This is a genomic window from Streptomyces sp. NPDC050743 (assembly GCF_044456925.1).
GTDB lineage: Bacteria > Actinomycetota > Actinomycetes > Streptomycetales > Streptomycetaceae > Streptomyces.
The window spans coordinates 113,434-168,803 of the sequence record NZ_JBITGJ010000011.1; the positions used below are offsets into that span (position 1 = coordinate 113,434).

A 55,370-nucleotide genomic window follows, 5' to 3' on the forward strand; every position below is an offset into this window, starting at 1 on the left:
CCGAGGTGACGCGTCGTCAGGTGACCCGGATGGCGCCGAACTTCGCGCCCCGCCCGGGCTCGCTCGCCTGGGCCGACCAGCCCGACCACAACCGGCTGCGCAAGCCGGTCGCCGGCGCCTTCACGGTGAGTGCCATGAAGCGGCTGCGGCCCCGCGCGCAGGCCATCCTGGACGAGCTGATGGACGGTGTCGTGCGGGACGGGCCGCCGGCCGATCTGGTCGAGCGGGTGCTGGAGCCGTTCCCGCTCACGGTCGTCAGCGAGGTGATGGGCGTGCCCGCCGCCGACCGGGCGCGCGTGCACGCCTGGACGCGGGAGATCATCTCCACCAACGGGGCCGAGGCGGCCGGCCGGGCCAAGGAGGGCCTGTACGGGTGGATCACCGCAACCGTCCGGGCCCGCGCCGAGAGCCCCGGCGAGGACGTCTACTCGATGCTGGGCGGGGCCGTGGCGCGCGGGGAGATCAGCGAGGAGGAGGCCGTCGGGCTGGCCGGACCGCTGCAGATCGGCGGCGAGGCCGTCACGCACAACTGCGGGCAGATGCTGTACCTGATGCTGTCCCGGCCCGAGTTGATGGACCGGATGCGGGCGCGGCCCGAGGCGCGCGGTCCGGTGCTGGACGAGCTGCTGAGGTGGATCCCGCACCGCAGCTCGGTCGGGCTCGCCCGGATCGCGCTGGAGGACGTGGAGATCGCCGGGCACCGGATCGCCGCGGGAGAGCCGGTCTACGTCTCCTACCTCGCCGCCAACCGGGACCCGGCCGTCTTCCCGGACCCGGACCGCATCGACCCGGACCGCGATCCGAACCCCCACGTGGCGTTCGGCAACGGCCCGCACTTCTGCACCGGCACGCTGCTGGCCCGGCTGCAGACCGAGCTGCTGGTGGACACCCTGCTGGACCGGCTGCCCAGGCTGCGGCTCGCGGTGCCGGCCGAGGAGGTGCGGTGGCGGCACAGGACGATGATCCGCGGGCCGCGGACGCTCCCCGTGACCTGGGCCGCCTGACCCGGTTCAGGCCCGCAGCCACTCCGTGACGATCACCTCCGCGCCGGTCCGCAGCCTGAGGGCGAACGGGCCGGCCGGTGGTGTGTCGCTGGTGAAGCGGCCGAGGGTGTCGACCGCGACCGGGCGGGCGGTCTGCGGGCCGCCGAGCACCTCGATGCGCACGGACCGCGGCGGCAGCACCTGGCCGATCAGCCCGTCCTCGGTGACCTCGACGTCGACGGTGACCTCGCCCGCGCTGAACGTCAGCATCCGCGGGGCGTCCGGCACACCCCTGACCGGCAGCGCGTCCACGAGCGAGTCGAAGGTCAGCTCGGCGATCCTCGCGTCCAGGTCGTGCAACGCATAGGCGTCCAGGGCCAGTTGGCGCAGGACGTCCGGGACCGGGTCGAGGACGGCGGCCGCCTGGCGCAGCTCCTCCTCCAGCAGGGCCTCCGCGAACTCGTCGTCCGCCGAGCCCGCTTCCGGGAACTCGTTGTCCTCGTTCACGCCGCACCCCGTGCGTCCATCCGGGCCCGCAGCCGGCGCAGACAGCGCTGGCGCAGCGGTCCGATGCTGCCGACCGCGATACCGAGCGCGGCCGAGATCTCACCGTAGCTGGGCGGCGGGGAGGCCACCAGCACGCGCAGCAGCTGCCGGCAGCGCTCCCCCAGTCCCTCCAGCTCCTGCCAGAGGCGGCGGACCCGCTCGGCCCGGTCCGCCTCGTCCTCCGAGTCGATCAGCGACTCCTCCGGGGTCCGGTCGTCACTGGCCCGGTCCAGCACCCGCGGATCGTCCGTCAGGGTCAGCCGGGTCAGGCTCTTGAGCACCTTCAGGCACTCGTGTCGGGCCGTGCTGGCCAGCCAGGACCCCGCCTTGTCGGGTTCGCGGATCCGGCCCAGGTGCTGGGCGAAGCGGAACCACACGGTCTGGTAGACCTCGTGCCCGTCGGCGTCGCAGAGCCGGTGTGCGCGCACGACCGACCACACCAGCGGGCTCATCCCTTCCACCAGCGCCTTCCAGGCCGCGGCGTCCCCGTCGACGGCGGACCGGACGAGCGCGCCGACCTCTGTTCGGTCCACGGCTCCACCCCTCATGTACGGCACGTCATCGTACGCCGTGGAGCGGAGCGTTCCGGACCTCATGCGGACACGGCCGGTGCCACGACCGGCACCGGGCGCCAGGTGGCCGGCCGGAGCGCCGGGACGTGCGCCCCGCGCACCTCGGCGGTGTCCGTGGTCGCCGCGAGCAGCCGGGCGAGCGCGGCGCGCGGGTCGCGCTCCCCCCGCGCCGTCATCAGCGCGGCGACGAGACCGGCGGCGACCGGGGTGGCGAAGGAGGTGCCGCTCCACTGCGCGAGGCCGTCGAACATCACCTGGTCCGGCTTGGCCCCGGTGCTCTCCCGGCCCTCGCTCAACACACCGGTGTGGCGCAGGACCTGACAGGTGCACGGGTAGCCGAAGCCGAACCGGCAGGCGTCGTAGGTGGAGTGCTGGTAGATGTACGGCACGGGTGTGTCGAAGCCGGTGAGGGCGCTGGTGAGGCGCTCGCCGGGGGCGTAGACGCGCACCCAGGGGCCGTGGTTGCTGAAGCAGGCCTCGCCGTCGCCGTCCGCGCGCAGCGCGCCGACCGACAGCACGCTGTCCGCGTACTCGGGCAGGGCGGCGTAGGCGGCGGGCCAGAACGGCGTGTCACTGGCGTTGTTGCCGGCGGCGGCCACCAGCAGGGTGCGCTGCTCGCGCAGTTCGCGCATGAACGCGTCGAGGCCGAGCAGGCCCTCGCCGCTCTCCGTCGGGGTGCCGGCGGACAGGCTGATGATGTCCGGCCAGCCGCCCTGGTCGACCGCGTCGAAGAGCCGGGCGCCGAACTCGGACTCCAGGATCGCCCCGGCGTCGTTCAGGGTGCCGCGGACGGTCACCTCGGTGTTGGGCGCGACGGCCGTGAGGATCCCGGCGATGAAGGTGCCGTGGCCGACGTACTGGCGGAGCACGCCGTCGGCGTCGGTCTCGGCCGTCTGGGCGTCGCCCGTGGTGTGGGCGAGCAGCGGGTAGGAGCCGTGGTCGTGGACCAGGCCGGTGTCGATCACGAGGACGCCGACGGCGCTGTCCGCGTCGTAACCGCCGTCGGCGGCGGCAGGGTTGGCCGGCTGGGTGCGCGCGACCGGCACCGGCTCGTCGCCGGGGCAGGCGTTGACCGCGATGTGGACCACGTGGTTGCGGCTCACCAGCCGGCGGCCCCGGCGGTCCTCGGCCTGCCCCAGGGCGCGCAGCGCGTGCGGGACGGTGTCGTCGCCGTGGCCCGGGTCGCCGACCCGGATGCGGGTGACGCCGGTGCGGTTGGTCTCCGGGCCGTCGCGCCGGACGTGGTCGGGGGCCAGACCCTCGGTCGCGGTGAAGTGGGCGCGCACGGTGTCCTCGACGACCCGGGCCTCCTCGCCGTCCCGGGCCAGCACGACGCCCTTCTCGTAGAGGAAGTGGGCGTCCTCGTCCGGCCCCATGGCCAGGGATACGTCCGGCATGGAGCGCTGGATGTGCTCGAACTGCTCGTGGAACCGCTGTGGTGCCATGTCCTGTCCTCCCCCTGTCGACGGTGTTCGACAGTGAGAGCCGCGGGGCCACCGTCTGATACAGGTGGCCACTACCATGCGAGACGTGACGGCGGGAAGCGAGTCGGTGCTCGAACTGCTGCCCCTGGTGTTCGCCGACCCGGGCGAGGCCCGGGCACGCGCGGAACAGGTGCTGGGGGCCGGTCCGCCGCCGCTGCACGCCAGCGTCGCCCACCAGGTGCTCGGCATCTGGCAGCGGGACTTCGGGGATCTGCGGATCGCGCTCCGGCATCTGCGCCGGGCCCGTGACCTGGCCGCGCGCGCCGAGTCGGCCGACCGCGAGGCGGATGTGCTCGCCACGCTCGGGGTCGCACTGGTGCACGCGGGGCGCACGCGGCAGGGGCTCACCTCCTTCGAGCGCGGGGTCGCCCGGGGCAGCGGGCACACCCGGGCCCGGGTGCTGTACCGGCGGGCGTACGTGTGGTGGGTGCTGGGGCATCACCGGGAGGCGCTGGAGGACATACGGCGGGCGCTGCCGGTGCTGCGGCAGCTCGGCGACGACATCTGGACCGCGCGGGCGCTGACCCTGCGGGCCACCGTGCACCTGGCGCTCGGCGCGGTGGACCGGGCGGTCGCGGACTTCACTGCGGCGGAGCGGCTGTGGGACACCACCGGCCAGGAGCACGACAAGGCCGACGCGGTGGAGAGCCGGGGGCTCGCCGCGTTCCGGTCCGGGGACATCCCGGCGGCCCTGCGGCTGCTGGACGAGGCCGAGGAGCGGTACGCGAAACTCGGCACGCCCACGTACATGCTGTCCCTGCGGCGCTGCGAGGTGCTGATGGCGGCCGGTCTGGCCCCGGAGGCGCTCGCCGAGGCGGACGCGACGATCGCGCTGCTGGACCGGATCGGCGGGCAGTCCACCCGCAAGGCCGAGTTGCTGCTGGCCGCCGCGCGGGCCGCCCGCTCGGCCGGGGACGCGCACACCGCGGTGGCCCGCGCCGCCGTCGCCGTACGGCTGTTCGCGGCGCAGCGCCGGATGTGGTGGGAGACCCATGCGCGGCTGGTGCTGATCGAGGCGCGGGTGGCGGCCGGACGCCGCTCGGGGCGGCTGGTGGCGGACGCGGCGGCGGTCGCCGAGAAGCTGGCCTCCTTCGGCTCCCCCGCCGCGCCGGAGGCCTCGCTGCTCGCGGGCCGGATCGCGCTCGCGCTGGGCTGGACCGCCGACGCCGAACGGCACTTGGCCGTGGCCGCGCGCAGCCGTCACGGCGGTCCGCCGCCGGCCCGGGTGACGGGCTGGGCGGCACAGGCGCTCCGGGCGCGCGCGGCCGGGTCCCGACGGGGCGTGCTGGAGGCCTGCCGGCGCGGCCTGGACGTGCTGGACGACCACCGGATGACGCTCGGCGCCTCGGAGCTGCGGGCCCACGCCACCGCGCAGGGCGCCGAACTGGCCGCGCTGGCCCAGGAGGTCAGCCTCGCCCACGGCTCACCGCGCCGCCTGCTGCGGTGGAGCGAGCGCTGGCGGGCCACCGTGCTGTCCGCACCGCCCACCCGGCCGCCCGCCGACCCGGCGCTGCTGAGCGGTCTGACCGCGTACCGGGAGATCGCGGCCCGTGCCGAGGAGGCCCGGATGGAGGGCCGCCCGGTGCCCGCGCTGGAACGCGAACAGCGGCGCCTGGAACGGGAGATCCGCTCCCGCACCCACCACATACGCGGCTCCGCCCCGCACGAGGGCGACCGCTTCGAGGTGGCCCGGCTGCTGGACCGGCTCGGCGAGGCGCGCCTGGTCGAACTCGCCGTGGTCGACGGCCGGGTGCACGTCCTGCTGTGCGGGCAGGGCCAGGTACGGCGGTTCACCGGCGGCCCGCTGGCCGAGGCGGTGACCGAGGCCGAGTACGTGCAGGCCGGGCTGCGGCGCCTCGCCCACCCCGGCGCCGAGGCCCGGCTGCCGCTGGTGGAGGCCGCGGGCCTGCGCCTGCAGGAGCTGCTGCTGGGCGCGGCGGCGGCCCAGCTCGGCTCGGGACCCGTGGCGGTCGTGCCGCCGGGGGCGCTGCACCGGGTGCCGTGGGCACTGCTGCCCGCGCTGCGCGAGAGGGTGCTCAGCGTGTCCCCGTCGGCGGGCAGCTGGCTGCGCGCCCGCGAGACCGAGCCCCCGCCGGGCGGCCGGCACGTGCTGGTGCGCGGACCGGGCCTCGCCACCGGCGGCGCGGAAGTACCGGAACTGGCCGCCCGCTACGGCACGGCGACCGTCCTGGAGGGCGACGGCGCCCAGGTCCCGCGGGTCCTGGAACACCTCGACGGGGCGGCCCTCGCACATCTCGCGGCCCACGGCACGTTCCGCGCCGACAGCCCGCTGTTCTCCGCCCTCCGCATGGCCGACGGCCCGCTCATCGTGCACGACTTCGAACGGCTCGCCCGCAGCCCGTACCGGATCATCCTCTCCAGCTGCGACACCGCCCGCCTCGCCTCCGTCGGCGCCGACGAACTCCTCGGCCTGGTCACCGCGTTGCTGCCGCTCGGCACGGCCGGGGTGGTGGCGAGCAGCGCACCGGTCAACGACGCGGCCGTGGTCCCCCTGATGCTGGCCCTGCACAAGGGCCTGGACGCGGGGCTGTCGTTGGCGGAGGCACTCCGGGATGCCCGCACCACCCTGCCCGGGGACCCGGTCCACCAGGCGACGGGCTGGGCGTTCGCCGCGTTCGGGGCGGCGTGAGAGCGCGGCCTACGCGGATGCGCACAGGACCGGCAGCGCTCCCCGATCACCGGTGCCGAGACGGCTGTACGCGCTGTACAGATGATTGCCCACGGTCCGCACGGACAGGGTCAACCGCTCGGCGATCTCCCGATTGCTCAGGCCCGCCGCCGCGAGCGTCACGATCTGCCGCTGCCGAGCGGTGAGTTCACCGAGGACCAGCCCGGCCAACGCGGGCGTCCGCGCACCCTGGCACCGGCGCGCGAGCGCGACGGCACGGGTGCGGGAGACGCGCGCGGCCCGCGGATCCCGGTGCACCCGCACGGCCTGCGCACGCGCCTCGGCTGCGAACAGCAGGAAGCCGCGCTCTTCGAGGGCCTCGGCGGCCCGGTCCAGGCCTTCCCCGTCCTTGCGCGCCAGCGCATCGGCGTGCCGCGCGAACACGCTGCCGGCAGGCAACCGCCGGGCGACCCCCTCGGCGTCACCGAGGCGTACGGCATCGTACCGGGCGTAGACGTCGTCGTCCCCGCCCTGACCCGACTCCCCCTCGGCCGACCGCAGTTCCGCACGGCACCCCTGGTCCCCAGGCGCTCCCCGCAGTCCCTCCCGCGCCCAGGCGGCGGCGTCGCGGACCTGACCCCGCAGCCGCGCGAACCGGGCGCGGACGGCGGCGTACCCGGCCGGGAGCACCGCGCCCTCCGTCACCAGCCACTCCCCCACCGGGGTGGGCACCGACCGCACGTCGAACCGCTCGATCGCCCGCAGCAGGACCCGCCGTTCGGCTTCGAGGGCCGGTCCGTGGTCGCGTGGTGCGCCGGACAGCCGGCGGGCGCGCAGCCGGCCGGCCGTGGCGCGCAGGGCCGCCCCGTGCAGGGGGTGGGCGAGAGTGACGGCGCCGCCTCGGTCGTCGACCTGTATCAGACCGTCCCTCTCCAGACGCTCCAGGACGGCCAGATCGACGTCGTCCAGTGGCAGGGGCAACGGCAGCGGCTCGGCGAACGCGAGGCGTTCGAGGATGTCCCGTTCACCGGGGTGGGAGCGCCCGAGCACGGGCGCGAGTCGTTCCTTCACGGCCGCGGTGACCGGCAGCGCCCCCCGCCAGACCCGCTCCTGCGTACCGGGAACGGGAATCAGCCGCCCGGTCGTGCCGAGCGCGGCGACCACGTCGCGCAGCAAGCGCAGATCGCCCCGGCAGACCCGGTGCAGGCGGCGGACGGTGAGCGGTTCCAGCCCGGCGGCGGCGAGCAGGCGGGCCACGTCCTCGCAGGGCAGCGGTTCGAGGGCCAGCCGGGGCAGCAGTTCCCCGGTCCACAGCCGGGACACCGCGCCGGGCGCGGGCACGCCGTCCACGGCGGCCACGACGAGCCGGGTGCGGCCGTGCACGGCGAGCTGGTGCACGAGGGCGGCGGAGGCCTCGTCCAGCAGATGCGCGTCGTCCACGACCAGGAGCCGTACGCCGGACAGGATGCGCACCGCGCGGTGCAGCGAGACGGGCTCGGGCAGCAGGTGGGCGAAGGCCGCGAAGGGCAGGCCCTGGGCCTCGGGGGTGCCGGTGACCAGGGTGTGCTCCGTGCCCCGGACCGCCTCCATGATCAGCCGGGTCTTGCCGTGGCCGGCCGGTCCGGTCACCACGATGCCGTGCCGGCCGGCGGCCGACGAGGTGCGCACCAGCTCCATTTCCTCGTCCCGGCCGGTGAACGGCCAGGGCAGCTCCAGCGACTTGGCGTCCTCTTCGTAAGTCCTCACCTCATGCAGAGCGCGCGTACTCACGGTTGATACAGGGCGACTTGAGTAGCCCCCGACTCAGGCGCCCGGCCGCTCGGACGGGCACGCTGGCCGCATGACCCGACGCCTCTGCTCGCTCCCGCGGCAGCCGGCCCCGTGCTTCGCACAGGGGCTGACCGCCGAGCGGCTTGGTGCGCTGCTCGCCGGGCGGCGGATGTGGGTCAACGGCACGGTCCTGCACTACTACCTCTACGACGGCACCGACGGCTCCGACAGCTCGGTGATCCCGGTCCCCGGGACCGGTGAGCTGCGCCGGGTGCCGTGGGCCGGCGGGGAGGAGCAGCGGGAGGCGGTCCGCGATGCCTTCCGCGAGTGGCAGGGGCTCGGCATCGGCGTCACGTTCGCCGAGGTCGGCGACCGGCGCGAGGCGGAGCTGCGGATCGGGTTCCAGGCCGGCGGCGGTTCCTGGTCGGCGGTGGGCCGGGAGGCGCTGTCGGTCGGCCGGAGCGAGCGCACCATGAACCTGGGCTGGGACGTGACCGGGGCCGGGGAGCGCGGGACGGTGCTGCACGAGATCGGGCACGCGCTCGGCATGGTGCACGAGCACCAGAGCCCGTACGCCGGGCTCCACTGGGACGAGGCCGTGTACGCCGAACTGGCGGGCCCGCCGAACTTCTGGAGCCGGGAGACGACATACACGAACGTCCTGCGCGAGCTGGCCGCCGGTGAGGCGAGCGGCTCGGTGTGGGATCCGCAGTCGGTGATGACGTTCCCGTTCGGGCCGGGGCTGGTGCTGGAGCCGGAGCAGTACCGCGGGGGGCTGACTCCGTCCGACGGCCCGTCCCCGGCCGACAAGGAGTTCGTGCTGCGCTGGTATCCGCCGACCGGCCCGGCCGGACCGGCGGCGCTGGTGCCGTTCCGGTCGGCGCCGCTCGGTCTCGGACCGGGCGAGCAGGCCGATTTCACCGTCGAGCCGCCGGAGACCCGCGACTACACCGTGGGCACCTTCGGCGACGCCGACACCGTGCTCGTGGTCTTCGAGGAGCGCGACGGGGTGCCGCGCTTCCTCGGGGGCCACGACGACGGCGGCACACCGGACAACGCCGCCGTCCGCGTCCGGCTCGTCAAGGGCCGCCGCTATGTCGTCCGCGTGCGTCTGTACTCGACATGGGGGTCGGGAGAGACGGCGGTCATGTGCTGGTGAGCACACGCTGACGACACATCCCAAGGTCCGGCACCGGGGGAGTGGCCGTGGACGTCACCTACGGGGGAGGAGACGTCCACGGCCACGCCGGTGTGCGCGGACGCCGGTTCAGGACGCGGCCCGCTCGGGCGCGGCGGTGGTGCCGGCGTCGGGGTGGGCGAGGCCGAGGTGGTCGCGCAGGGTCGTGCCCGTGTAGTCGGCGCGGAAGACGCCCTGTTCCTGGAGCAGGGGTACGACCTTGTCGGCGAAGGGGTCGAGGCCGCCGGGGGTGATGTGCGGGACAAGGATGAAGCCGTCGGAGGCGTCCGCCTGCACGAAGTCGTTGATGGTCCGGGCGACCGTGGCCGGGGAGCCGACGAAGGTCTGCCGGTTGCCGGTGTTGATGACCAGGTCGCGGATGGACCACTTGTTGGCCTCGGCGAGCTGCCGCCACTCGCGGGCGATGGCGATCGGGTCCCGGTACATCCGCACCTGGGCGCGGCCCCGGGAGATGTGCTCCTCGCTCACCACCGGGTCCACGTCGGGCAGCGGGCCCTCCGGGTCGTACCCCGACAGGTCCCGGTTCCAGACGAACTCCAGGTGCTTGAGGGCGGTGGCGCCGCTGACCTGCTGCCGGCGCACCTCGCGGGCGAGTTCGGCGGCGTCCTGGTCGGTGTCGCCGAGGACGAAGGTGGCGGCGGGCAGGATGAGGAGCTGGTCGGGGCGGCGGCCGTACTTGGCGAGGCGTGACTTGACGTCCGTGTAGAAGGCCTGGCCCTCCTTCAGCGTGGAGTAGCGGCTGAAGATCGCGTCCGCGTCGGACGCGGCGAACTCACGGCCCTCGTCGGAGTCCCCGGCCTGGAAGATCACCGGGCGGCCCTGCGGGGACCGCGGGACGTTGAAGCGGCCGTGGATGTCGAAGTGCTGCCCCTGGTGCACGAAGGCGCCGGCCTCGGCGTCCCGGAGGAAGGTGCCGGTGGCCTGGTCGGCGAGGATCTCGTCGCCGCGCCAGGAGTCGAAGAGTTCGTGCGCGGTGGCGAGGAACTCCTTGGCGCGGGAGTAGCGCTCCTCCTGCGGCAGGAAGCCGCCGCGGCGGAAGTTTTCGCCGGTGAAGGCGTCCCAGGAGGTGACCACGTTCCAGGCGGAGCGGCCGCCGGAGAGGTGGTCGAGGCTGGCGAACTGCCGTGCCACCTCGTACGGCTCGTTGAAGGTGGAGTTGATGGTGCCGGTCAGGCCGAGCCGGTCGGTGACGGCGGCCAGTGCGGCCAGCACGGTGAAGGTGTCGGGGCGGCCGACGACGTCCAGGTCGTAGATCTCGCCGCCCTGTTCGCGCAGCCTCAGTCCCTCGGCGAGGAACAGGAAGTCGAACTTGGCGCGTTCGGCGGTCCGCGCGAAGTGCGCGAAGGAGCTGAACTCGATGTGGCTGCCGGCGGCCGGGTCGCTCCACACGGTGGTGTTGTTGACGCCGGGGAAGTGGGCGGCCAGATGGATCTGCTTCAGCGGCTTGCTCATGGGTGCGGTCGTCCTCTCCGGCTGCTCAGGCGGTGGCTGCGGCGTAGCGGTTGGCGGGGCGGGCGAGGCCGAGCAGGCCGCGCAGGGTGTCGGCCTCGTAGGCCTGCCGGAAGCGGCCCCGGCGCTGGAGTTCGGGCACCAGGTCACGGCTGATGCGGGGCAGATCGTGCCCGGCGACGGCGGGCCGCAGCCGGAACCCGGTCAGCCCGCCCGCCGCCAACTCCTCCAGCAGATCGGCGAGTTCGTCGGCCGTGCCGGTGAAGATCCGGGCGTCGCCGGTGTACGGCTCACCCGCGAGCGTGTCCAGCCGCTCCCGCCTGGCCTCGGCCTCGGCCCGGCTGTCGTCGAGGAAGACGACGAGGTCGCCGAAGACGTGCAAGGTCTCCCCGGCGCGGCCCGCCGCCCGCTGTTCGGCGCGGATCTCGGCGACGATCGCCCGGGCCTGGTCCACGTCGTGCGGGGTGACATAGCCGACGTCGGCCTGGCGGGCGACGAGCCGGTACGGGACGCTCTGGTGGGCGAGGGCCGTGACCGGCGGCTGCCCCTGAGGCGGGCGGGGCGTGATCGAGGGCCCCTTGACGCTGAAGTGGCGGCCCTCGAAGTCGATGTAGTGCAGCTTGTCCCGGTCGATGAAGCGGCCCGTCGCCGCGTCCCGGATCTCGGCGTCGTCCTCCCAGCTGTCCCAGAGCCGGCGCACCACTTCCACGTGGTCGGCGGCCTCGTCGAACAGTTCGGTGACGATGTCCCGTGCGGCCGGGCTGTCGTAGGCCTCGATCCGGCCGATGGTACGGCGGCCGAAGTGGGCGGCCTCGTTCGGCCGGGCGCTGATCTGCACCCGCAGGCCCGCGCGGCCGGTGCTGACGTAGTCGAGGGTGGCGATCGCCTTGGAGACGTGGAATGGCTCGGTGTGCGTGGCCACCACGGTCGGCACCAGGCCTATGTGCCGGGTGAGCGGGGCGACGCGGGAGGCGACGAGGACCGCGTCGAGCCGGCCGCGCACCTGGTCGGTGCGCTCGTCGGGGTCGAGGAAGTGCGCGGACTGCGGGCCGAGGCCGTCCTCGATGGTGACGAAGTCGACCAGGCCGCGTTCGGCCTCGGCGACCAGGTCGGCCCAGTAGCCGGCGGTGAACAGGTCCCGGGGGCGGGCGACCGGCTCGCGCCAGGACGCGGGGTGCCAGCCGGTGCCGTCCAGCGCGACGGCAAGGTGCAGAAGAGAAGCGGGAGTTGAGGACACTTCGGTGCCTTCCTTGATGTCCGTACGAGAACACCGGCTCGCGAGGGCAGGCGTCGGCGAGGGCGAGCGCGGCAGGGGCGGACCCGGGCCGTGCGGCTGGGCAGGCCGGGGAGAAAAGGTCAGTGGCGACAGAGCGCGGCGGACACGCGCTGGAGATCTATGTGCGGCCGGGATATCAAGCGGACGGAGCGGTACGGACGCGGGGCGCACAGCGGGAGTACGCGTGTCACGGCCGTCACCTCCGTCCGTCGGGCGCGGGCGGGCCGGTGGGCGACCGCCTCGCGGATCTCGTCATGAGTCACAACGCGCGGCCGCCTTCGGTTGTTCCCGCAGGGCCGGCCGCGATTGTTCCCGCGCTGCGAGCCCGCCGGCGCATGTCCGAGCCGCGAACCCGCTCGCGCGTGTCCACGCTGCGCACCTGCACGATGCGCGAGCGGCGGCGCAGGGTGAAGCCGATCGACTCGTAGAGCCGGATCGCCGGTGTGTTGCCGGCGGCGGCGTGCAGGAACGGGGTGTCCCCGCGCTCCCGGATCCCGAAGGCGACCGCACGCACCAGGCGGGTGGCCAGCCCCCGGCCGCGGTGACCGGGATCGGTGCAGACGGCGCTGATCTCGGTCCAGCCCGGCGGCCGTAGCCTCTCCCCCGCCATCGCGATGAGCCGCCCCTCGTGCCGGATGCCGAGGTACCCGCCCATCTCGACGGTCCGCTGGTGGAACGGGCCGGGCCGGGTCCGGGCGACGAGGTCGAGGATCTCGGGGACGTCGTCGGTCCCGAGCCGTACCGCTTCCGGCGCGGGTTCGGCACGCAGTGCGGTGTCCACCAACTGCACGCCTTCCCCCTCGGCTTCGACGCGCCAGCCGTCGGGTACCCGTTCGATGGGCTTGACCCGTACGGCGGTTGCGGGGACGAGGAGGGTGCGCAGGTCGGCCCAGGCGGCCGGGTCGGCGGGGGCGTCGAGGGCGGCGAAGGCGTAGATGCCGTCCTGGTACCGGGCGGCGCGGCCGACCCGTTCGGCGAGATGGGCGTGCGGGCCGGTCAGGGCTGCCCAGACGGCGTTGTCGAGGGCCGGGTCGTCGGTCGGGGGCAGGGCTCCGCCTGCGCGGAGGCCGGCTTCACGGGACGGCACGACAGGCGGTGCCTCTCTCGGCTCGGTTCGGGTGCACGGTGGGTCAGGAGTTGTCCAGCGGCAGGCCGGGCGGATTGACCTCGGACTTGGCGACGGCCTCGTTGGAGAGGTGGTAGGCGGCCAGCCACTTGGCGTACTGCCCGTTTTCGATCAGGTGGTTGACGGCCGCGGCGATGGGCTTCGCCAGACCGCTGTCCTTCTTGGCGGTGGCGGCGATCAGCCCCTGGAGCGAGGCGCCCGCGCCGGAGAAGGTGCCCGCGCTGCGGGTCGCCTTCGGGGTGCCCGCGGTCTTCGCGATGTTGTAGGCGATGCCCGGGTTGGGCCCGAAGAAGGCGTCGATCTTGCCGCTGTCCAGGGCCAGGTAGGTGCCATTGCGGTCGGGGTAGTACTTGACGGTGAGGTCCTTGCCCTCGCTCTGGAGCTTCTTCTTCCACTCCAGGAGGATCTTCTCCTGGTTGGTCCCGGAGCCGACGGAGACGGTCAGCCCGGCGAGCTTCTCGTAGTCGCCGTCGAAGTTCCACGTGCTGGACTTGCGCACCTCGAAGCCGAGGTTGTCCTGCCGGTAGGAGGCGAACTCGTACTTCTTCTTGCGCTCCTCGGTGTCGGTGACGTTCGAGAAGGCGACGTCGACCTTGCCGCTGTCGATGCCGACGAAGAGGTTCTCCCAGGTGAAGTTGCGGATCTCGGGCTTCAGTCCGAGCACGGCGGCGACCAGCCGGCCGAAGTCGGGTTCGGCGCCGGTGAGGGTCTTCTGGTCGCTGCCGACGTACGCCAGTGGCGCGAAGCCGGCCGGCAGGGCGCCCACGCCGATGGTGAGCTTGCCACTCCTGCGCACGGAGGCGGGCAGTTGCGCGCTGATGGACTTGATCTCGGAAACCTTCAGCGTGGTCTGCTTGGCGGCACCGTTGGAGAGCCGGCCGACGGTCACGCTGCCGGCGGCGTCGGTGGTGGTCGCGGCGTCGCTGTCACCCCCGCAGGCGGCGAGCCCGGTGGCGAGGGTGGCGACGGCGGTCGCCGCGGTGATGCCGCGTATCAGGCCGCGTCGGGAAAGGTGGCTGCGCATGGCTGTCCTTGTCGTTCGGAAGTGTCGTTCGGGAACTGCGGTGGGTACGGGGTCAGAGGACCTTGCCGAGGAAGTCCCGGGTCCGCTCGTGCCGGGGCCTGTCCAGGACCTCCTGGGGCGGTCCCTGTTCGACGATCCGGCCGCCGTCGATGAAGACGATCCGGTCGGCGACCTCGCGGGCGAAGCCGATCTCGTGGGTGACGATGACCAGGGTGGTGCCGCTGGTGGTGAGGTCCTTGATGACGGAGAGCACCTCGCCGACCGTCTCGGGATCGAGCGCGGAGGTCGGCTCGTCGAACAGGATGATGCCGGGCCGCAGCGCGAGGGCGCGGGCGATGGCGACGCGCTGCTGCTGTCCGCCGGAGAGTTGGCGCGGGTAGGCGCCGGTGCGGTCGCCGAGGCCGACCCGGGTGAGCAGGTCGCGGGCCAGGTCCAGCGCTTCGGGCTTGGTCAGCTTGCCGGTGGCGACGGGCGCGGCGGCGACGTTGTCGAGTGCGGTCAGGTGCGGGAAGAGATGGAAGTTCTGGAAGACGAAGCCGATGCGGCTGCGCTGGGCCAGGATGGCGCGCTCGCTGAGCTCCTTGAGCCGGCCGCCGCTGCCGCGTTGGACGCCGATCGGCTCGCCTCCGACGCTGACGTGGCCGACCTCGGGTTTCTCCAGGTGGTTGATGACCCGCAGCAGGGTGGACTTGCCGGAGCCGGAAGGGCCGATGACGACGGTGACCTCGCCGGGGCGCACGGTCAGGTCGATGCCGTCGAGCACGCGATGGGTGCCGTACCACTTGTGGACGCCGTGGACCTCCAGTGCGGCCGGGGTGGTCTCGAGGCTGTCGGTGGCGGTCATACGGCGGCCTCCCTGCGCAGCCGGGCCCGGAACTCGGCGAGGCCCGCGCGCGCCTTCTGCAGCGGGGTCGGCGGCAGGGTGCGGGTGGCGCCCCGCGCGAAGTACCGCTCGACGTAGAACTGGACGACGGACACGGCGCTGGTGAGGATCAGGTACCAGACGGTGGCGACCAGCAGCAGGGGCACGATGTCGCCGGGGTAGGTGCTGCCCATGGTCTGCACGGAGCCGAAGAGGTCGAGCAGCGAGACGTAGAACACCAGCGAGGTGCTCTTGATGAGGCCGATGAGCTGGTTGACGTAGTTCGGTGTGATGGACCTGAGGGCCTGCGGGAAGACGATCCGGGTGAACTGGTAGCCCTTGGGCAGGCCGAGTGCGGCGGCCGCCTCGTGCTGGCCCTGGTCGACGGAGAGGATGCCGCCGCGTACGACCTCGGCCGCGTATGCCGCCTCGTTGAGGCTGAGCCCCACCACGGCGACCGTCATGTCGGTGGCGAGCCTGGACTCGTCGAAGCTGACGAAGGCGGGGCCGAAGGGGATACCGAGGCTCAGCGTCTTGTAAAGGGCGCTGAAGTTGTAGAGGAAGATCAGGACGACGATCAGCGGCACCGAGCGGAACAGCCAGGTGTAGGTCCAGCTCGCGGCGCGCAGTACCGGGCTGCCGGACTGCCGGCCGAGGGCCAGCAGGACGCCGCCCAGGAGTCCGAAGACGGCGCTGAGCGCGGCGACTTCCAGGGTCACGAGGAGTCCGTCGAGGACGGTGGGGCGCAGGAACCAGTAGCGGAAGCGGTCCCACTGGTAGAACGGGTTCGTGGCCAGCCCGTGCAGGAACTGCGCGACGAGCACGAGGACGACGGCGGTGGCGATCCACCGTCCGGGCCGGCGCAACGGCTGAACTCGCTGTGCCTTCGGGGGCGTTGTCGGGGTGTCGGCTGGCGGCGCCTCGGCGAGGGAGACGGCGGCGCCTGGGGGTTCACTCATGGCGGGCTCCGGCGGAGTCGGACACCCCGGCTCGCGGCGCGCGGCTGCGGGACCGCTACGGCACTACGGCACGAGGCGGGGCACGGCGGCGCACGGGAACCGGGGGCTGGGCGGGCGCGACGGCACACCACGGCGGCGGTGTGCGTCAGGAACGCGAGGGCTGGAGAAGGGAGGGCTGGAAAGGGTCGTCAGCCCTGGCAGCGGGCAGAGCCCGGTGCGGTACACAGTGCGCTGTTGACGCGGAGCAGATCGACGGCGCGGTCGGCGACGAGGAGCCCGCCGCACGACCGTACGCAGCCCTGGGGGCGGCTCGCGGCCGTCCTGGGAGCTGCGTACATGGCGTCACCTGTCACTGTTCCGGCCCCGCGGGGCCCTCGCGCTTACCGAAAACGTCATTCCGGTCCGGTCGTCACCTGGGGCACCCCACCGCGGTGCGAGGGTTGCCGGTCAGCGAGCCAGGGCTTGGCGCTGACGCTCATGACCGTTCTGAGCCGTAAGTAAGGCAGTTGGCCGTTCGAATGTCAACGGCCGTCCGCGTGGTGGACGCCGCCCGACCGTTGCTCACCTGCGGGAAGCGTCCTGGGCAGCCGCGGCGTGGCGCGCCCAGTCCAGGATCTGGACGGCCGCTCCGGCGGCTTCCAGGCCCTGGCAACGGCCGTGGTGGCGGCGGGAGATGCCGTCGAGGTCGAGAGGGCGGCCGAAGGCGGGATGGGCGGCCAGGCGGCCGGCGTAGGCCCACAGGGCGCGGTGGCCGGCGATGCGGTGGACGGCGGAGGCGTCGAGGTGACAGCGGTGGACGGTGTCCAACTGCACCAGCGTGACCCACAGTTCGACGTCGGCCGCAGTGAGCCGGCCGTCGACCAGGTACTCCTCCGCGGCCAGCCGGTTGTCCAGCCGGCCCAGGGTGTCCAGGAGCACGTCCAGGGCGGCGGCCCGCCCGGCGGGGTCGATGCCGGCCTGCCCGGCGCGCTGCGCGGCCTCCTCGATGCCCTCGGCACACATCCGTTCGACGGCCTCGATCACCGACTCCAGGCCGCACGGGTACAGAGCGGCGCGGCCCTCGTGCGGGAAGCGGTCGAGGTCGCGCAGGATGTCGCGGGCGTGGGTGCTGACGATGCGTCCGGACCAGTCGTCGCTGAGCACGGGTGCGAGGGCCGGGCCGGTGTACCGGTGGGCGCTCGCCTCGTACAGCGGGCGCAGCGCGGAGTGGCCGCCGCCGGGACAGTCCGGTACGGCGGGCAGGACCGTGACCGGACAACTGCCGTCCAGGCCGAGGAGGTGGTGGCCGACGGCGAGGCGCAGCCCGTCGGGGCAGGCGGTCGACAGATGGAGCCGGTAGCGGTGCGGCACGGCGTAGTGGCCGCTGCGCGCGTCCCGGCCGATCCGGCCCCGGAAGACGGGGGTGGTGCGGTGGGCGGGCGGGAGGGTGGCGAGCGGAGTGGTGGACATGCGTCTCCCCGGGTGGTGGGCGTGCGGAGGTGCGGCGTCGGCCGAGGGGCGCGCGGCGCCCGGCTCAGCGGTGGACGCTGATCGCGCTGCAGACGCGCAGCAGGTCGATGTGCCGGCGGGAGGTGAGCAGGGGTGCGCGCAACGGCGTACGGCCCGCGAGGCCGGTGACCGTGTCGAGGCGCGTCATGATTCCCTACCTGTTCACTAGGATTCCCACTCCGGAGTGTCGATCCGGCGTCCGACGCCGTCAAGGGGGCGTCCACGCCTAGGACATGCCTGTGGCCGGCCGAGAGCGCCGGAGGTCTCCTCAGAATCTGCGCCATGTGACATAGTACTGTCGTGGCAAAGGGACTGACCTGCGATGTCGTGGTGGTCGGAGCCGGCATGGTCGGCGCGGCCTGCGCCCTGTACGCCGCGCGGGCCGGGCTCGACGTGCGGGTGGTGGACCGGGGCCCGGTGGCCGGCGGCACCACCGGCGCCGGCGAGGGCAACCTGCTCGTCTCCGACAAGGAACCCGGACCCGAGCTCCAACTCGCCCTGCTGTCCGCCCGGTTGTGGGCACGGCTGGGCGACGAGCTGGGAGCGGCGGTCGAGTACGAGCCCAAGGGCGGCCTCGTGGTCGCCTCCAGTCCCGAGACCCTCGCCGCGCTGCACGCGTTCGCGGCCGGCCAGCGCTCCGCGGGAGTCGTGGCCGACCCGGTGACCGCGGACCGACTGCCCTCTCTGGAACCCCACTTGGCTCCCGGCCTGGCGGGCGGGGTGCACTATCCGCAGGACGCCCAGGTCATGCCCGCCCTCGCCGCCGCCCACCTGCTCCGCGCCTCCGGCGCCCGCCTGCACACGGGCCGGACGGTGACCGGGGTGCTGCGCACGGCCGACGGCACGGTGGCCGGCGTCCGCACCGACCAGGGCGACCTGCACGCACCGGCCGTGGTGAACGCGGCCGGCACCTGGGGCGGCGACCTCGCGGCGCTCGCCGGCGTCCGGCTGCCGGTGCTCCCGAGGCGCGGCTTCGTCCTGGTCACCGAGCCACTGCCGCGGATGGTGCGGCACAAGGTGTACGCCGCCGACTATGTGGCCGACGTCGCCAGCGACTCGGCCGCCCTGCGCACCTCGCCGGTGGTGGAGGGCACGGCCGCCGGTCCGGTGCTGATCGGCGCGAGCCGGGAGCGCGTCGGCTTCGACCCCTCGCTGTCGCTTCCCGCCGTACGGGCGCTCGCGGCCGGCGCGATCGGACTGTTCCCCTTCCTGGAGCGGGTGCGCGCGCTGCGGACGTACGCGGGCTTCCGGCCGTACCTGCCCGACCACCTCCCGGCGATCGGCCCCGACCCCCGCGCGCCGGGGCTGTTCCACGCCTGCGGACACGAGGGCGCCGGCATCGGACTCGCCACCGGCACCGGGCAGTTGATCGCGCAGACGCTCACCGGGAAGACCCCGGAACTGGACCTCACGCCGTTCCGGCCGGAGCGGTTCGAGGGGTACGACACCGACGGAGGCGACACGCCGTGAATCCCCTGGAGCTGGCCCGGGCCCACCCCGGCGAGGCCTTCACCGTCACCTTCGACGGGCGGCCCCTCGCGGCCCTGCCCGGGCAGACGGTCGCGGCGGCGCTGTGGGCGGCGGGGGTGACCTCCTGGCGCAGCACCCGCGGGGCCGGCCGGCCCCGCGGGGTGTTCTGCGGGATCGGGGTGTGCTTCGACTGCCTGGTCACCGTCAACGGCCGGGCGAACCAACGGGCTTGCCTGGTGCCGGTGGGGCCGGGCGATGTGATCCGCACACAGGAGGGGACGGGACGGGACGATGACTGAGCGAGCGCATCTCGCCGTCGTCGGGGCCGGCCCGGCGGGGCTCGCCGGGGCAGTGGCGGCGGCCGCCCGGGGCGTACGGGTCACCCTCGTCGACGCGGCCGAGCAGGCGGGCGGCCAGTTCTACCGGCAGCCCGCCCGGGCCCTCGGCGCCCGCCGCCCCGAGGCCCTGCACCACCAGTGGCGCACCTGGCAGCGCCTGCGGGACGGCATCGACCGGCACATCGACGCCGGACTCGTCACCCACCTGACGGACCACCATGTCTGGTGTGTGGAGCGGGGGTCCGACAGCTTCACCGTGCACGCCCTGCGCGGCCCCGCGCAGGAGGAAGGGGTCTCCGTCCGCGCCGACGCCGTCCTGCTCGCCACCGGCGGGTACGAGCGCGTGCTGCCCTTCCCGGGCTGGACGCTTCCCGGTGTCGTCACGGCGGGCGGCGCGCAGGCCATGCTCAAGGGCGGACTGGTGCTGCCCGGCCGCACGGTCGTGGTCGCCGGCACCGGACCGCTGCTGCTTCCGGTGACCACGGGGCTCGCCGCGGCCGGGGCGCGGGTGGCCGCGCTGGTCGAGTCCGCCGGCCCCGGCGCCGTACTGCGCCGCACCCCGGCCCTCGTGGCGGAGCCCGGCAAGCTCGCCGAAGGCGCCTGGTACGCGGCGCGGCTGCTGCGGCACAAGGTGCGCGCGCTGCCCCGGCACACCGTGCTGGAGGCGCACGGCACCGACCGACTGGAGGCGGTCACCGTCGCCGCGCTGGACAGGGACGGCCGGATCAGGCCCGGCAGTGCGCGCCGCATCCCCTGTGACACCCTCGCCGTCGGGCACGGCATGCTGCCGCACACCGACCTCGCCGAGACCCTCGGCTGCACCCTGACCGGCACGGACGTACGGGTCGACGACGAGCAGCGCACCGACGTGCCCGGCATCTGGGCCGCCGGGGAGGCCACCGGGATCGGCGGCGCGGCCCTCGCGCTCGCCGAGGGACACATCGCGGGCCGCTCGATCGCCGCCCGTCTGCGCGGCACCGCACCCGACCCGCGCTCCTGGGCGGCGGCCGCCCGGACCAGGACCCGGCAGCGGGCCTTCTTCGCGGCCCTGGAGACGGTGTACGCGCCGCCTGCGGGCTGGGCGGACCGGATCACGGACGACACGGTGGTGTGCCGGTGCGAGGAGGTCACCGCCGGTCAGGTCCGTACGGCCGCCGGCACGCTCGGCGCGGGTGATCTGCGCACCGCGAAGCTGCTCACCCGGGCCGGGATGGGCTGGTGCCAGGGCCGGATGTGCGCGCCCGCGGTGGCCGGCCTGACCGGATGCCCGCTCACTGCCGGCCGCCGCCCCTTCGCCCGGCCGGTACCACTCGGCGTCCTGGCCGCGCTGCCGGACACCGAACCACCGGACTGAATCACCACAACGGAGACCTGTCCACGGGTCACCGCAGTCAGTAATATGTCACACCTCATCGGATGGGGGACCTCCGCATGGCCCAGTCACCGAACCGTCCCTGGCGCGGCGTGCTCGTCGCCACCGCCCTCCCGCTGCGCGACGACCTCTCGATCGACTACGACCGCTATGCCGAGCACTGCGCCTGGCTGGTCGGACACGGCTGCGACGGCGTCGTGCCGAACGGCTCGCTCGGCGAGTACCAGGTGCTCACCCCCGAGGAACGCGCCCGCGTGGTGGAGACGGCCGTGGCGGCGATCGGCGGCGCGCGGGTGATGCCGGGCGTCGCCGCGTACGGCTCGGCCGAGGCCCGGCGCTGGGCCGAGCAGGCGGGCGAGGCCGGCTGCGCGTCGGTGATGCTGCTGCCGCCCAACGCCTACCGCGCCGACGAGCGTTCCGTCCTCGCCCACTACGCCGAGGTCGCGCGCGCGGGCCTGCCGGTGGTGGCCTACAACAACCCGATCGACACCAAGGTCGACCTGGTGCCCGAACTCCTCGCCCGGCTCCACGGAGAGGGCCACATCCACGGCGTGAAGGAGTTCTCCGGCGACGTCCGCCGCGCCTACCGCATCGCCGAACTCGCCCCGGAACTGGACCTGTTGATCGGCGCCGACGACGTACTGCTGGAGCTGGCCGTGGCGGGCGCCAAGGGCTGGGTGGCCGGCTATCCGAACGCGCTCCCCAGGGCCTCGGTGCAGTTGTACCGCGCCGCGGTCGCCGGGGACCTCACCACCGCGCTCCCCCTGTACCGGCAGCTCCACCCGCTGCTGCGCTGGGACTCGCGGGTGGAGTTCGTGCAGGCGATCAAACTGTCCATGGACGTCGTCGGCCGGTACGGCGGCCCGGTGCGCGCGCCACGCGTGCCGCTGCTCCCCGAGCAGGAGGCCCAGGTCCGGGCCGCCACCGAGAAGGCCGTCGCCGCGGGCCTCGCATAAGCGCGCACAAGGGAGTCGGATCATGCGCAGCACACTCGTCCTGCACGCCGTCGACTCGCACACCGAGGGCATGCCGACCCGGGTGATCACCGGCGGGATCGGCACCGTACCGGGTGCGACGATGAACGAGCGGCGGCTGTACTTCCGGGAACACCGCGACCACGTCAAGCGGTTGCTGATGAACGAGCCGCGGGGCCACTCCGCGATGAGTGGCGCGATCCTGCAGCCGCCGACCCGGCCCGACTGCGACTGGGGCGTCATCTACATCGAGGTCTCCGGTTATCTGCCGATGTGCGGGCACGGCACCATCGGTGTGGCGACCGTGCTGGTCGAGACCGGCATGGTGGAGGTGGTGGAGCCGGTGACCACGATCCGGCTCGACACCCCGGCGGGGCTGGTGGTCGCCGAGGTGTCGGTGGAGAACGGAGCCGCGCGGAACGTGACCCTGAAGAACGTGCCGTCGTTCGCCGTCGACCTGGACCGCAAGATCACCCTGCCCGACGGGCGCACGGTCACCTACGACCTCGCCTACGGCGGCAACTTCTACGCGATCCTCCCGCTCGACGCCTTCGGGCTGCCCTTCGACCGCGCCCGCAAGGACGACATCCTCGCGGCCGGTCTGACGCTCATGGACGCGATCAACTCCGAGGCGGAACCGGTGCATCCGGAGGATCCCTCCATCCACGGCTGCCACCACGTCCACCTGTACGCGCCCGGCGCCACGGCACGCCACTCGCGCCACGCGATGGTCATCCACCCCGGCTGGTTCGACCGCTCCCCCTGCGGCACCGGCACGAGCGCACGCATGGCGCAGCTGCACGCGCGCGGCGAACTGCCGTTGCACACCGAGTTCGTGAACGAGTCCTTCATCGGCACACGCTTCACCGGCCGGCTGCTGGGCACGACGGAGGTCGCGGGCCGCCCGGCGGTCCTGCCCAGCTTCACCGGCCGCGCCTGGATCACCGGCACTGCCCAGTACCTCCTGGACCCCACCGACCCCTTCCCGGAGGGCTTCGTCCTCTAGAGCGTCCTCTAGACTCAACCGGTGATGCGTGACATGGCACAGAACCCGCGCGGCACGGAGATGCCCGCGCTCCCCCGGCTCGGCGGCCGGCGCAGCAGCTACCGCGAGCGGGTCGCCGACGCGCTGCGCGCCGCGCTGATCGCCGGCGAGCTGCGGCCGGGCGAGGTCTACTCCGCGCCCTCGCTCGCCGCCCGCTTCGGCGTCTCGGCGACGCCGGTGCGCGAGGCGATGCTGGACCTGGCCAAGGAGGGACTGGTCGACACCGTGCCGAACAAGGGCTTCAGGGTCACCGTCGTCTCCGACAAGCAGCTGGACGAGTACACGCACATCCGCTCCCTGATCGAGATACCGACCGTCGTGCAGCTCGCCCGCACCGCCGACCGCGTCTCGCTGGAGGCGCTGCGCCCGGCGGCCCGCGAGATCGTCACGGCGGCGGTGGCGGGCGACCTGATCGCCTATGTCGAGGCCGACACCCGCTTCCACCTCGGTCTGCTCGCCCTGGCCGGCAACGCCCACCTGGTCGAGGTGGTCGCCGACCTGCGCAAACGCTCCCGTCTCTACGGCCTGACGGCACTGGTGGAGGCCGGCCGCCTGCTCGCCTCGGCCGAGGAGCACCTGGAGCTCCTCGACGCCCTGCTGGAACGGGACGAGAAGGCCGTCCACGCGATCATGACCCGGCATCTGGGGCACGTGCGCAGCCTGTGGGCCGGCGGCGGAGCCTAGTCCCGCAGTGCGCCGGCCAGGTCGACGGTTCGGCGCGTCTGTCCACCTCGCACGGGGCGGCCCCGCTGAGCACGGCCAGGTCGGGGGCGGGGATGCCCAGCAGGGCGGCGGTCACCTCCTCACCACCCCGGGCGAGCAGGTTCGGAATCCTCCGCCGGCCGAGCCGGGATTCTCCTGCGGCAGGCCCAGGAGGAACCCGCGCAGGGCACGGAGGTCATCCGGCGACGGTTCCGCAGCGTGCCGCACGAGGTCCGAAAGCAGGTTGACGGCCCACGGGTCCACGGGTGCGAGTTTGTCCGGGACGTCCTGACCGGCCAGCACGAAGACGTCCGCCGCGCGCAGGCCGAGCCGCCGGGGTGGCCCCGCGGGTCCGGGGCGCCGGATATCTCGCGGTGTGGACACCGCGACAGTGGACTTTTTCCACCATCAGCCGGTCCGGACGGCACAAGAAGCGGCGATTTTGCGGCGGGCCGGGGCATCCCGGACCATGACTGAGTCCCGGCGATCCTGGGACATCTGTTCGATGAGAGGCGCACCACCCATGCATGTCACCGGAACCGCCCCCCAGCCGGCTCCGGCCCCCTCCGAGGAGCTTCAGTCTGCCGTCGGAGACGTTCCCGGCACCACCGGCGTCACGGACGCCCAGGGTTCCCCCAGCAAGCACGCCCGCCGCTTCGGTCTGCCGGTCGCGACCGCGCTGGTCATGGGCAACATCATCGGCGGCGGCATCTTCCTGCTCCCCGCCTCCATCGCCCCGTACGGCTGGGTCAGCCTGGTGGCCTTCGGTGTGCTGACCGTGGGTGCCGTCGCGCTCGCGCTGGTCTTCGGCCGGCTCGCCGCGCGCGACCCCCGTACCGGCGGCCCCTACGTCTACGCCCGCGAGGCCTTCGGCGACTTCGCCGGATTCCTCGCCGCGTGGGCGTACTGGATCACCACCTGGGTGTCCAACGCGGCGCTCGCCGTGGCCGCCGTCGGCTACCTGGACGTCCTGATCCCGGTCAACGACCACAAGTGGACCGCGTGTCTGGCCGCCCTGGCCCTGCAGTGGCTGCCGGCCCTCGCCAACTTCGCCGGCACCCGGTACGTGGGTGCGGTCCAACTCGTCTCGACGGTGCTGAAGTTCGTGCCGCTGCTGCTCGTCGCGGTGGGCGGGCTGTTCTTCTTCGACCCGTCCCGGCTCGGACCGTTCAACTCCAGTGGTCACAGCGCGATCGGTGCCGTCTCCGCCTCCGCCGCCCTGCTGCTCTTCTCCTACCTCGGGGTGGAGTCCGCCGCCGTGAGCGCCGGCGAGGTGAGGAACGCGCGCCGCAACGTGGGGCGCGCCACCGTGATCGGCACCGCGGGCGCCGCGCTGGTCTACCTGCTGGGCACGCTGTCCGTCTTCGGCACGGTCGCGCACAACCGGCTGGTGGCCTCCACGGCCCCCTTCTCCGACGCCGTGAACACGATGTTCGGGGGCAGCTGGGGCGGTACGGCGGTGGCGCTGGCGGCGCTGGTGTCGATGACCGGCTGCCTCAACGGCTGGACGCTGCTGAGCGCGCAGACCCCGTACGCCGCGGCCAAGGACGGCCTGTTCCCGGCCGCCTTCGCGCGCCGCCGCCGGGGCGTGCCGACGGTCGGCGTCGGTGTCACGGTCGTCCTCTCCTCCCTCCTCACGGCATACAACTACCTGTCCGGTTCGGCGAAGGTGTTCGACGTCCTGGTCCTCGTCACCACGTTCACCGCGACCGTGCCGTACCTGCTGGCGACCGCCGCGCAGCTCTTCCACCTGGTCTCCGGCAGGTCGGTGGACGGCACGCGTCTGGTGCGGGACTCGGTGATCACCGTGATCGCGGCCGCCTTCTCCGTCTGGCTGATGGCGGGCGCCGGCTACGCGGCGGTGTACCAGGGCGTGCTGTTCCTGTTCGTCGGCATCCTGGTCTACGCGGTGATGGCGGCGCGGCGGCAGCGCAAGCCCGCGGAAGCGGCCGGGGCCGTGCCCGAGACCTGGTGAACGGGGCTCCGGTGGTTCAGGAGACGATGCGATACAGGTGCTCCGGGCGCCCGGCCGCGCCGTATCGGAGCTCCAGGCGGACCGCGCCCTCCTTGACCAGGTAGGACAGATAGCGCTGGGCGGTGGCACGGGAGACGCCGGTGAGTTCGGCCGCCTCGGCCGCGGACACCGGGCCGCTCGCGGCGCGCAGCGCCTGGTGGACGAGGGTCAGGGTGGGCGCCGAGTGGCCCTTGGCCGGTATCCGCGGGACGGTGGGCGGCCGGGCGGCGCTGAACAGGGCGTCCACATCGGCCTGGTCCGGTTCGGCGGCCGGGCCGAACACCTCCACGCGGTGCTGGAGTTCCCGGTAGGCGGTGAGCCGCTCGCACAGGTCGGGCGAGCCGAACGGCTTGACCAGGTAGCCCACGGCACCGAGCTTCATGGCGGTGCGCACCGACTCGATGTCCCGGTCCGCCGTGATCATCAGGGCGTCGGGCCGGGCTCCGCCCTCGTCCCCCGTGAGCCGGCGCAGCACGTCGAGCCCGCTGCCGTCGGGCAGGAAGATGTCGAGCAGCAACAGGTCGGGGCGCAGGGCCCGTACCGCCTCCAGCGCCTCGGCGACGCTCGCCGCCTCGCCGACCACGGCGAAGCCCGCGACGCGGCTCACGTACTCGCTGTGGATGTGGCTCACCCGGAAGTCGTCGTCCACGACCAGCGTCCGGATCATCAGCGCTCGCCTCCCACCGGCAACGCCGTGGTGAACAGTGCCCCCTGCGGCGCGAGGGCCGTGTCCGGCAGGGGCAGTACGACCGTGAAGACCGCGCCCGGTCCCTCGCTGACCGTGATGGTGCCGCCGTGCCGTTGCACCAGCCGGTGCACCAGGGCCAGTCCGAGGCCGCGCCGGGCGGTGCCCCGTTCCGGCCGGGTCGACCAACCGTCCTCGAAGATCGACTCGGCCGCGTCCGGCGGGATCCCCGGGCCGGTGTCCGCGACCCGGACCCGCACGTCATGAGGGCTCTCGGTCAGGGTGAGCCGTACCTCGCGGCCGCCCGCCGGGCGCGGTCCCTCGCCGGCCGCGTCGACCGCGTTGTCCAGCAGGTTGCCGACGATGGTCAGCAGCCGGTGCAGGTGCGGCGGGTCCTGGCCGAGGGCCGAGTCGTCGGTCAGCACGATCCGTACGCCGCGTTCGGTGGCGACGGTGGTCTTGGCCACGATCAGACCGACCATGAGCGAGTTCCCGATCCGCTTGCGCACGGACTCGGTGAGCGCCTGGCCGGCGCCGGCCGCGCCGACGGCGAACTCGTAGGCGTCGTCGTACTCCCCGATGTCGAGCAGGCCGGCCAGGGTGTGCATGCGGTTGGTGAACTCGTGCTGCTGGGCCCGAAGCGCGTCGGTCAGGCCGCGCACGGAGTCCAGTTCGCGCAGCAGTCCGACCATCTCGGTGCGGTCCCGCACGGTGACCACGGCGCCGAGTTCGCGGCCGTGCAGGGTGACCGGCATGCGGTTGACGACGAGGCAGTGCTCGTCGGTCAGGACACTGACGTCGGTGCCGGTCAGGGTGCCGTCCAGGGCGCGGCGCAGCCGGCCGTCGGGCAGGACCTGCTCGACGGTGCTGCCGAGTGCGGTGCCGAGGCCGAGCAGCCGGCGGGCCTCGTCGTTCACGACGGTGATCCGGCCGTCGGGATCGAAGGCGACCACGCCCTCGCGGATGCCGTGCAGCATCGCCTCCCGGTCCTGCAGCAGTCCGGCGATCTCCTCCAGCTCCAGCCCGAACGTGGTCCGCTTCAACCGCCTGGCCAGCAGATACGCGGCCGCGGCACCGAGTGCGGTGGCGATCGCGGCGTACAGGCCGAAGGTGGGCAGTTCGCGCCACAGCTCGCTGAGCACATGCCGTTCCGGGATACCCACCGACACCTCGCCGACCAGCCTGCCCGTCGGCCCGTACAGCGGGGCCTTGCCGTTGGCGGACCGACCGGTGGCGCCCTGGTCGGTGCCGACGTGCGGCCGGCCGTCCAGCACCACGATCGGCTCGGCCACCGGCGAGCCGACCAGCCGTGGCATGGGGTGCGAGTGGCGGATGCCGTGCAGGTCGATCACCACCACGTACGACGCCCCCGACGCGATCCTGATCCGCTCGGCGGCGGTCTGCACCACGTCACCGCCGTCGCCGTACTCCATGGCCCGCCGGATCTGGGGGTCCGCGGCCGCCGTCTTCGCGATGGCCACGGCCCGCTCCTCGTAGGTGCGGTCGAGTGCGGAGCGCTGCGCGAAGGCGAACAGGACGAAGCCGATGGCGCCGGTGAGCGCCAGGATGACGAGCTGGCTGGTGAGGATCCGCGCGGAGAGTCTCCCCCTCCCGCCGCGCCCGATCCGCATACGGATGGGTGTCACAGGTGCCTCTTCGCCTCTGTCCCGCCGGGTGCCGGGCCGGCCCTGCGCCGCACCCGTGGTGGCGTGATTGTGCCTGATGGCCGAAACCCTGCCCAGCCCCGTATCACTGAGCAGAATGAGCAGAACCCCGGTTAACGCGGCTTTCGCGAGATACCTGGGAAACAGCGACGTAACACCGGGTGGCCTCTAGCGTCTGCCTTCCTCGACCCCTTGAGGTGTGGAAGGAGACGGCCTCACATGGCTTCGCGAAACGATGTCGCGAGGAGCCCGATCGCCGGTGCAGCAGAGCGCGAGGACGCGCGCATCGAGATCTCCGGGCTCACCAAGCGATTCCTGACCCCTGCCGGTGAGGTGTTCACGGCGCTGCAAGGCGTTTCGTTCACCGTGGAGCCGGGTCAGTTCTGTGCGGTGGTCGGTCCCACCGGCTGCGGCAAGTCGACGACGCTGAGCATGGTGTCCGGGCTGGACCGGCCCAGTGAGGGCTCGGTGAAGGTCGGCGGCCGTGAGGTGGACGGCGTCACCGACGGCGTCAGCTTCATGTTCCAGGCGGACGCGCTGCTGCCCTGGAAGACGGTTCTCGGCAATGTGCTGATGGGCCCGGTCTTCCGCGGCGTCCCCAAGCAGCAGGCTCAGGCCTCGGCGCGCGACTGGCTGCGCCGGGTGGGCCTGACCGGTTTCGAGGACCGCTACCCGCACCAGCTCTCCGGCGGTATGCGCAAGCGCGTGGCGATGGCCGCGGCGCTGATCAACGAACCCAAGATCCTGATCATGGACGAGCCGTTCGGCGCCCTGGACGTGCAGACCAAGGCGATCATGTCGACCGAGCTGCTGGACCTGTGGGAGCAGATCCGGCCCTCCGTCATCTTCATCACCCACGACCTCGATGAGGCCGTGGCGCTCGCCGACCGGGTCGTCGTCATGACGTCCAGCCCCGGGTCGGTCAAGGCCGTCTTCGACATCGACCTGCCGCGGCCGCGCGGCTCGGTCCAGGAGATCCGCTACCAGCCCCGCTTCATCGAACTCCAGCACCAGATCTGGGACACGCTGCGCGAAGAGGTGGAGCGCGCCTACGCACGCACCGCAGGAGGAAAGGCATGAGCACGACGTCCACCGCTTCCGCCGTCCCGGTCGCCGACGGCGGGCCCGCCTCGGCCGCGGCCGCCGCCAGACGGGCCGCACGACGGCGGGTCGCACGGGTGTGGGCGGGCCGACTCGGCCTCGCCGCGGTCGTCATCGGCGGCTGGCAGGCGTTCACCGCCTGGGGCATCGTCGACCCGTTCTTCTTCGGGCAGCCGTCCGGGATCTGGAAGCGGCTCATCGAGCTCTTCCAGCACGGCACCGAGTTCGGTTCCTTCTACGCGAACATCTGGACCACCATCCAGGAGGCGCTCATCGGCTTCGCCCTCGGCGCCGGCACCGGAGTCGTCTTCGGCGTCGTGCTGGGCCAGAGCCGCTATCTGTCCGACGTCCTCGGGCCCTACATCAAGATGGTCAACGCGATCCCGCGCATCGTGCTCGGCTCGATCTTCATCGTCGCCTTCGGCATCGGCGTCACCCCGAAGATCCTGCTGGCCGCCGTGCTGGTGTTCTTCATCGTCTTCTTCAACGCCTTCCAGGGCGTCCGCGAGGTCGACCGCAACATCCTCGCCAACGCCCGGGTGCTCGGCGCCTCCCAGCTGCAGATCATCCGGCATGTCATCGTGCCCTCCGCGCTCACCTGGATCATCGCCAGCCTGCACAGCGCCTTCGGCTTCGCCATCGTCGGCGCGCTGGTCGGCGAGGTGCTCGGCGCGCAGAGCGGGCTCGGCCTCGTCATCAAGACCGCGCAGAACAACTTCGACCCCAACGGGGTGTTCGCCACGATGCTCGTCATCGCGGTGATCGTGCTCGGCGCGGAGTGGCTGATCGGCAAGCTCGAGCACCGGCTGCTCTCCTGGCGTCCGCCGGCCCCTACCGAGGCCAACAGCCTCTGATCCGCCCGGACTTCCGGTCTTCCGTCCCCGCAATCCCCCGCTTTCGACAACACGACACAGAAAGAGCCGCCATGTTCAAGAGAACCCTCACCGCCTCCCTCGTCACCGTGCTCGCCCTCGGCGCGGCCACCGCGTGTTCCAGCAGCTCCTCCGGCTCCGGTTCGGGCGGCTCCGGCGGCACCCCGACCGTCAAGCTCATGGTCGGCGGCATCGACAAGCAGATCTACCTGCCCTACCAGCTCGCCCAGAACCTCGGCTTCTACAAGAAGTACGGCGTCAACGTCGTGCTGAGCACCGAGCAGGACGGCGGCACCGGCGCCGAGGACGCCATGGCCTCGGGGCAGGTGGACATGGCCGGCGCCTGGTACAACCACACGATCGACTTCCAGGTGAAGGGCAAGGCGGTCGAGGACGTCGTCCAGCTCTCCGGCGCGCCGGGCGAGCGGGAGATGTGCGCCACGAAGAGCGGTGTGCACACGGCCGCGGACTTCAAGGGCAAGACGCTGGGCGTCACCGACCTGGGCTCGGGCACCGACACGCTCACCCAGTTCCTGGCCGCCAGGAAGGGCGTCAAGACGAGCGACTTCCACCGGATAGGCGTGGGCGCGGGCTCCACCGCCATCGCCGCGCTGCAGAACGGCAAGGTGGCCTGCGTGATGACGACGCAGCCGACGGTCGCCGCGGTCGAGAAGAAGGGCATCGGCTACTCGGCGGTCGACGTCGCCACCACCACGGGCGCCAAGGCGGCGACGGGCGGCGCCTGGCCGGCCGCGGGTGTCATCGCCCGTACCGACTGGGTGAACTCGCACAAGGACGCGGTGCAGAAGGTCGTCGACGCGCTCGTGGCCACCATGCACTGGATCGACCAGCACAGCGCGGCGGAGATCGCCGACAAGCTGCCGCAGTCGTTCGTGCAGAACCAGCTGGTCACCAAGGCCGACTACGTCTCGGCCCTGACCCAGGACAAGGGGCAGTTCCTCCCGGACGGCATCATGCCGGCCGGCGGCCCCAAGAACGTCCTGTCCACGGAGGAGCTGGTGGGCCACGCGACCTCGAAGGTGAACCTCGGCACGACGTTCACCAATGACTTCGCCCTCGCGGCCAACAAGAAGGAGGGCTTCACCACGACGACGACCCCGGCGGGGACGTCCGGCTGAGCGGCCGTCACACCCGAACGACCAAGCGGCCGTGTCACCCGACTCCGACACGGCCGCTGGTCCGCGTGCGTCCGCAACTGGCTTGGGCGCGGCACCGCGCAAGCCCGCCGGCCGGATCAGTGAGACCTGGACTCAGGACGCCGACCCGTGGTGGGCACGGCCGGTGACGATCAGATTCCGCTTGCGGGTGCCGGCGGTGGTGACCCAGCCGGACTCGGCGGCGGGGCAGAGGCGGCGGGCGGCGGGGTCGTAGGCGAGGACGTCGGGGTCCTCGCCTACCCGGTCGGTGCCGGTGACACGCCAGGTGACCAGGTCGACCGTGAGCAGGAGGGCGTTGCCGTCGCAGGCGACGAAGGCCAGCCGGTCGGTTGGGGGGCGAGGGCGAGACCGTGGTCGTGGTCGCAGCCGGGCGGCGGGACGCGGCGGGTGATGTGCGGGGCCTCCCCCGGGTGTGGCAACGCCTTGCCCTCCGATGCGAAGAGGCCGTGCCGGATCACTCCGGCACGGCCTCTCATCTGCGTCTCCGCACGTCGGGACGACAGGATTTGAACCTGCGACCCCTTGACCCCCAGGAGTAGAGGTCACCCCTTTTGTCTGTGCATATGGCCAGAAAGCAGGGAGCGTGGCCTGCAACGCTGGACATGCTGTTCAGGTGCGCGCATACCGTGTGGTCTCCAGCTGGTCCCCAGGCGCAGGCCATTCTCGGTCTTACGCCTGAGTTCACGGATGGTGTCGCGCCATCGCCAGGCATCCCCAGTGCCCCATTCCTCCTCGTCGACCGGCCGCAGGCCACGGTCACCTACCGGATCGGCGACCCGACCGTCGCGGCCGCCCCCGCCCGGACTCCCGATCGACCCGGACACCGACGCGTTTGGGTGCGGAGGTCCGGCCAGGGTGTGCACGCGCTGGACGTACTGGCCCGTACGTCCCTGTCGGCGGCGCTGGTGGACGGTGTGATGGCGGTGCGCGAGCGGACCGCGGCTGGCCTGGGCGCGGAGGGAGCAACTGCTCAGTCGAACACCACCCATCCGCCAACAGCGCTCACCCGCCGGGCGACGGCTGCACGAGTTCCGGGCGGGCCAGCATGTGGCGGGTCGTGCGGCTCGGGGTGAGGGTGGCTTGGGCGACTATCCAGCCCGCCAGGGCGTGTGGTTGGGCCGGGGTGTCGGCGAGGGTGGCGGCGTACTGGGCCAGGGCGGCCGCCGGATTGCCGGCGGCGAGGTGCTCGTCGGCGGTGCGGGGGGCGGCCGGGCGGGTGGCGAAGGCGTGGGTGCTGAGGTCTGGCCAGGGCGTGCGGTCGGGGCGGATCCGGGGGGCGTTCGGCGCGGCCGCGTCGGGCGGGGCGACGTTGCGCAGTCGCCACTCCGTGCGGTGCAGGACGGCGGCGGTGCGGGCGCGGGTGAGGGCGGCCGGGGGGACGGGTTCGCGCAGCCAGGCGTCCAGGGTGCCGGCGAGGCCCGAAACGAGGGCGTGGCCTTGAGTGGTGAGGCGGCCGCTGGTCAGCAACGTGCGCACTACCAGGCGGCTCTGCAGACGGCGTAGCGCGAAGTGGTAGCCGGCCTGTTCGGCCGCCTCGGTGTGCTCCGCCTCGGCCAGGCGGTCCCGCCAGAAACCCGCAACACCGGTGAACGCGTAGGCGCCGTGCAGGAGTCCGGTGAGATGACGCGGGTCGGCACGCCAAGGGGCGTAGTAGCGCTCCGTGCGGTCGTCATCGAGGAGCGGGAAGAGGTGGAGCAGGGAGGCCAGTTTGCTGTGCTGGAACTCGTGGACGAGCGTCTCGGCGAGGGCGAGCGCGGAGCCGGGACGGGCGATCACCATCGCGCCGAAGGAGTCGCCGCTGGAGGCGGACATCCGTACCGTCGCCGGGGCCGGGGGCAGCACGGCGGTACGGCCCCACGGCACCACGGCCCGTATCGCCGCCGGGTCCAGCCGTCCAGGACCGGTCCCGCCCGGCACGCCGATGACGGCTTCCTCCCGGGCCCGAACGCCCAGGAGGAGTGAAGGCCGGGGAAAGGGTTCAGTCCTTCAGCAGCTCGTCGCGCACCGGAATCCAGTCCAGGGCGGAGCGGATGCCGTCCTCCGGGGACAGCTTCGGCGTCCACCCCAGCAACTCGGCCGCCCGGTCGCTCTTGGTGTAGCCGCCGGCCACGTCACCGGGCCGCGGGTCGGCGTCGATGGTGGCCAGGGGCGTGCTGACGACGTTGTTGAACGCGGCGCACAGCTCCCGGACCGTGGTGCCGGAGCCGGTGCCCAGGTTGATCGCGATCGAGCGCTTCGACCCCGTGAGGATGGAGTCGAAGCGCTCGACCGCCGCGATGTGGGCCGCGGCGAGGTCCCAGACGTGCACGTAGTCCCGGATACCGCTGCCGTCGCGCGTCGGGTAGTTCGTCCCCGTAATCGGGAACTGACGGCCTTCCTGGTGCGCCTGGATGAGCACACCCAGGGCATGACTGGGCCGCTTGAGCTGGAGCCCGGTACGCAGCTCCGGGTCGGCCCCGACCGGGTTGAAGTACCGCAGCGACAGCACGCGCGGCCCCGCCACGGCGATGTCGGCGAACATCTGCTCGCACACGGCCTTGGTCCGCGCGTAAGGGCTCTGTGGCGCCAGCGGCGAGCCCTCGTTGACGGGCGAGCCGTCCTCGGCCTGGTAGATGGAGGCCGAGCTGCTGAAGATGATGCGGTCGCACCCGTTGCGGTGCAGGTGGCGGACGAAGGCCAGGCTCTTAACCACGTTCGCTTCGTAGTAGCCGATCGGGCGACGAACACCTCGACGTCGCCGACCGCGAACGCACCGGTCACGAAGACCCTGCCGGCGACGACGTACTGCTCGCCGCCCTCAACGCGGCCCGCACCGGCCGCATGGGCGACATCGTGCGCACCATCCAGGCCGACCAGGACCGCATCATTCGCGCGCCGCACCGGGGCGTCCTGGTGGTGGAGGGCGGTCCGGGCACCGGCAAGACGGCCGTCGCGCTGCACCGGGCCGCGTACCTCCTCTACGAACACCGGGAGTTGCTCGCCCGCCGTGCCGTCCTCATCGTCGGCCCGAACCCGGCGTTCCTCGGCTACATCGGCGAGGTGCTGCCCTCGCTCGGCGAGACGGGCGTGCTGCTGGCCACGGTCGGCGAGCTGTTCCCCGGGGTGAAGGCGGCCGCGACCGACACGCCCGAGGCGGCCGTGGTAAAGGGCCGCACCGAGATGGCGGACGTCCTCGCCCGCGTCGTACGCGACCGGCAGGCACTGCCCGACCCGGTGATCGCCATCGAGCACGACCGGGACGTCCTGCTGCTCGACGACGGGCTCGTGAACGTCGCCCGTGAGCGCACCCGAGCGGCCGAGCTGCCGCACAACGTGGCACGCGAGCACTTCGAGGGCCTGAACACGCTGACGGACATCGTCGCCGAACGCATCGGCACCGATCCCTACGACGGCTCGAACCTCCTGGACCCAAGCGACATCACCCAGATCCGCGACGAGCTCGCCGACAATCCCGAAGTCTGGTCGGTGATCGACCAGTTGTGGCCGCGGCTGACCCCGCAGCGACTGGTCGCGGACTTCCTCGCCGATCCCGAGGGGTACGTGTCCGACGAGGACGCGGCCGCCATCCGCCGTCCGGTCACCCGAGCATGGACCACGGCCGACGTACCGCTGCTCGACGAGGCGGCCGAACTGCTCGGCGAGGACGACCGGGTGGCGCGCGCCCGCGCCGAACGCGAGCGCGAGGCGCAGGTGTCGTACGCGCAGGGCGTGCTGGACGTGTCGTACGCCTCCCGTACCTATGAATTCGAGGACAAGGAGGACGGTGATCCCGACGCTTCGGAGGTGCTGTCGGCGCACGACATCATCGACGCCGAGCGGTTCGCCGAGCGCCAGGAGGAGGCGGATCACCGCAGCGCCGCCGAGCGGGCGGCGGCCGACCGCACCTGGGCGTTCGGGCACATCATCGTCGACGAGGCACAGGAGCTGTCGCCGATGGCGTGGCGGCTGCTGATGCGGCGCAGCCCGACCCGCTCGATGACCCTGGTCGGGGACCCGGCGCAGACGGCCGAGGCCGGAGGGGTCGGTTCATGGGCGGAGATTCTCGCGCCGTACGTCGAGGACCGCTGGGAGCACACGCGACTCGGCGTGAACTACCGCACCCCCTCCGAGATCATGGACGTCGCGGCGGAGGTCGTGCGGGCCGAGAACCCGGAGTTCGAGCCGCCGAGTTCGGTGCGGTCGACGGGGGTACGGCCATGGGTGCGCCGTGCGCTCGACGACCTCCCCGGCGCGGTGGCCAAGGCGGTCGAGGAGTTGACCCCCGCGGAGGGCCGGCTGGCAGTGATCGCCCCGCGCGATCTGCACCGGGCGCTGGCCGCGCGGCTGGACGGGGTGACGGCGGGCGCGGAACCGGACCTCACGCAGACCGTCGTGCTGCTCGACCCGCGCCAGTCCAAGGGGCTGGAGTTCGACTCCGTGCTGGTCGTGGAGCCCGGGCGCTACGGCACGAGCGACCTCTACGTGGTGCTGACCCGGGCGACGCAGCGGCTGGGCATCGTGCACGGCGGGGAGCTGCCGACGGCGCTGGCGGAGGGGTTGGCGAAGGTGTCGGGTCTGCCTGGGTCAAGCTTTTTGCGGGAGGTACCTGGGGCGGTGGCCGATCGACCTCGCCAGGGGGCTTCCGTGTCCGCCGGGTCCTGACCAGTCTTGAACACGAACCGCCGGCCTGATGCCCACCCGTGTAAGGCGTCGAAATCCATAAAAATCGCCATAATTAAGATATGTCTGGAAAGTGCTCCTCGAGGGGCTCGATGAACGTGTCCAGTCCTCACGCCGGCGACGGGCCCTTCGCCCTCGACTCTCTGACCGCCGCTGTCCTCGACGGCCAGGGCGTAGTGCTGCGGTGGACCGCGGCGGCGGCCGAACTGACAGGGCTCACCGCCGAGGAGGTGTGCGGGCGTCCGGTGCATGACCTCCTGGCCGACGTCCCGGGCGAGCTGTGCACGGCCACGGGGATGCCGGCATCCGGCCGGGTACGGCTGCGGCACCGGTCTGGCGACACCATCGATGTCGCCTTCCGGGCGACGCGGGTGGAAGGCTTGGAAGGCTCCACGGAGTTCCTTGTCCTGGCATCGCCTACACAATGTGTGACCGATCACGAGCAAGGAGTAGCGCTCCTGCGTGCACTGTCCTCCCAGGACCGGATCGGGATGGCCCTGCACGACATGGACCTGACCATCGTGCGCTCCAACGCTCTGTCGGGCAATTTCCGTGGCCCCCTGGTGCAGCCCGGCAGCCGGCTGCGCGACGTGTTGTCCGCTGAGGACGCCGAGTCCGTCGAGGGGGTACTGCGCCAGGTCCTCGAGACGGGCGTACCGGTGGTCCGCAGGGCCCAGGAGGTGAGCTTGCGGCAGGCCCCGGCGGCACGGAAGCGTGCCCTGTCGCTGAGCGCCTTCCGCCTGGAGAATGCCCGGGGGTGCCCGACGGGGGTCGCGGCACTGTTCATTGACACCACCGAAGAGCTGCGGGCTTTCCGGCACCTCAACCTCGCCCGCGAGGTGACCGAGCGTGTCGGGAGGTCCCTGGACGTCGAGCGCACCGCGCAGGAATTGACGGATGTACTCGTACCCGCCTTGGGTGATCTCGCCGCAGTCGACCTTGCGCACGCGGTGTTCGACGGTGATGAACCCCCGAAGTGGCTGGGCGGCGGAGATCTTCATCTGCGCAATGCCGCGATGGCACCCGCTGACGCGCCGTGGCCTGCCGGTATCCAGCGCGGTGACCCGCTTCCCCCACTCCGCGACCATCCCGTGCTGCGCAGGTGGCAACGCGGCAAGACACTCATACTCAGCCGCGACGACTACATTGCCGCGCTCGGCGATCCGTGGCTGGTCGAGTTCCTCCTTCCGAAGGGCTCCCATTCGCTGATGTTGGCACCGCTGTACGCCCGCGGCCTCATGCTTGGCAATGTAACGGCCGCGCGCGTCCGCCCGTCCGACCCGTTCACCGGAGAAGATGCCGACCTCATGACGCAGATCGCCTCAAGGGCCGCGCTCGCCATCGACAACGCCCGCCGTTACACGCGCGAGCACCGGGCGGCTGTGGCGCTGCAGCGCCGCCTGCTTCCTCCGGCCACGACCGACACCCCGGCGGCCGAGACCGCCGGGGTCTACCTGCCCGCAGGCGGCGGAGCGGAGATCGGCGGCGACTGGTTCGACGCCATTCCGCTGCCCTCTCTGCGGGTGGCCTTTGTCGCCGGGGACGTGGTCGGCCACGGCATGCCCGCGACCGCCACCATGGGCCGTCTGCGCGCCGCCATCCAGACCCTCGCCGACCTTGAACTCGAGCCGGAAGAGCTGCTCACCCGGATGGCGGACCTGGTCCAGCGCCTCGCGGCCGAGGCGCCGCCCGACACCCAGGACACCGTCGGTGCCACCTGCCTGTACGCGGTCTACGACCCGGTTGCCCGGTGCTGCACCATGGCAAGTGCGGGGCACCCGCCGCCCGTCCTGGTCCGGCCCGACGGGACCGCCCAGGTCGTCCGGATCTCCCCCGGGCCGCCCCTGGCTGTTGGCGGTATGCCGTATGAGGCCACCACGATCGACCTTGAGCCGGGCAGCACCCTGGCCCTCTACACCGACGGACTGATCGAACAGGACGACCGCGACGTGGACCAGGGACTGCGGCGCCTGACGGATGCCCTCGCCGTGTCCTGCCGTCCGGGTCGCGCTCTTGAGGACGCCGGCCGGGCCATCCTTGCCGGCCTCGGAGACCAGTCACCGCGCGACGACGTGGCCCTGCTGTTGGCCCGCACCCGCGCCGTCCCGGCGGAGGACACCGCGCAGTTGGCTCTCCCGGCCGACCCGGCCGCCGTCTCCGTGGCCCGTGAGTGGGCGGACCGCCAACTTGCCGGGTGGGGGCTGGACGACCTTCTTTTCACCACCGAACTCATCGTCAGCGAGCTGGTGACCAACGCCGTCCGCTATGCTCGTCCGCCGCTGAGCCTGCACCTGATCCGCCACGACGTTCTGGTGTGCGAGGTCACCGACGCCAGCAGCACCCAGCCCCGTCTGCGGCGTGCCCGCACGACCGACGAGGGTGGACGCGGCCTGTTCATCGTCGCCCAGCTCACCACGCGCTGGGGCTGCCGCTACAGCCAGGACCGCAAGACGATCTGGTCCGAACAGCCCATCAAGTCTTCCCCCGAGTTTTGGCCGGTTGCGGGTGAGTCGCTGCCGTGGTTGGCGACGATGTGACCCGGCTGCTCGCATGCGGCGTCGGCGTCCGGCCTGCTTCCGCGGCGCGGCCCTCAGATCGATGCCGGCCACCATGCCGGCTCGGCCCGCCCGTGGGGCTGCCTGGCATCGAAGCCTGATCACGCGGAGGCGAGGATCATCGCCTCCTTCTTCCGAGCGATCCCGTGGTCCGCCTGTCCCGGGCGGGCCACGGGACGCCCGTCTGCCGCCGGGTCGACGATCGTGAGCCGGGGTGGCGGCGCCCGGAGTGACGATCACGTCCTGGTCATCGACGGTGTCGTGCAGGGCGCTGCCGCTGGAGACTTCTTTAAGGCGATAGACGCCCGGCGCAAGGTCGGAGAAGGTCAGCTTCCCCTGTGCGTCGGTCTTCCCACGTCCGGCTTCTGCGCCGCCGGAGTCGAGCAGCAGGAACGCGGCGTCGGGGAGCGCGTCCCCGGCCGTGTCCTTGGTGGTGATCTCTACGCTGCCCGCGTCCTGGGCCGGTGTCTCAGCGGGGGCGGCAGGCGCCGAGGGGGGCGGTTCGGAGGGCTGGGCGCTCGCGGCCGGCGCCCAGGTGAGGGTGCAAGTCACCGCTACGGCAACGGCGGCGGATCGGACGAATCGTGCGTGCACGAGGAGGAGGACTCCTTGGGTAGGTCATCGGGTGCGGCCAGAGACCGGGGCGGGATGTGGCGGGGCGACAGGCGTGTTGCCGTGCGGCTGCTTGCCTTCGGGGTGGCGACGTAGAGGGCGCGGCGGGTGTGGACGGGGACATCCTGGACGGTGCGCTGTAGTGGTTCGGTGGAGATGAGCGAGGCGGTGAAGGCCGCGACGAGCGTGGTGGGCGTGCCAAACGAGAAGCGTGCTCTCCAGTGCGGCTCGCTGGGGTACCCGCCCCAGGTCCGCCAGGCCGGCCCGCTGGAGCCGCTGGTGGCGTAGCGGTGGCGTACACCGCCGAGTCCTTCCGGGGTGAGGAAGGTCTGTGTGCCGTCGGTCTTGACGGCGTGGCTCCAGCCGCGGGTGAGCAGCGGCGTGAAGCTCCCCCTTGATCGTGGACACCTGGAGACTGGGACGTGTGAGCCCAGAGGAAGCCGTTCTCCGACCGGCCCCCAAGCGCAACGTGAGACAACTTGGCACGTATCAACGCTTCTTCGGGCGGACACACGCGAACATGAACAAGCCCGTCTGTCCGCTCATCTCGCCAACCGAGAACGCTCGCGCCCTGGGCCACCATGAAGCTCGCCGAATACGGCGAAGCGAACATGGACCTCGCCCTGCGCGGCCTGGAGTTGAAAACGCTGGACCCCTACCTGTCGGGGTGGCGGATGCGCGTGGTCCCCGCCCTGGGCCACCTCGCGGTGCGAATGATCACCAACGGCGTCGTCGACCGCACGGTGCAGAACTGGATCGCCGACGAGCACAGCCGCTCGACGGTGAAGAACACCATCGCCGTCCTGGTCCGCGTCATGGAGCAGGCAGTCCGTGACGGCATCATCAAGGTCAACCCCGCCCGGGTGACCGGCTGGCAGAAACTCTACAAGCAGGCCGAGGACGAACTCCTCGCCCACGCGCGCTGGCCCTGCCCGACTGGGAGACCCTCGTCCAGCTGGCCGACGCGCTCGTGGCCGCCTCCCACGACCAGTACCGCGGCTGGGGAGACGTGGTCATCTTCGCCGCGTGCACCGCCGCACGGATCGGTGAAATCTCAGGCTGCCGCGTCGGAGACATCAACACCACCCAGTGGATCTGGACCGTGCGGCGTCAGACCACACCCGCGCCCGGCGGGCTGACCGACAAGGGCACCAAGGGCAAGCGGGCCCGCAAGGTTCCCATCATCGAGGAGATCCGCCCCCTCGTCGCCCAGCGCATCCTGTCTGCCGGCCCCAATCCCGACGCCCGCCTGTTCACCGGCCCGCGCGGCGGACGCATCTCCACCGCCGTCCTGCGCGACGCCACGCACTGGGACGACGTGGTCACCAAGCTCGGCTACGAGCACCTGCGCCGCCACGACCTCCGACACACCGGACTGACCTGGTTTGCCGACGCCGGAGTCCAAGTACACGTCCTACGCAGGATCGCCGGCCACGGGTCCCTGACCACCACCCAGCGCTACCTGCACCCGGACGTACACAAGATCACGGCCGCGAGGGCGGCGCTATCCGCGCACTTCAGCGTGTTGCGCGCGCCGCGCTCGCTGCCAAGCCCGATCGTCGTGACCCGCTGACCTCGGTCAAGGACGCCGGTCCCCAAATGGTCCCCAAGAATGATCAAGGGCCGGTTTCGGATGCCTCCGAAACCGGCCCTGACCTGCGACTGTCCCCAGTCGGGACGACAGGATTTGAACCTGCGACCCCTTGACCCCCAGTCAAGTGCGCTACCAAGCTGCGCCACGTCCCGTTGCGGTCTCACCCGGGGTGTCCCGTGTGATCACGCAGGTCAACCCTACCGCACCTGAGCGGGTGCTCGTGTCGCCGCCGACGTGGCGGTGGCCGTCGTACCGCTCTGGCGGCGGGCCGGGACGAGGAGAGCGGCGCCGGTCGCGGCCAGGCAGAGGAGGGCGAGCAGGGCCCAGCCGTGGGTGTAGCCGGAGGCGTAGGGCAGGCCCGAGGGCTGGAGGCTTCCGGTGACCAGGACGCTGGTGAGCGCGGCGCCGATGGAGCCGCCGATGGTGCGGATGTTGGCGTTCATGCCGGTCGCGGCGCCGGTCTGCTCGGGCGGGACGCTGCCGACGATGAGGTTGGCCATGGAGGCGAAGGCCAGTCCGATGCCGAGGCCGAACAGCCCGGCCACGACGGCGACCTGCCACTGGGCGTCGTGCCAGAGGGTGAGGAAGCCGCAGGCCAGCGCGCCGAGGGCGGCACCCGCGGTCAGGAGCGCCTTGGCGCCGACGCGGGGCTCGAGACGGCCCGAGAGGACACCGGAGAGGAACATCGCCAGCAGCATCGGGAGCATGAGGAGGCCGGAGGCGGTGACGCTCGCCCCGAAGCCGTAGCCGGCCGTGGACGGGGTCTGGACGAAGCCCGGCAGGAAGGACCAGATGGCGTACATGCCCGCGCCGAAGAGCAGGGCGGCGGCGTTGGTGGTCCACACCGCGGGCAGCCGCATCACGCGCAGGTCGATCAGCGGGGTGCGCGAGCGGGCCTCGGCCGTGAGCCACAGGGCGAACAGCACGACGGCGGCGGCGAACAGGCCGAGCACCTTCGGCGAGCCCCAGCCCCACTTCCCGGCCTGGCTCAGCGGCAGCAGCAGGGCCACCAGCCATGCGGAGAGCAGTGTGGCGCCGTACCAACTGACCTTCCCCTGGGCCCGCTTGGGCGACTCGGGGACGTACGCCACGGCGATCAGGACCGTCGCGGCGACGATCGCCACGGGGATCCAGAAGAGCCAGCGGTAGTCGAGTGCGGAGACGATCGGTCCGGCGGCCACGATGCCGACTCCGCCGCCCGCGGCGATGACCGCGGAGAGGTTGCTGATGCTGCCGCTCACCTCACCGGGCGCGAACTCGTCGCGGATGATGCCGAAGGACAGCGGGAACAGGGCGCCGCCGACGCCCTGGACGACCCGGGCGACGATGAGGACACCGATGTTCGGGGCGAGCGCGGCGACGAGGCAGCCGGCCAGGACGGCGAGCAGGACGCCGACGAGCGTGCGCTTCTTGCCGACGAGGTCGCCGACCCGGCCGAGGATCGGGGTGAAGACCGAGGCGGACAGCAGGTAGGCGGTCATCACCCAGGTCGCGGTCGACTGGGAGGTGTGCAGGGCGTGCTGGACGGTCGGCAGGGCCGGTGCGATCAGCGACTGGAGCATGGAGAACACGCCCGCACCGGTCGCGAGGACCGCGAAGGTGAGACGAGTGGACTTGCGGGGCATGAGCGAGCCTCTCCGAGGGGGAGCGCTGTGGATGGGAGAAGGGGGGCATCTGCTGCCGGCACGTCTGCCAAGGCGGAGTCGGCCCCCGCACTGCTAAAGTGGAGGTGCACCTCCACTCTATCGGAGGCACACCTCCGGTTCAACCTGAACCGGATGCATTCCTCCGGTTCATCGATTCCCCCTGGGAGGCAGCAGTGACGGCCACGCCGTTCCCCATCGGCCAGATCGTGGCGGCTCGCCGGCCGCACCGAAAGGACGCCGCCCGCAACTACGACGCCCTGCTCGCCGCAGCCCGCGAGGCATTCGCCGAGCACGGCTCGGACGCCTCGCTGGAGGACATCGCCCGCCGGGCGGGCGTCGGCATCGGCACGCTGTACCGGAACTTCCCCACCCGCCGAGACCTCTTCGAGAGCGTCTACGCCGACGAGGTCAACGCCCTGTGCCGGGCGGCCGAGGAGGTCGCCGATCTGCAGCCGTGGGAGGCCCTGACGGCGTGGCTGGACCGGTTCGCCGGCTACATGGTCACCAAGCGCGCGGTGCGCGAGGCGCTGAACGACGAGTCGGAGATCTTCCAGACCTGCCGCGACTCGATGCACGCCGCCGGAGGCCCGCTGCTGGAGCGCGCCCAGCGGGCGGGCGTGGCCCGGTCGGACATGGACTTCGTCGACCTGCTGCGGATGGTCGCCGGCATCACGGCCACGGCGTTCGACGACGACACCCAGCGCGACCGGGTGCTCGCGATCGCGCTGGACGGGGTGCGCACCGGCCGCTGAGGCCGGGCACCGCCTACTTGATGAGCGCGTTCGCCACCACCACGATCACCCCGAGCAAAGCGTCCCCGGCGCCCATGAGGACCGCCATGGGCCAACTCCGGGCCGACCAGCGGGCGGTGATCAGGCCGAGGACGAAGAGAATCACGATGTTGAGGGCGAACGCCGGGTATTGGACGCCGTTCGGCGACCACCAGCCCCAGCCCGCGCCCGCGAGCAGGAAGACCGTGGGCAGCACGGCCGTGACCAGCGGCCACTCGTCTTGCAGCGTGCGCAGCACGTCCCAACGGCGGTGCGGGGCGCGTTCGGCGATGTAGTGGGCGTAGCCGTGCGCGAGGGCGGAGGCGAAAGCGGTCACCAGGAGCCACACGGCGTCGTAGCGGCGGCCGGCGGCGGTCGTACGGCCGTACTGGGTGAGCGCCGCCACCATCGAGCTGGCGAGGACCGCGCCGTACACGCCGCCGAACAGGACGGCCTCACGGGTGTCGTGCCGCCGGGGCGGTGCCGGGCCGGCCGCCGGGGACTCAGCCATGCCTCCCACGATCACCCGTGCCACGGCGCACCGCCAGTCCGCGCGTACCGACGAACTGTCCTCCCACCGGCCCCGATGCCCCACACACTGTCGGCTCCGGCACGGCCCGGCGCTGTCTAGGCTCGCCGCATGACCCACAGCTTCGCGCTCCACATCCCCGACGCCGGCCTCGAACCCGAGCCCCTCGACCCGGAACAGATCGTCTCCGGTGACCCGGAGGTCACCGGGAAGGTGGTCTGGCAGTCGCCGGACGGCCGGCAGATCCGCGGGATCTGGCAGATCACGCCGGGCGTGGTCACCGACACGGAGGCGGACGAGCTGTTCGTCGTGATCAGCGGTTCGGCGACGATCGAGGTCCAGGACGGGCCGACGCTGACGGTGGGGCCGGGCGACATGGCGGTGCTGCGCGCGGGCGACCGTACGACGTGGACCGTGCACGAGACGCTGCGCAAGGCTTACGCGATCAGCCTCTGAGACCGAGCGCGGTCGGGCTCGCGCGGTTCCCCGCGCCCCTGTGGGGCGCGACAGCTCAGGGCGCTGCTCTGCTCATCAGCTCCTTCACGCCCGCCGTCAGCGCGTCGGCCACCGGCCCCGGCGGGACGTCGGTGCTCCCGCTCGTGCGGGCCGTCAGCGGCAGCTCCACCTGGACCCCGCCCAGGCGGCTGAGGTTGACCGGGTTCCTGGGGTGCACGCCGCGCAGGGCGGGCGGGATCGCCGCCAGGTCGGTGACGGCCGGGAACCGCGGGACCCCGGCGGCGAGCGCCTCGGCGAGGACGCGGGCCGCGGCCCGGTTGCCCCCGCCCAGGAAGATCGTGTGCGGGGCGTCGGGGCGCATGTGGCCGTGCAGGGAGACCGTGACGAAGACCCGCTCCAGGAACTCCCGCAGAAGCGCGCAGTGGTCGGCCGCCATGCGCGCGGACGGGATGTGCACGGGCCGCCGTACTCCCGGCTGGGTGAAGACGAGGCTGGTGGCGCCGCAGCGGCGGGCCACCAGGTCCGCGAGCTCGGCCGTACCCCCTTCGTTGCTGCCGTGCAGGGCCAGCAGCCCGATCTCGCTGCCCGGCACGAGGGTCGCGACCATGGGTGTGCCCTCGATCTCCACGTGCTCGGTGCTGGTCAACCGGACCGCCCCCTTCACTCGGCCGTCGGCGCGGGCATGTTGTACGGCGTGACGACCTGGATCGCGGACGGCAGCGCCGGGCCGGCCGGAGGCAGCGCGCCGTGCGCCCGCATCACGAGGTGGCAGGCCTCCCGCATGTCCTGGCGCAGGTCGTGGTGGAGCACGGCGGACAGCTTGTGCTCGCGCAGCAGCCGGGTGTTGTCGTGGTCGAGGTCGTGGGCGATGAACACCGCGCAGGCGCGGCCGAGGTCGGCGAAGGCGCGCAGGGTGGCGTCGTTGCCGCCGCCGATGGAGTACACGGCCCGGATCTCCGGGTCGCGTTCCAGGGCGGCGCGGACCAGGTCGTACTGGGTGGCGTCCAGGCCCTGTCCCTCGGCGATCTCCACCAGGGTGCGCTCGGGATGCCGGGCCCGCATCACGCTCCGGAACCCCATCTCGCGCTCCTCCTCGTTGCGGAAGAAGCCGCTGCTCAGACTGGTGAGGACATGGCCGGGCCGGTCGCCGAGCCACTGGCCCGTCAAATAGGCGGCGGTGGCGCCGGCGGCCCGGTTGTCACTGCCGACATAGCCGATCCGGCCGCTGGCGGGCAGGTCGGTGACCAGCGTGACGACCGGTATGCCGGCCGCGGTGAGCCGGCCCACGGCGGCGGTGACCTCGGGGACGTCCGGCGCCTTGAGAATCACGCCCTGGGAGCCGCGCCGGGCGATCCGGTCCAGCGTCCTGACCTGCTCGGCGGCCGGGCCGGTCTCGCGGAAGTGGAAGCGTGAGCGCACCACGGCCGGGTGCAGGGAGGGCAGTTCGGCCTCCAGCGCGGCCCGTACGGCGGTGCTGAACCGTTCCGGCGCCTGCACCACGATGTCGACCATGAAGGTACGGCCGACCAGCCGCACCTGGGTGCGCTGCCGGTCGAGGTCGGCGATCGCCCGGCGCACCTCCTGCGCGGTGCTCTCGCGCACCCCTCCCCTGCCGTTGAGCACACGGTCCACCGTGGCCTCGCTCAGACCCGCCTGACGTGCGATCTCCCGGATCGGGAAGGGGTGACCCATGGGCCGACTCCTTGAGGGGTTTTTGATGGCTGGCTGCTGGTTGTTCGAGGGGTTTGTCATGACAAGAATGACAGGGCCGCGTCGCCGCCGTGACCGAAAGCCGTGATCGAGGGCCGTGATCGAGGCCCGTGATCGTCGACCCCGGGCCGCCGGGCCAGGACCGAGCCGCAAGGCCATGACCGAAAGGACACCGATGTCCGTCGCCTCCGCGCCAGGGCATGCCTGGCTGTCCGAGCAGGACTGCGACCTGGACGCCTTCCGCGCCCTGATCGACCGGACGACCCGCCTCGCGGACTACCCGCATGCCGCCTCGGTGGCGGAGAACGTCCTGGTGTACGAGGGTGAGCGGCTGCGCGCCGCCGAGGACCGGGACGAGCTGCGCGCCGAGCTGGTGCAGGCGCTCGCCGACGGCCCCGGCATCGTCGTCGTCCAGAGTGCCTACCCCGACCCGGCGGTCGTCGACCGGGTCACGGCCGTGTTCGAGGCGCTGATCGCCGAGCAGCGGGCCTCCGGGGCCACCGCCGGCGACCACTTCGCACAGCCGGGTGCCAACGACCGGGTGTGGAACGCGCTGGAGAAGACGGCCCTGTACGACCCGGAGGGGTTCGCGGACTACTACGCGAACGACGTCCTGGCCCTGGTCTGCTCGGCCTGGCTGGGGCCCGGCTACCAGGTGACCTCGCAGGTCAACGTGGTCAACCCGGGCGGCGCGGGGCAGACCGCGCACCGGGACTACCACCTCGGCTTCCTGAGCAACGCGGCCGCTGCCGCCTATCCGGCCCATGTGCACCGGCTCTCCCCGGTGCTCACCCTCCAGGGCGCGGTCGCCCACTGCGACATGCCGCTGGAATCGGGCCCGACGCTCTATCTGCCGTACTCGCAGCGGTACGAGCCGGGCTATCTGGCCTGGCGGCTCCCCGCGTTCCGGGCGTACTTCGAGGCGCACCACGTACAGCTCCCGCTCGCCAAGGGCGACGCGGCCTTCTTCAATCCGGCGCTCTTCCACGCCGCCGGCACCAACCGCACGGCGGACGTGCGGCGCACGGCAAATCTGCTCCAGGTGTCCTCGGCCTTCGGGCGCGCGATGGAGACGGTGGACCGGGAGGCGGTGGCGAACGCGGTGTTCCCGGTGCTGCTGCGGCGGGCGGGCGAGGGCGCCGGCGAGGAGTGGCTGGAGAACGTGATCGCGGCGAGCGCCGAGGGCTATCCCTTCCCGACCAACCTGGACAGCGACCCGCCGGTCGACGGTCTGGCCCCGCCGGCGCAGGCGGACCTGCTGCGGCGGGCGGTGCGCGAGGAGTGGGCCCCGGAGCGGCTGCGTGCGGAGCTGCGGACCGCTGCCGAACGACGCCAGAGCTAAGGAAGGGCGGGGCAGATCATGGGACTTACCGACGGACTCCTCCGGGAGAAGATCGTCCTGGTCAACGGCGGCAGCCAGGGCGTCGGGGCCGCGATCGCGCGGGCGGCCGCCCGGGAGGGCGCCGTCGTGGCGGTCACCGGCCGGCGTGCGCAGCCAGGCGAGGCGCTGGTCGCCGAACTGGCCTCCGCCGGAGCCAAGGCGATGTTCGTGCGCGCCGATCTGGCGGACGCCGAGCAGGCCAAGGCGGCCGTCGCCGAGGTGGTGGACGCCTACGGCCGCATCGACTGCCTGGTGAACTCCGCCGGGCTGACCTCCCGGGGCACGCTGCTGGACACGACCCCGGAGCTGTTCGACGCGCACATCGCGATCAACCTCAAGGGGCCGTTCTTCGCGATGCAGGCGGCGGTCGCCGACATGGTGGCCCGCAAGGCGCCCGGCACGATCGTCAACATCATCACCTCGTCGGCGCACGGCGGTCAGCCGTTCCTCGCGCCGTACGTCGCCGCCAAGGCGGGCCTTGCCGGCCTGACCCGCAACGCGGCGCACGCCCACCGCTGGGACCGGATCCGGATCAACGGCCTGAACATCGGCTGGACCGCGACGGAGGGCGAGGACGCCACCCAGCGCGCCTTCCACGGCGCCGGCGACGACTGGCGCGAGCAGGCCGCGGCGAAGCTGCCGATGGGCAAGCTGGGCCAACCGGGGGAGATCGCCGACTTCGTGGTCTTCCTGCTGTCCGACCGGTCGGGGGTGGTCACGGGGTCGGTGATCGACTGGGACCAGAACGTCCTCGGCGGCCTCGACTGAACCTCCCCCTCCGCCCGTCTCGACCTCCCTCTCCGCTCGTCCCCGTAAGAACCGCAAGGAGCGTCATCCCCATGCGCATCGGAATCCTCGGCCTCGGCCGCATCGGCGCCTTCCACGCCGAGACCCTCTCCGGACTCGACGCCGTCGAGTCGCTCGTCGTCACCGACCCGTTCGCGGACGCCGCCAAGGCCGCCGCCGAGCGGTTCGGCGCCGAGGTCGTGGACTCGCCGGAGGCGCTGCTGGCCGCGGGCGTGGACGGCATCGTGGTGGCCGCCGCGACCGACGCCCACCCCGCCCTGATCCTGGCCGGCGTCGAGGCCGGGGTCCCGGTCTTCTGCGAAAAGCCCGTCGCGAAGACGATGAGCGAGGGCGTGGAGGTGCTGAAGGCCGTGCGCGACAGCGACGTGCCGATCCAGATCGGCTACAACCGCCGCTTCGACGCGGGCTTCACCGCCGCGCGCGCCGCCGTACAGGCGGGCGAGCTGGGCAAGCTGCACACGGTCCGCTCCACGACCCTGGACCCGGCGCCGCCGCCTGCCGCGTACATCGCCACGTCGGGCGGCATCTTCCGGGACTGCTCCGTGCACGACTTCGACATCATCCGCTGGGTGACGGGCCGCGAGGTCGCCGAGGTGTACGCGGTCGGCGGCAACCGGGGCGCCGACTACATCGCGGCGGCGGGCGACGCCGACACCACCGGCGCGATCCTCACCCTGGACGACGGCACCATCGCGGTGGTCTCCAACTCCCGCCACAACGCCCGGGGTTACGACGTACGCATGGAGCTCCACGGCTTCACCGACTCCATCGCCGTCGGCCTGGACGACAAGCTCCCGCTGCGCTCGGTCGAACCGGGCGTGACCTTCCCGTCCGGCACCCCGCACGACTTCTTCATGGACCGCTTCACCGACGCCTACCGCGCCGAACTCACCGCGTTCACCGAGGTCGTGGCCGGCACCCGCCCCTCCCCCTGCACCGTCGAGGACGCCCTGGAGGCGGGCTGGATCGCGGAGGCCTGCACCCTGTCGCTGCACGAGCACCGGCCGGTGACCATCGCCGAGGTGCGGCAGGCGTGAGGCGACCGGACGGCGCCGGGCATGCGCCCGGCGCCGTATCCGTGTCTCAGCCGCAGTAGCGGATCAGCCACTCGTCCGGGTTGTACGTGTCCCGCGCCGGGTCCGGCACCGTGGCCGGCTTGGTCTCGACCGTGTCCTCCGGGCGTATCCGCTCGGGCAGCGAGCCGAAGCGGGTGCGGCGGAGCACCGCCGCGTCGGTGGTGTCCTGCGCGGTCTCCCGGGCTTCACTGGCCTTCGTCATCTCGTCCTCCCGTCTGCGCGGGCATCCCCCGTCGTCCCGACAACGGCCGCGTGCCCCCGGTTGTTCCCGGCCGGATTCGGGCCGAATCCATTGCCGTTACGCAGGAACCGGGCCCCCGGCGGGAGCCCGGTTCACCGGGTTCCTCCGAGGATGCCCCGGCCGTCAGGCCGGGGAGGAATCGGACTCCTGCGGAGCAGGGCAGGGATAGCCGGATCGCTGTCAGGGCGGTCCGGCGTCCGCCCCGCACGGCGGTGACGTCGCCCACCATGATCAAGAACTCTCAACTGTCAGTGCTCTCAGGTAGGTTCGGATGTATGACGACAGAGGCGACCACGAAGGACACCGGGCATGCCCGGTACACCTTCCGTGTGCGCCTGTCGGCTGCCGCGCGGCGCGCACTCGAAGCGGAGTGGGCGCGCTGCCGGTGGATCTGGAATGAGTGCGTCGCGAAGTCCCAGCAGGTGCACGCGCAGAGCCGGGCGACGGGCGAGAAGGTGACCCGTGGTCCGGGGCAGTTGGACAGGATGCTGACCGAGGCACGCGGGGTGACGCCCTGGCTGGCTGAGGGCGCGTCGGTGCCTCAGCAGCAGGTGATACGCGACTTTGCCAAGTCCCGTGCCAAGGCGCTGAAGGACATCAAGGACCGGCTTCCCATGCACCGCCGGGCCGGGATGCCCCGCTGGAAGAAGAAGCGGGAGGCGCGGTGCAGCCTGAACTACACCCGGCGCGGTTTCCGCCTCAAGGACGGCCGCCTGCACCTTGCGGGCGGGATCGTGCTGAGGGTGGTGTGGTCGCGGGAGCTGCCCGCGGACCCGTCCAGTGTGCGCGTGTACCAGGACAGCCTTGGCCACTGGTATGCGTCCTTCGTCGTTCCCGCGCAGAGCGAACCGCTCGCCCCGACGGGGCGCGTGCTCGGGGTGGACTGGGGTGTGAAGGAGACCGCCACCACCACCGACGACGCCTACGATCTCCCGCATGCCGAGCACGGCAAGCGGGCCGCGCAGCGGCTGGCGAGGTACCAGCGTATGATGGCCCGGCGCCGGCCTCCCAAGGGACAGCCCGCATCCGCCGGCTACCGCAAGGCCCAAGCACAGGCGGCGAAGCTGCACAAGAAGAGCGCGAGGCGGCGGGAGGACACCGCCCGCAAGTGGGCCAAGCGTGTGGTGCGCGGCCACGACGGGGTTGCGGTGGAGGACTTTCGGCCGAGGTTCCTGGCGAAGACCACCATGGCCCGCAAGGCGGCCGATGCCGCCATCGCCGCGACGAAGCGTGCCCTGGTCGAGATGGGCCGCAAGCACGGGCGGGACGTCCGTCTCGTGCACCCGGCGCACACCACGATGGACTGTGCCACGTGCGGAGCGAGAACCAAGCACGCACTGCCTCTGTCGATGAGAACGTATACCTGCACCGCGTGCGCGGCCGTGTCCCCCAGGGACAAGAACTCCGCCCGCGTGATGCTGGTCCGGGCAGGTTGGAACCCGGACGGTGCCGAGGGCGTAAGACCACCCGAGCCGCCGGCTCCGGCGGCGGCCTGAGCCGTAAATCCCCGCACAGCCCTGGAGGGCGACGCATCCCCTCCCTTCAGGGAGGGGAGCCTTCAAGCCCCGCCTGTGTCCGTGCCCGGTCCGCCGGTCACACTCGGACGACGCGAGAAGCATCACGGAAGAAGGGTGTGACGATCCGGGCGGTGCCGGACACGAACGGAACATGAGCAACGACGAGATCTTCGCCGCTGCCTACCGCGAGCACTACTGGGCGGTCAGCCGCTATGTCGCGCGGCGACTGCACGGACGGGCCGACGAGGTGGAGGAAGTGGTGGCGGAGGTGTTCACGACCGCCTGGCGGCGCCGGCGCGACCTGCCGGACGCGCCGCTGCCCTGGCTGTACGGGGTGGCCCGCAACTGCCTGGCCAACGCGGTACGCGGCTACGGGCGCCGGCGCCGGCTGGTGGACCGGCTGGGCAACGACGAGGCCGCGCACGGCCGGCACGTCGTGGACAGCCCGGACGCGGATGCGCCCGGCGCCTGGGTGCACGAGGTCCTGGACCGGCTCTCCCCGGCCGACCAGGAGGTACTGCGCCTCGCGGCCTGGGAGGAGCTCGACGCCGGGCAGATCGCTGTCGTCCTGGGCTGCGGCAGGCGCGCAGCGACGATGCGCCTGCACCGCGCCCGCCGCCGGCTGCGAGCCGAGGTAGACCGCCTGCGCCCGGCAGCGCCGGCAAGGGCAACACCGCCCGAGCAGCGCGCGCGTCCCGAGGCGCCGCCGTCCCGGCACCGCACGTCCCCGGTGACGCCGACGACCGCCTCACCGTCGGCGGAGGCGAGCGGGGACGGCACGCCCTCGGCCTCTGAGTCCCGTACCGGTGACGACACAGCCGCCGGGGAGCACGTATCCGGCGGGCGCTCGTCGTTTTCCGCTTCCGCCGTCCCCGTCCGCGTACCCCTGCGCAAGGACCCCCGCCATGCCTGACGAACTCGACCTCCTGCGCCGTGCCGACCCGGTGCCGGCACATGGCCCGTACTTCGGTGACGGTCCGCTCGACCACCATGCCGAGCGGAGGCTGGAGTTGCTGCTGGCCGAGGGCGAAGGCCGGCCCGTGCGGCTCCGCACTCCGCGCGCCCGGCTGTGGTGGGGCCTCGCCGCCACCGCCGTCGTGCTGGCCACCACGCTCACCGCGTTGCTCGGCGGCCCGGGCGGCCAGCCCGCCGTGGCCGCGCCACGCCCGCTCGCCGTGCGCGCCCACTCCACGGCCGTACCGCTGGACCGGATGGCCCGACTGGCCGCCGCGGCCGCCGCGGACGGTTCGCCGGGCCTGCGCAAGGGCACCCATGTGCAGTCCTGGAGCCTCGGCATGAGCGACGACGGGCCGCCGGTGACCCTCCCCGAGGAGCGCGTGGTGCGGTGGCACGCGGACGACAGCCACACCGAACTCGTCGTGGCGACCGATCCGCGCCATCCCGGCCGCCCGGTCCTCACCGACGAGGGCGCCGCGTCCCATCTGGTGGCGGACGGACAGGTACTGAGCCGGACCGATTACCCGCCGAGCTGGAGTGACGCCCCGCCCGAGGCGCGCCCCCCGCACGAGCCGGCCGCCCTGCGGGCCTACCTCGCCGAGGCGGCCCGCCCCGGCACCGGCACCCTGACCACATCCGAACTCCTGGATGCCGTCCAGGAGTTGCTGGACCACTGGACACTCGGTGCCCGGGAGTCCGCCGCACTGGTGCGGACCCTCGCGGACGCCGAGGGCGTGCACCCCGCCGGGCAGGTGACGGACCGGCTCGGGCGTCCGGGGCAGGCGTACACGTACGACGCCCCGGGCGCGCGGCGCATGCTGATCCTCGATCCGCGCACCGGCGCTGTCCTCGGTCTCGAGACCACCTTCCCCCGGGACGATCCCCGGTACGGGGTGAAGGCCGGGGACGTGATGGATTACAGCGCCTGGATGCGCTGACCTCCCGCGCGCCGACCCCTACGCGCCGACCCCTACGCGCCGAGCTGCCGGGCGGCGGCCGCCACGGTCTGCTCCAGCAGCGTGGCGATCGTCATCGGGCCGACACTGCCCGGCACCGGCGTGATCAGGGAGGCCCGTTCCACGACGGAGTCGAAGTCGACGTCGCCGGCGTTGCCCGGGTTGTAGCCCGCGTCGATCACGACGGCGCTGGGCTTGATGTCCTGCCCGCGGATCAGCCGCGGCCGGCCCACGGCGGCGACTACGAGGTCCGCCTCGCGAACCGCAGCCGACAGGTCGGCCGTCCGCGAGTGGCAGTGCGTCACGGTCGCGTCCCGGGCCGGCAGCAGCATGCCCACCGGCTTGCCGAGAATCGCGCTGCGGCCCACGACCACGGCCCTTCCCCACGCTCGGCTTCGCTCGCGCGGGGGCACCCCCGTCCGGCGGGGTCGACGCCGTACTCGTCCAGCAGCCGCAGGATGCCGCCGGGCGTGCAGGACACGAAGCCCGGCAGGCCGAAGCTCATCGTCGCGAACGAGGCGAAGGTGACGCCGTCGACGTCTTTCACCGGCGCGATCGCCTCGAACGCGGCGCGCTCGTCGATGTGGTCGCCGACCGGATGCTGGAGCAGGATGCCGTGCACCGCCGGGTCGGCCGACAACTCGCGTAGGGTGCCCACCAGTTCATCGGTGGTCGTGGTGGCGGGCAGGGCCACGTGGGAGAGGATGCCCGCCTTGCGGCAGCGGTGGCACGCGAGCTGGAGTGGCTGGACCCGGTGCGCGAGGCCATCGCCGCCCGGCTGATGATCCTCGCCCGGCACACGGCGCAGGCCCGCCGGGAGGTGCTGGACGCCGACGGCCTGAAGTACTGGCAGTACAAGGTGCTGTTGACGCTGCGCAGATGCGGGCCGCCGTGCGAGTGCGGTCCCTCGGGGCTCGCCGAGTGGCTGGGCCTGACCCGGGGTGCCCTCTCCGCACGGCTGGGGCCGATCGAGGAGGCCGGGCTGATCACGCGTACTCGGGAGAGCGGTGACCGCCGGTGCGTGCGGGTCCGGCTCACCGAGGCCGGCCACGCCGCGTTCGAGGCACACGCGGCAGGGGAGGACGCGGGCGAAGACGCGCTGCTCTCAGCGCTGACCGAAACAGAACGGCGCTTACTGGCGGACCTGCTGCGGAAGCTGGTCGTGGCCGTCGAGGGCGAGCCCGGGGCAGCCGCCCCAGGCTCGCTCGCGCCGAGAAGGTCCAGGTCAGCCGGGAGGTGACCCGGACCGTCGCGAATCTCCTTCCGGCGCCCGTCATGCCGGGGTGTGCCTACTCGTCCCACGCCTGGATGATCAACTGGTCGGCTATCTTGCCGTCGCGCAACGTGATCATCGACTCGGCGAGAACGCGGGTGCCGTCCCCGTACTGGCAGGACTCGCTGAACGCGGCGTGATCGCCCTGCACGACGCACCGGTCGAGCTTGTGGGTCATGTCGCGGCTGTAGACGTCGTCCAGCAACTCGGCGATCTGACCCCGCCCGCGCAGGACGGTGGGGTGGCTGGGCTGGTTGTTGCGGTCGACGATACGGATCTCCGCGTCGTCGGCGTAGAGCGACAGAAGGGTGTTCCCCGTGTTCCCTTCTATACCCCGGCGCAGTGTCTCGATGTCGAAGGCGGAACCTGTCGCGGTGCCCATGGGTGACCTCCTTCGGGCGCCCGCGGCCCGGCGGGGCGCGGGCCGCACGGACCCCCACCCTTCGAGGCTCCCCCGGCCCGGCGGACTCGGCAAGCGCAGACGGAGGGCTCCGCCTCACGAGTGAGCGAGGGCCGCCGCCCGTGTCCGGACGGTGTCCGGAACCGTTGCTGAGGGCATGATCTCAACACGACGTATCGTCGCCGTCCTCGGCCTCGCCGCGGGGGTCACGGGCCTTGCCGCACCGTTGGCGAACGCGGCCGGCGGGAGCGCACCGCACACCGGGCAGATCAACCCCATGACCGTGCTCGACTCGCTCACCGTCAGCGACATCCCCGCCGCGCACAGGGCGCAGGTCCCCCGGGTCTCCGAGCAGGTGCGCGGGCTGAACCAGGTCAGCGGGCTGAACCGGCTGAACGAACTGCACCAGCTCACCGACCTCGTGGCGCCCGTGACGGGCCTGCTGCCGGCCGTCCAGGGCTGAGCCGCGCGGACACGAGGGCGCGGGGCAGGTGCGCGAGGGCCGTTCCCGGCGGGGCGGCCCTCAGCGCATTACGGCCCCGGCGCCGGTGCTCGGCCCCGACCGCAGCGCCGCCCAGTCGCGGGACAGCGCGAAAGCCGAGGCCGTACCGCCCGGGAGGCGGTCAGGGAGGCATTCCGGGAGCAGGCGGGTGAGCCGGTCGCCCGGGCCCAGCTCCAGCCAGGTGCGGACGCCGTCGCGGTGCAGCCGGCCCACCGCTTCCGCGAAGCGCAGCGGTGCGCGCCGCACCCAGAACTCCGGCTCGGCGGTCTCCGCGCCCACCGGCCGGGCGGTGACGTCGGACACCAGGGGGAGGCGCGGCGCACACGGGTGGAGGGTGGCGAGGGTGCGGCCGTAGGCGTCGAGGACGCCGTCCGGGCGCGCCGAGTTCGGCTCCGGCTCCGCCCGGCCGCCCAGCAGCCGGGCCAGGGTGCCGGCCGCGTGGCAGGCGTCCGCCAGTGAGAAGACGCCCGCGGCATACGCGGCGGCCATCCGCCCGGCCGCCTGTCCGAACACCACGTCCGGCAGGATGCCCCAGCTGGTCAGCAACCGGTACTGCGCCACCTGGAGCGCGAAGACCGCGGGCCCGGCGAACGGCTCCCGCTCCAGCAGTGCGGCCATACGCGTGCCGTCATCCGCGAACATCACGGATTGCAACGGGAGTTCGAGATACGGATCGAGGCGCCCGCAGATGTCGTCCAGCGCGTCGGCGAACACCGGGAACGCTTCCCCGAGTTCCCGTCCTGTTCCGGGCCGGGGCGCGGCGCCGGCCGAGAAAAGGAATGCGACAAGTCCATGGCGGCCTTCGATGGGCATGCCCCCATTGAGGCACGCCCGGGCTGACACACACACCAGGCGAACTCATGCACCCTGCAAAAAGATTGCCATCATGGAATGACGTTATTCGGTCAAATTCTTACCCGAGAGCAAGTCATTTCTTACAAAGAAACC

General features: G+C 72.6%; 49 protein-coding genes, 1 tRNA gene, 4 pseudogenes and 1 riboswitch (1 of these 55 running past the window's edge). Of the genes and pseudogenes, 27 read left to right on the top strand and 27 right to left on the bottom strand.

The features are described from left to right. On the top strand, positions 1-1,004 hold the 3' portion of the coding sequence (locus ACIBJF_RS14600; RefSeq protein WP_399174058.1) for a cytochrome P450. Its footprint begins 220 nt before the window's first position; only the last 1,004 of its 1,224 coding nucleotides appear in the window; its start codon lies beyond the left edge, outside the window; its stop codon occupies positions 1,002-1,004. Between the two features lie 6 nt (positions 1,005-1,010). On the opposite strand, the gene ACIBJF_RS14605 is transcribed toward ACIBJF_RS14600, so the two are convergent. Genes ACIBJF_RS14605 through ACIBJF_RS14615 form a run of 3 tightly spaced genes read right to left on the bottom strand, consistent with a single transcriptional unit; the run spans position 1,011 to position 3,546 of the window. Further along, positions 1,011-1,490: a hypothetical protein gene (locus ACIBJF_RS14605; protein ID WP_399174059.1), complete on the bottom strand. Its 480-nt coding sequence runs from the start codon at positions 1,488-1,490 to the stop codon at positions 1,011-1,013. Then, positions 1,487-2,125 carry an RNA polymerase sigma factor gene (locus ACIBJF_RS14610; RefSeq protein ID WP_399174060.1) on the bottom strand — a complete coding sequence of 213 codons (639 nt, stop codon included), beginning with the start codon at positions 2,123-2,125 and terminating at the stop codon, positions 1,487-1,489. The genes ACIBJF_RS14605 and ACIBJF_RS14610 overlap by 4 nt, the downstream gene beginning before the upstream one ends. Further along, positions 2,122-3,546 (bottom strand): S8/S53 family peptidase, encoded by a 1,425-nt coding sequence (locus ACIBJF_RS14615; RefSeq protein WP_399174061.1) that lies wholly within the window; start codon positions 3,544-3,546, stop codon positions 2,122-2,124. The genes ACIBJF_RS14610 and ACIBJF_RS14615 overlap by 4 nt, the downstream gene beginning before the upstream one ends. Before the next feature lie 76 nt (positions 3,547-3,622). Here ACIBJF_RS14615 and ACIBJF_RS14620 point away from each other — a divergent pair, with 76 nt between their 5' ends. After that, positions 3,623-6,235: a CHAT domain-containing protein gene (locus tag ACIBJF_RS14620; protein WP_399174062.1), complete on the top strand. Its 2,613-nt coding sequence runs from the start codon at positions 3,623-3,625 to the stop codon at positions 6,233-6,235. A 9-nt stretch (positions 6,236-6,244) separates the two neighbouring features. Here the strand turns inward: ACIBJF_RS14620 and ACIBJF_RS14625 are convergent, their stop codons facing one another. After that, positions 6,245-7,960 (bottom strand): LuxR C-terminal-related transcriptional regulator, encoded by a 1,716-nt coding sequence (locus ACIBJF_RS14625; protein WP_399174063.1) that lies wholly within the window; start codon positions 7,958-7,960, stop codon positions 6,245-6,247. Between the two features lie 94 nt (positions 7,961-8,054). On the opposite strand from ACIBJF_RS14625, the gene ACIBJF_RS14630 reads away from it, so the two are divergent. Further along, the gene (locus ACIBJF_RS14630) at positions 8,055-9,143 is read left to right on the top strand and encodes a M12 family metallopeptidase (protein ID WP_399174064.1); all 1,089 of its coding nucleotides are present in this window, start codon (positions 8,055-8,057) and stop codon (positions 9,141-9,143) included. 108 nt (positions 9,144-9,251) lie between these two features. Here the strand turns inward: ACIBJF_RS14630 and ACIBJF_RS14635 are convergent, their stop codons facing one another. The 8 genes from ACIBJF_RS14635 to ACIBJF_RS14670 form a co-directional block, all read right to left on the bottom strand. Next, the gene (locus ACIBJF_RS14635) at positions 9,252-10,634 is read right to left on the bottom strand and encodes an NtaA/DmoA family FMN-dependent monooxygenase (protein ID WP_399174065.1); all 1,383 of its coding nucleotides are present in this window, start codon (positions 10,632-10,634) and stop codon (positions 9,252-9,254) included. Between the two features lie 25 nt (positions 10,635-10,659). Beyond that, positions 10,660-11,868, bottom strand: coding sequence for an LLM class flavin-dependent oxidoreductase (locus ACIBJF_RS14640; RefSeq protein WP_399174066.1), 1,209 nt, complete (start codon positions 11,866-11,868; stop codon positions 10,660-10,662). A gap of 298 nt (positions 11,869-12,166) precedes the next feature. Then, positions 12,167-12,994 (bottom strand): GNAT family N-acetyltransferase, encoded by an 828-nt coding sequence (locus ACIBJF_RS14645; protein ID WP_399174067.1) that lies wholly within the window; start codon positions 12,992-12,994, stop codon positions 12,167-12,169. 43 nt (positions 12,995-13,037) lie between these two features. Beyond that, on the bottom strand, positions 13,038-14,057 hold the full coding sequence (locus ACIBJF_RS14650; protein WP_399174068.1) for an ABC transporter substrate-binding protein: 1,020 nt from the start codon (positions 14,055-14,057) through the stop codon (positions 13,038-13,040). 52 nt (positions 14,058-14,109) lie between these two features. After that, positions 14,110-14,901 (bottom strand): amino acid ABC transporter ATP-binding protein, encoded by a 792-nt coding sequence (locus tag ACIBJF_RS14655; protein WP_399174069.1) that lies wholly within the window; start codon positions 14,899-14,901, stop codon positions 14,110-14,112. Continuing rightward, positions 14,898-15,878 carry an amino acid ABC transporter permease gene (locus tag ACIBJF_RS14660; RefSeq protein ID WP_399174070.1) on the bottom strand — a complete coding sequence of 327 codons (981 nt, stop codon included), beginning with the start codon at positions 15,876-15,878 and terminating at the stop codon, positions 14,898-14,900. Before ACIBJF_RS14660 ends, ACIBJF_RS14655 begins: the two co-directional genes overlap by 4 nt. Positions 15,879-16,249: 371 nt before the next feature. Then, positions 16,250-16,361: riboswitch (SAM riboswitch) on the bottom strand. Positions 16,362-16,439: 78 nt separating this feature from the next. After that, positions 16,440-17,327, bottom strand: a complete 888-nt coding sequence (locus ACIBJF_RS14665; protein ID WP_399174071.1) for a glutathione S-transferase C-terminal domain-containing protein — start codon at positions 17,325-17,327, stop codon at positions 16,440-16,442. A 64-nt stretch (positions 17,328-17,391) separates the two neighbouring features. Then, the gene (locus tag ACIBJF_RS14670; protein ID WP_399174072.1) at positions 17,392-17,514 is read right to left on the bottom strand and encodes a putative leader peptide; all 123 of its coding nucleotides are present in this window, start codon (positions 17,512-17,514) and stop codon (positions 17,392-17,394) included. A 152-nt stretch (positions 17,515-17,666) separates the two neighbouring features. Between ACIBJF_RS14670 and ACIBJF_RS14675 the strand changes: the two genes are divergently transcribed. The 7 genes from ACIBJF_RS14675 to ACIBJF_RS14705 all read left to right on the top strand — a co-directional run bounded on the left by ACIBJF_RS14675 (position 17,667) and on the right by ACIBJF_RS14705 (position 25,242). Continuing rightward, entirely contained in the window at positions 17,667-18,836 is a 1,170-nt protein-coding gene (locus ACIBJF_RS14675; protein ID WP_399174073.1) for an NAD(P)/FAD-dependent oxidoreductase, read from the top strand. Further along, on the top strand, positions 18,833-19,135 hold the full coding sequence (locus tag ACIBJF_RS14680) for a (2Fe-2S)-binding protein (protein ID WP_399174074.1): 303 nt from the start codon (positions 18,833-18,835) through the stop codon (positions 19,133-19,135). Before ACIBJF_RS14675 ends, ACIBJF_RS14680 begins: the two co-directional genes overlap by 4 nt. Continuing rightward, positions 19,128-20,528, top strand: coding sequence for an FAD-dependent oxidoreductase (locus ACIBJF_RS14685; protein ID WP_399174075.1), 1,401 nt, complete (start codon positions 19,128-19,130; stop codon positions 20,526-20,528). Before ACIBJF_RS14680 ends, ACIBJF_RS14685 begins: the two co-directional genes overlap by 8 nt. 77 nt (positions 20,529-20,605) lie before the next feature. Next, complete coding sequence (locus ACIBJF_RS14690; RefSeq protein WP_399174076.1) at positions 20,606-21,502, top strand: dihydrodipicolinate synthase family protein; 897 nt, start codon at positions 20,606-20,608, stop codon at positions 21,500-21,502. Between the two features lie 22 nt (positions 21,503-21,524). After that, positions 21,525-22,526: a proline racemase family protein gene (locus ACIBJF_RS14695; protein ID WP_399174077.1), complete on the top strand. Its 1,002-nt coding sequence runs from the start codon at positions 21,525-21,527 to the stop codon at positions 22,524-22,526. A gap of 24 nt (positions 22,527-22,550) precedes the next feature. Then, on the top strand, positions 22,551-23,249 hold the full coding sequence (locus tag ACIBJF_RS14700) for a GntR family transcriptional regulator (RefSeq protein WP_399174112.1): 699 nt from the start codon (positions 22,551-22,553) through the stop codon (positions 23,247-23,249). A 541-nt stretch (positions 23,250-23,790) separates the two neighbouring features. Next, positions 23,791-25,242 carry an amino acid permease gene (locus ACIBJF_RS14705; protein ID WP_399174078.1) on the top strand — a complete coding sequence of 484 codons (1,452 nt, stop codon included), beginning with the start codon at positions 23,791-23,793 and terminating at the stop codon, positions 25,240-25,242. 16 nt (positions 25,243-25,258) lie between these two features. Here the strand turns inward: ACIBJF_RS14705 and ACIBJF_RS14710 are convergent, their stop codons facing one another. Next, positions 25,259-25,948, bottom strand: coding sequence for a response regulator (locus ACIBJF_RS14710; RefSeq protein ID WP_399174079.1), 690 nt, complete (start codon positions 25,946-25,948; stop codon positions 25,259-25,261). Then, positions 25,948-27,612, bottom strand: coding sequence for an ATP-binding protein (locus ACIBJF_RS14715; protein ID WP_399174080.1), 1,665 nt, complete (start codon positions 27,610-27,612; stop codon positions 25,948-25,950). Before ACIBJF_RS14715 ends, ACIBJF_RS14710 begins: the two co-directional genes overlap by 1 nt. A gap of 237 nt (positions 27,613-27,849) precedes the next feature. Here ACIBJF_RS14715 and ACIBJF_RS14720 point away from each other — a divergent pair, with 237 nt between their 5' ends. From ACIBJF_RS14720 to ACIBJF_RS14730, 3 genes are all read left to right on the top strand, one after another. Further along, positions 27,850-28,710 carry an ABC transporter ATP-binding protein gene (locus ACIBJF_RS14720; protein ID WP_399174081.1) on the top strand — a complete coding sequence of 287 codons (861 nt, stop codon included), beginning with the start codon at positions 27,850-27,852 and terminating at the stop codon, positions 28,708-28,710. Beyond that, a complete protein-coding gene (locus ACIBJF_RS14725; RefSeq protein WP_399174082.1) occupies positions 28,707-29,585 on the top strand; it encodes an ABC transporter permease in 879 nt (292 codons plus the stop codon). Before ACIBJF_RS14720 ends, ACIBJF_RS14725 begins: the two co-directional genes overlap by 4 nt. Positions 29,586-29,656: 71 nt before the next feature. Continuing rightward, positions 29,657-30,742, top strand: a complete 1,086-nt coding sequence (locus ACIBJF_RS14730; protein ID WP_399174083.1) for an ABC transporter substrate-binding protein — start codon at positions 29,657-29,659, stop codon at positions 30,740-30,742. A gap of 1,041 nt (positions 30,743-31,783) precedes the next feature. Here the strand turns inward: ACIBJF_RS14730 and ACIBJF_RS14735 are convergent. Together ACIBJF_RS14735 and ACIBJF_RS14740 are read right to left on the bottom strand one after the other, a co-directional pair. After that, entirely contained in the window at positions 31,784-32,698 is a 915-nt protein-coding gene (locus ACIBJF_RS14735; protein WP_399174084.1) for an aKG-HExxH-type peptide beta-hydroxylase, read from the bottom strand. 61 nt (positions 32,699-32,759) lie between these two features. Next, the gene (locus ACIBJF_RS14740) at positions 32,760-33,473 is read right to left on the bottom strand and encodes an NAD-dependent epimerase/dehydratase family protein (protein ID WP_399174085.1); all 714 of its coding nucleotides are present in this window, start codon (positions 33,471-33,473) and stop codon (positions 32,760-32,762) included. 26 nt (positions 33,474-33,499) lie between these two features. Here ACIBJF_RS14740 and ACIBJF_RS14745 point away from each other — a divergent pair. Both ACIBJF_RS14745 and ACIBJF_RS14750 read left to right on the top strand, forming a co-directional pair. Beyond that, positions 33,500-35,320, top strand: a pseudogene (locus tag ACIBJF_RS14745) (HelD family protein); the annotation flags it as partial. 212 nt (positions 35,321-35,532) lie between these two features. Further along, the gene (locus ACIBJF_RS14750) at positions 35,533-37,977 is read left to right on the top strand and encodes a SpoIIE family protein phosphatase (protein ID WP_399174086.1); all 2,445 of its coding nucleotides are present in this window, start codon (positions 35,533-35,535) and stop codon (positions 37,975-37,977) included. Positions 37,978-38,186: 209 nt separating this feature from the next. Here ACIBJF_RS14750 and ACIBJF_RS14755 read toward each other — a convergent pair. Both ACIBJF_RS14755 and ACIBJF_RS14760 read right to left on the bottom strand, forming a co-directional pair. Continuing rightward, positions 38,187-38,589 (bottom strand): annotated as a pseudogene (locus tag ACIBJF_RS14755) (prealbumin-like fold domain-containing protein); the annotation flags it as partial. Beyond that, positions 38,550-39,119 carry a DUF317 domain-containing protein gene (locus ACIBJF_RS14760; protein WP_399174087.1) on the bottom strand — a complete coding sequence of 190 codons (570 nt, stop codon included), beginning with the start codon at positions 39,117-39,119 and terminating at the stop codon, positions 38,550-38,552. The pseudogene ACIBJF_RS14755 and the gene ACIBJF_RS14760, both read right to left, overlap by 40 nt. A 69-nt stretch (positions 39,120-39,188) precedes the next feature. Between ACIBJF_RS14760 and ACIBJF_RS14765 the strand changes: the two genes are divergently transcribed. Next, positions 39,189-39,746, top strand: a complete 558-nt coding sequence (locus ACIBJF_RS14765) for a hypothetical protein (RefSeq protein ID WP_399174088.1) — start codon at positions 39,189-39,191, stop codon at positions 39,744-39,746. Beyond that, positions 39,683-40,180, top strand: coding sequence for a tyrosine-type recombinase/integrase (locus ACIBJF_RS14770; protein WP_399174113.1), 498 nt, complete (start codon positions 39,683-39,685; stop codon positions 40,178-40,180). The genes ACIBJF_RS14765 and ACIBJF_RS14770 overlap by 64 nt, the downstream gene beginning before the upstream one ends. Before the next feature lie 99 nt (positions 40,181-40,279). Here ACIBJF_RS14770 and ACIBJF_RS14775 read toward each other — a convergent pair. Together ACIBJF_RS14775 and ACIBJF_RS14780 are read right to left on the bottom strand one after the other, a co-directional pair. Next, positions 40,280-40,353: transfer RNA gene (locus tag ACIBJF_RS14775), tRNA-Pro, on the bottom strand. A gap of 45 nt (positions 40,354-40,398) precedes the next feature. Then, positions 40,399-41,826, bottom strand: a complete 1,428-nt coding sequence (locus ACIBJF_RS14780) for an MFS transporter (RefSeq protein WP_399174089.1) — start codon at positions 41,824-41,826, stop codon at positions 40,399-40,401. Positions 41,827-42,020: 194 nt separating this feature from the next. On the opposite strand from ACIBJF_RS14780, the gene ACIBJF_RS14785 reads away from it, so the two are divergent. After that, on the top strand, positions 42,021-42,599 hold the full coding sequence (locus ACIBJF_RS14785; protein ID WP_399174090.1) for a TetR/AcrR family transcriptional regulator: 579 nt from the start codon (positions 42,021-42,023) through the stop codon (positions 42,597-42,599). Between the two features lie 13 nt (positions 42,600-42,612). On the opposite strand, the gene ACIBJF_RS14790 is transcribed toward ACIBJF_RS14785, so the two are convergent. Then, positions 42,613-43,128 carry a hypothetical protein gene (locus ACIBJF_RS14790; protein ID WP_399174092.1) on the bottom strand — a complete coding sequence of 172 codons (516 nt, stop codon included), beginning with the start codon at positions 43,126-43,128 and terminating at the stop codon, positions 42,613-42,615. 129 nt (positions 43,129-43,257) lie between these two features. Here ACIBJF_RS14790 and ACIBJF_RS14795 point away from each other — a divergent pair, with 129 nt between their 5' ends. Next, entirely contained in the window at positions 43,258-43,602 is a 345-nt protein-coding gene (locus ACIBJF_RS14795; RefSeq protein WP_399174093.1) for a cupin domain-containing protein, read from the top strand. A 55-nt stretch (positions 43,603-43,657) separates the two neighbouring features. Here the strand turns inward: ACIBJF_RS14795 and ACIBJF_RS14800 are convergent, their stop codons facing one another. Continuing rightward, the gene (locus ACIBJF_RS14800) at positions 43,658-44,248 is read right to left on the bottom strand and encodes a poly-gamma-glutamate hydrolase family protein (protein WP_399174094.1); all 591 of its coding nucleotides are present in this window, start codon (positions 44,246-44,248) and stop codon (positions 43,658-43,660) included. A 14-nt stretch (positions 44,249-44,262) separates the two neighbouring features. After that, the gene (locus ACIBJF_RS14805) at positions 44,263-45,294 is read right to left on the bottom strand and encodes a LacI family DNA-binding transcriptional regulator (protein WP_399174095.1); all 1,032 of its coding nucleotides are present in this window, start codon (positions 45,292-45,294) and stop codon (positions 44,263-44,265) included. A gap of 193 nt (positions 45,295-45,487) precedes the next feature. Here ACIBJF_RS14805 and ACIBJF_RS14810 point away from each other — a divergent pair, with 193 nt between their 5' ends. From ACIBJF_RS14810 to ACIBJF_RS14820, 3 genes are all read left to right on the top strand, one after another. Continuing rightward, positions 45,488-46,654: a phytanoyl-CoA dioxygenase family protein gene (locus ACIBJF_RS14810; protein WP_399174114.1), complete on the top strand. Its 1,167-nt coding sequence runs from the start codon at positions 45,488-45,490 to the stop codon at positions 46,652-46,654. Between the two features lie 18 nt (positions 46,655-46,672). After that, positions 46,673-47,461, top strand: coding sequence for an SDR family oxidoreductase (locus ACIBJF_RS14815; protein ID WP_399174096.1), 789 nt, complete (start codon positions 46,673-46,675; stop codon positions 47,459-47,461). Between the two features lie 71 nt (positions 47,462-47,532). Then, positions 47,533-48,537, top strand: a complete 1,005-nt coding sequence (locus ACIBJF_RS14820; protein ID WP_399174097.1) for a Gfo/Idh/MocA family oxidoreductase — start codon at positions 47,533-47,535, stop codon at positions 48,535-48,537. Between the two features lie 46 nt (positions 48,538-48,583). Here the strand turns inward: ACIBJF_RS14820 and ACIBJF_RS14825 are convergent, their stop codons facing one another. Beyond that, positions 48,584-48,778, bottom strand: a complete 195-nt coding sequence (locus ACIBJF_RS14825; protein WP_351808067.1) for a hypothetical protein — start codon at positions 48,776-48,778, stop codon at positions 48,584-48,586. A 314-nt stretch (positions 48,779-49,092) separates the two neighbouring features. Here ACIBJF_RS14825 and ACIBJF_RS14830 point away from each other — a divergent pair, with 314 nt between their 5' ends. The 3 genes and pseudogenes from ACIBJF_RS14830 to ACIBJF_RS14840 all read left to right on the top strand — a co-directional run bounded on the left by ACIBJF_RS14830 (position 49,093) and on the right by ACIBJF_RS14840 (position 52,229). Continuing rightward, positions 49,093-50,313 carry an RNA-guided endonuclease InsQ/TnpB family protein gene (locus ACIBJF_RS14830; RefSeq protein WP_399174098.1) on the top strand — a complete coding sequence of 407 codons (1,221 nt, stop codon included), beginning with the start codon at positions 49,093-49,095 and terminating at the stop codon, positions 50,311-50,313. A gap of 172 nt (positions 50,314-50,485) precedes the next feature. Further along, positions 50,486-50,998: pseudogene (locus ACIBJF_RS14835) on the top strand (RNA polymerase sigma factor); the annotation flags it as partial. Positions 50,999-51,239: 241 nt separating this feature from the next. Further along, positions 51,240-52,229 (top strand): CU044_5270 family protein, encoded by a 990-nt coding sequence (locus tag ACIBJF_RS14840; protein WP_399174099.1) that lies wholly within the window; start codon positions 51,240-51,242, stop codon positions 52,227-52,229. A 32-nt stretch (positions 52,230-52,261) separates the two neighbouring features. Here ACIBJF_RS14840 and ACIBJF_RS14845 read toward each other — a convergent pair. Then, positions 52,262-53,100: pseudogene (locus ACIBJF_RS14845) on the bottom strand (bifunctional 5,10-methylenetetrahydrofolate dehydrogenase/5,10-methenyltetrahydrofolate cyclohydrolase). Between ACIBJF_RS14845 and ACIBJF_RS14850 the strand changes: the two are divergent. Beyond that, positions 53,002-53,487, top strand: coding sequence for a MarR family winged helix-turn-helix transcriptional regulator (locus ACIBJF_RS14850; RefSeq protein ID WP_399174115.1), 486 nt, complete (start codon positions 53,002-53,004; stop codon positions 53,485-53,487). The pseudogene ACIBJF_RS14845 and the gene ACIBJF_RS14850 overlap by 99 nt on opposite strands. Before the next feature lie 49 nt (positions 53,488-53,536). On the opposite strand, the gene ACIBJF_RS14855 is transcribed toward ACIBJF_RS14850, so the two are convergent. Further along, complete coding sequence (locus tag ACIBJF_RS14855; RefSeq protein ID WP_356315111.1) at positions 53,537-53,902, bottom strand: nuclear transport factor 2 family protein; 366 nt, start codon at positions 53,900-53,902, stop codon at positions 53,537-53,539. Positions 53,903-54,077: 175 nt separating this feature from the next. Between ACIBJF_RS14855 and ACIBJF_RS14860 the strand changes: the two genes are divergently transcribed. Then, a complete protein-coding gene (locus tag ACIBJF_RS14860) occupies positions 54,078-54,383 on the top strand; it encodes a hypothetical protein (protein ID WP_399174100.1) in 306 nt (101 codons plus the stop codon). A gap of 60 nt (positions 54,384-54,443) precedes the next feature. Here the strand turns inward: ACIBJF_RS14860 and ACIBJF_RS14865 are convergent, their stop codons facing one another. After that, the gene (locus tag ACIBJF_RS14865) at positions 54,444-55,235 is read right to left on the bottom strand and encodes an acyltransferase domain-containing protein (RefSeq protein WP_399174101.1); all 792 of its coding nucleotides are present in this window, start codon (positions 55,233-55,235) and stop codon (positions 54,444-54,446) included. Positions 55,236-55,370 lie beyond the last annotated feature (135 nt).

Coding starts and splice junctions, on each gene's coding strand:
- ACIBJF_RS14610 (WP_399174060.1), bottom strand. CDS start 2,125: ATGAGGTCCGGAACGCTCCGCTCCACGGCGTACGATGACGTGCCGTAC.
- ACIBJF_RS14720 (WP_399174081.1), top strand. CDS start 27,850: ATGGCTTCGCGAAACGATGTCGCGAGGAGCCCGATCGCCGGTGCAGCA.
- ACIBJF_RS14860 (WP_399174100.1), top strand. CDS start 54,078: ATGATCTCAACACGACGTATCGTCGCCGTCCTCGGCCTCGCCGCGGGG.
- ACIBJF_RS14620 (WP_399174062.1), top strand. CDS start 3,623: ATGCGAGACGTGACGGCGGGAAGCGAGTCGGTGCTCGAACTGCTGCCC.
- ACIBJF_RS14730 (WP_399174083.1), top strand. CDS start 29,657: ATGTTCAAGAGAACCCTCACCGCCTCCCTCGTCACCGTGCTCGCCCTC.
- ACIBJF_RS14825 (WP_351808067.1), bottom strand. CDS start 48,778: ATGACGAAGGCCAGTGAAGCCCGGGAGACCGCGCAGGACACCACCGAC.
- ACIBJF_RS14810 (WP_399174114.1), top strand. CDS start 45,488: ATGTCCGTCGCCTCCGCGCCAGGGCATGCCTGGCTGTCCGAGCAGGAC.
- ACIBJF_RS14615 (WP_399174061.1), bottom strand. CDS start 3,546: ATGGCACCACAGCGGTTCCACGAGCAGTTCGAGCACATCCAGCGCTCC.
- ACIBJF_RS14660 (WP_399174070.1), bottom strand. CDS start 15,878: ATGAGTGAACCCCCAGGCGCCGCCGTCTCCCTCGCCGAGGCGCCGCCA.
- ACIBJF_RS14630 (WP_399174064.1), top strand. CDS start 8,055: ATGACCCGACGCCTCTGCTCGCTCCCGCGGCAGCCGGCCCCGTGCTTC.
- ACIBJF_RS14795 (WP_399174093.1), top strand. CDS start 43,258: ATGACCCACAGCTTCGCGCTCCACATCCCCGACGCCGGCCTCGAACCC.
- ACIBJF_RS14725 (WP_399174082.1), top strand. CDS start 28,707: ATGAGCACGACGTCCACCGCTTCCGCCGTCCCGGTCGCCGACGGCGGG.
- ACIBJF_RS14705 (WP_399174078.1), top strand. CDS start 23,791: ATGCATGTCACCGGAACCGCCCCCCAGCCGGCTCCGGCCCCCTCCGAG.
- ACIBJF_RS14820 (WP_399174097.1), top strand. CDS start 47,533: ATGCGCATCGGAATCCTCGGCCTCGGCCGCATCGGCGCCTTCCACGCC.
- ACIBJF_RS14780 (WP_399174089.1), bottom strand. CDS start 41,826: ATGCCCCGCAAGTCCACTCGTCTCACCTTCGCGGTCCTCGCGACCGGT.
- ACIBJF_RS14805 (WP_399174095.1), bottom strand. CDS start 45,294: ATGGGTCACCCCTTCCCGATCCGGGAGATCGCACGTCAGGCGGGTCTG.
- ACIBJF_RS14695 (WP_399174077.1), top strand. CDS start 21,525: ATGCGCAGCACACTCGTCCTGCACGCCGTCGACTCGCACACCGAGGGC.
- ACIBJF_RS14670 (WP_399174072.1), bottom strand. CDS start 17,514: ATGACGCGCCTCGACACGGTCACCGGCCTCGCGGGCCGTACGCCGTTG.
- ACIBJF_RS14635 (WP_399174065.1), bottom strand. CDS start 10,634: ATGAGCAAGCCGCTGAAGCAGATCCATCTGGCCGCCCACTTCCCCGGC.
- ACIBJF_RS14830 (WP_399174098.1), top strand. CDS start 49,093: ATGACGACAGAGGCGACCACGAAGGACACCGGGCATGCCCGGTACACC.
- ACIBJF_RS14790 (WP_399174092.1), bottom strand. CDS start 43,128: ATGGCTGAGTCCCCGGCGGCCGGCCCGGCACCGCCCCGGCGGCACGAC.
- ACIBJF_RS14815 (WP_399174096.1), top strand. CDS start 46,673: ATGGGACTTACCGACGGACTCCTCCGGGAGAAGATCGTCCTGGTCAAC.
- ACIBJF_RS14840 (WP_399174099.1), top strand. CDS start 51,240: ATGCCTGACGAACTCGACCTCCTGCGCCGTGCCGACCCGGTGCCGGCA.
- ACIBJF_RS14685 (WP_399174075.1), top strand. CDS start 19,128: ATGACTGAGCGAGCGCATCTCGCCGTCGTCGGGGCCGGCCCGGCGGGG.
- ACIBJF_RS14750 (WP_399174086.1), top strand. CDS start 35,533: ATGAACGTGTCCAGTCCTCACGCCGGCGACGGGCCCTTCGCCCTCGAC.
- ACIBJF_RS14690 (WP_399174076.1), top strand. CDS start 20,606: ATGGCCCAGTCACCGAACCGTCCCTGGCGCGGCGTGCTCGTCGCCACC.
- ACIBJF_RS14650 (WP_399174068.1), bottom strand. CDS start 14,057: ATGCGCAGCCACCTTTCCCGACGCGGCCTGATACGCGGCATCACCGCG.
- ACIBJF_RS14655 (WP_399174069.1), bottom strand. CDS start 14,901: ATGACCGCCACCGACAGCCTCGAGACCACCCCGGCCGCACTGGAGGTC.
- ACIBJF_RS14710 (WP_399174079.1), bottom strand. CDS start 25,948: ATGATCCGGACGCTGGTCGTGGACGACGACTTCCGGGTGAGCCACATC.
- ACIBJF_RS14765 (WP_399174088.1), top strand. CDS start 39,189: ATGAAGCTCGCCGAATACGGCGAAGCGAACATGGACCTCGCCCTGCGC.
- ACIBJF_RS14665 (WP_399174071.1), bottom strand. CDS start 17,327: ATGTCCACCACTCCGCTCGCCACCCTCCCGCCCGCCCACCGCACCACC.
- ACIBJF_RS14855 (WP_356315111.1), bottom strand. CDS start 53,902: ATGGGCACCGCGACAGGTTCCGCCTTCGACATCGAGACACTGCGCCGG.
- ACIBJF_RS14865 (WP_399174101.1), bottom strand. CDS start 55,235: ATGCCCATCGAAGGCCGCCATGGACTTGTCGCATTCCTTTTCTCGGCC.
- ACIBJF_RS14700 (WP_399174112.1), top strand. CDS start 22,551: ATGCGTGACATGGCACAGAACCCGCGCGGCACGGAGATGCCCGCGCTC.